General features: G+C 65.9%; 52 protein-coding genes (1 of these 52 cut by a window edge). 31 read left to right on the forward strand and 21 right to left on the reverse strand.

Features of this window, described 5'->3' with window-relative positions:
- From AC07X4_RS04920 to AC07X4_RS04970, 11 genes are all read left to right on the forward strand, one after another.
- A partial coding sequence (locus AC07X4_RS04920; RefSeq protein WP_494739423.1) for a TetR/AcrR family transcriptional regulator occupies window positions 1–676 on the forward strand: 676 nt, incomplete at its 5' end.
- Between the two features lie 28 nt (window positions 677–704).
- Window positions 705–1634 carry an SDR family oxidoreductase gene (locus AC07X4_RS04925; protein ID WP_494739424.1) on the forward strand — a complete coding sequence of 310 codons (930 nt, stop codon included), beginning with the start codon at window positions 705–707 and terminating at the stop codon, window positions 1632–1634.
- Window positions 1631–3244 (forward strand): acyl-CoA carboxylase subunit beta, encoded by a 1614-nt coding sequence (locus tag AC07X4_RS04930; RefSeq protein WP_494739425.1) that lies wholly within the window; start codon window positions 1631–1633, stop codon window positions 3242–3244. Before AC07X4_RS04925 ends, AC07X4_RS04930 begins: the two co-directional genes overlap by 4 nt.
- A 23-nt stretch (window positions 3245–3267) precedes the next feature.
- On the forward strand, window positions 3268–4398 hold the full coding sequence (locus AC07X4_RS04935) for a DNA alkylation repair protein (protein ID WP_494739426.1): 1131 nt from the start codon (window positions 3268–3270) through the stop codon (window positions 4396–4398).
- A gap of 53 nt (window positions 4399–4451) precedes the next feature.
- Window positions 4452–5627: an acyl-CoA dehydrogenase family protein gene (locus AC07X4_RS04940; protein ID WP_494739427.1), complete on the forward strand. Its 1176-nt coding sequence runs from the start codon at window positions 4452–4454 to the stop codon at window positions 5625–5627.
- A 190-nt stretch (window positions 5628–5817) separates the two neighbouring features.
- Window positions 5818–6630, forward strand: a complete 813-nt coding sequence (locus tag AC07X4_RS04945; RefSeq protein WP_494739428.1) for an enoyl-CoA hydratase/isomerase family protein — start codon at window positions 5818–5820, stop codon at window positions 6628–6630.
- The gene (locus AC07X4_RS04950; protein ID WP_494739429.1) at window positions 6627–6806 is read left to right on the forward strand and encodes a hypothetical protein; all 180 of its coding nucleotides are present in this window, start codon (window positions 6627–6629) and stop codon (window positions 6804–6806) included. The genes AC07X4_RS04945 and AC07X4_RS04950 overlap by 4 nt, the downstream gene beginning before the upstream one ends.
- Window positions 6807–6817: 11 nt before the next feature.
- On the forward strand, window positions 6818–8752 hold the full coding sequence (locus AC07X4_RS04955) for an acetyl/propionyl/methylcrotonyl-CoA carboxylase subunit alpha (RefSeq protein ID WP_494739430.1): 1935 nt from the start codon (window positions 6818–6820) through the stop codon (window positions 8750–8752).
- On the forward strand, window positions 8749–9921 hold the full coding sequence (locus tag AC07X4_RS04960) for an acyl-CoA dehydrogenase family protein (RefSeq protein WP_494739431.1): 1173 nt from the start codon (window positions 8749–8751) through the stop codon (window positions 9919–9921). Before AC07X4_RS04955 ends, AC07X4_RS04960 begins: the two co-directional genes overlap by 4 nt.
- Before the next feature lie 14 nt (window positions 9922–9935).
- Complete coding sequence (locus AC07X4_RS04965) at window positions 9936–10823, forward strand: beta-keto acid cleavage family enzyme (protein ID WP_494739432.1); 888 nt, start codon at window positions 9936–9938, stop codon at window positions 10821–10823.
- A gap of 249 nt (window positions 10824–11072) precedes the next feature.
- Window positions 11073–11708 (forward strand): LysE family translocator, encoded by a 636-nt coding sequence (locus tag AC07X4_RS04970; RefSeq protein ID WP_494739433.1) that lies wholly within the window; start codon window positions 11073–11075, stop codon window positions 11706–11708.
- Window positions 11709–11805: 97 nt separating this feature from the next.
- Here the strand turns inward: AC07X4_RS04970 and AC07X4_RS04975 are convergent, their stop codons facing one another.
- Window positions 11806–13977 (reverse strand): 3-hydroxyacyl-CoA dehydrogenase NAD-binding domain-containing protein, encoded by a 2172-nt coding sequence (locus AC07X4_RS04975; protein WP_494739434.1) that lies wholly within the window; start codon window positions 13975–13977, stop codon window positions 11806–11808.
- Between the two features lie 183 nt (window positions 13978–14160).
- On the reverse strand, window positions 14161–15366 hold the full coding sequence (locus AC07X4_RS04980; RefSeq protein WP_494739435.1) for an acetyl-CoA C-acetyltransferase: 1206 nt from the start codon (window positions 15364–15366) through the stop codon (window positions 14161–14163).
- Window positions 15367–15511: 145 nt separating this feature from the next.
- Between AC07X4_RS04980 and AC07X4_RS04985 the strand changes: the two genes are divergently transcribed.
- Window positions 15512–15814, forward strand: coding sequence for a hypothetical protein (locus AC07X4_RS04985; protein ID WP_225581100.1), 303 nt, complete (start codon window positions 15512–15514; stop codon window positions 15812–15814).
- A 72-nt stretch (window positions 15815–15886) separates the two neighbouring features.
- Here the strand turns inward: AC07X4_RS04985 and AC07X4_RS04990 are convergent, their stop codons facing one another.
- The 7 genes from AC07X4_RS04990 to AC07X4_RS05020 form a co-directional block, all read right to left on the reverse strand.
- A complete protein-coding gene (locus tag AC07X4_RS04990; RefSeq protein ID WP_494739436.1) occupies window positions 15887–17050 on the reverse strand; it encodes an acyl-CoA dehydrogenase family protein in 1164 nt (387 codons plus the stop codon).
- A gap of 127 nt (window positions 17051–17177) precedes the next feature.
- Window positions 17178–18344 (reverse strand): ABC transporter substrate-binding protein, encoded by a 1167-nt coding sequence (locus tag AC07X4_RS04995; protein ID WP_057229165.1) that lies wholly within the window; start codon window positions 18342–18344, stop codon window positions 17178–17180.
- Window positions 18345–18463: 119 nt separating this feature from the next.
- Complete coding sequence (locus AC07X4_RS05000; RefSeq protein ID WP_494739437.1) at window positions 18464–20320, reverse strand: AMP-dependent synthetase/ligase; 1857 nt, start codon at window positions 20318–20320, stop codon at window positions 18464–18466.
- A gap of 6 nt (window positions 20321–20326) precedes the next feature.
- Window positions 20327–21151, reverse strand: a complete 825-nt coding sequence (locus AC07X4_RS05005) for an ABC transporter ATP-binding protein (RefSeq protein WP_494739438.1) — start codon at window positions 21149–21151, stop codon at window positions 20327–20329.
- Window positions 21148–21987 carry an ABC transporter ATP-binding protein gene (locus AC07X4_RS05010; RefSeq protein ID WP_494739439.1) on the reverse strand — a complete coding sequence of 280 codons (840 nt, stop codon included), beginning with the start codon at window positions 21985–21987 and terminating at the stop codon, window positions 21148–21150. The genes AC07X4_RS05005 and AC07X4_RS05010 overlap by 4 nt, the downstream gene beginning before the upstream one ends.
- Window positions 21984–23060, reverse strand: a complete 1077-nt coding sequence (locus tag AC07X4_RS05015; RefSeq protein WP_057229158.1) for a branched-chain amino acid ABC transporter permease — start codon at window positions 23058–23060, stop codon at window positions 21984–21986. Before AC07X4_RS05015 ends, AC07X4_RS05010 begins: the two co-directional genes overlap by 4 nt.
- Window positions 23061–23063: 3 nt before the next feature.
- Window positions 23064–23939, reverse strand: coding sequence for a branched-chain amino acid ABC transporter permease (locus AC07X4_RS05020; RefSeq protein WP_056059365.1), 876 nt, complete (start codon window positions 23937–23939; stop codon window positions 23064–23066).
- A 291-nt stretch (window positions 23940–24230) separates the two neighbouring features.
- Here AC07X4_RS05020 and AC07X4_RS05025 point away from each other — a divergent pair, with 291 nt between their 5' ends.
- From AC07X4_RS05025 to AC07X4_RS05035, 3 genes are all read left to right on the forward strand, one after another.
- Entirely contained in the window at window positions 24231–25028 is a 798-nt protein-coding gene (locus AC07X4_RS05025) for a crotonase/enoyl-CoA hydratase family protein (RefSeq protein ID WP_260666245.1), read from the forward strand.
- Window positions 25029–25133: 105 nt separating this feature from the next.
- Entirely contained in the window at window positions 25134–25619 is a 486-nt protein-coding gene (locus tag AC07X4_RS05030) for a thioesterase family protein (protein ID WP_056059361.1), read from the forward strand.
- 150 nt (window positions 25620–25769) lie between these two features.
- Window positions 25770–26327, forward strand: coding sequence for a bactofilin family protein (locus tag AC07X4_RS05035; RefSeq protein ID WP_099731258.1), 558 nt, complete (start codon window positions 25770–25772; stop codon window positions 26325–26327).
- Window positions 26328–26387: 60 nt separating this feature from the next.
- Here AC07X4_RS05035 and AC07X4_RS05040 read toward each other — a convergent pair whose 3' ends face one another.
- On the reverse strand, window positions 26388–26810 hold the full coding sequence (locus AC07X4_RS05040) for an acyl-CoA thioesterase (protein ID WP_015012492.1): 423 nt from the start codon (window positions 26808–26810) through the stop codon (window positions 26388–26390).
- A gap of 127 nt (window positions 26811–26937) precedes the next feature.
- Here AC07X4_RS05040 and AC07X4_RS05045 point away from each other — a divergent pair, with 127 nt between their 5' ends.
- The 3 genes from AC07X4_RS05045 to AC07X4_RS05055 all read left to right on the forward strand — a co-directional run bounded on the left by AC07X4_RS05045 (window position 26938) and on the right by AC07X4_RS05055 (window position 30176).
- On the forward strand, window positions 26938–28794 hold the full coding sequence (locus AC07X4_RS05045) for an ABCB family ABC transporter ATP-binding protein/permease (protein ID WP_494739440.1): 1857 nt from the start codon (window positions 26938–26940) through the stop codon (window positions 28792–28794).
- Between the two features lie 43 nt (window positions 28795–28837).
- On the forward strand, window positions 28838–29770 hold the full coding sequence (locus AC07X4_RS05050) for a 2-hydroxyacid dehydrogenase (protein WP_494739441.1): 933 nt from the start codon (window positions 28838–28840) through the stop codon (window positions 29768–29770).
- 73 nt (window positions 29771–29843) lie between these two features.
- Entirely contained in the window at window positions 29844–30176 is a 333-nt protein-coding gene (locus tag AC07X4_RS05055; protein ID WP_494739442.1) for a nucleotide pyrophosphohydrolase, read from the forward strand.
- A 177-nt stretch (window positions 30177–30353) separates the two neighbouring features.
- On the opposite strand, the gene AC07X4_RS05060 is transcribed toward AC07X4_RS05055, so the two are convergent.
- The 3 genes from AC07X4_RS05060 to AC07X4_RS05070 are packed head-to-tail and all read right to left on the reverse strand — an operon-like array spanning window position 30354 to window position 33288.
- Window positions 30354–31391 carry a DctP family TRAP transporter solute-binding subunit gene (locus AC07X4_RS05060; protein ID WP_494739443.1) on the reverse strand — a complete coding sequence of 346 codons (1038 nt, stop codon included), beginning with the start codon at window positions 31389–31391 and terminating at the stop codon, window positions 30354–30356.
- A 38-nt stretch (window positions 31392–31429) separates the two neighbouring features.
- Complete coding sequence (locus AC07X4_RS05065; protein ID WP_056745317.1) at window positions 31430–32728, reverse strand: TRAP transporter large permease; 1299 nt, start codon at window positions 32726–32728, stop codon at window positions 31430–31432.
- Window positions 32725–33288, reverse strand: a complete 564-nt coding sequence (locus AC07X4_RS05070) for a TRAP transporter small permease (RefSeq protein WP_056059347.1) — start codon at window positions 33286–33288, stop codon at window positions 32725–32727. The genes AC07X4_RS05065 and AC07X4_RS05070 overlap by 4 nt, the downstream gene beginning before the upstream one ends.
- 217 nt (window positions 33289–33505) lie before the next feature.
- Here AC07X4_RS05070 and AC07X4_RS05075 point away from each other — a divergent pair, with 217 nt between their 5' ends.
- The 6 genes from AC07X4_RS05075 to AC07X4_RS05100 all read left to right on the forward strand — a co-directional run bounded on the left by AC07X4_RS05075 (window position 33506) and on the right by AC07X4_RS05100 (window position 38845).
- Window positions 33506–34438: a LysR family transcriptional regulator gene (locus AC07X4_RS05075; protein ID WP_056059345.1), complete on the forward strand. Its 933-nt coding sequence runs from the start codon at window positions 33506–33508 to the stop codon at window positions 34436–34438.
- A gap of 181 nt (window positions 34439–34619) precedes the next feature.
- On the forward strand, window positions 34620–35516 hold the full coding sequence (locus tag AC07X4_RS05080) for an amino acid ABC transporter substrate-binding protein (protein ID WP_099731252.1): 897 nt from the start codon (window positions 34620–34622) through the stop codon (window positions 35514–35516).
- Window positions 35517–35633: 117 nt separating this feature from the next.
- Window positions 35634–36533, forward strand: coding sequence for an amino acid ABC transporter substrate-binding protein (locus AC07X4_RS05085; RefSeq protein ID WP_056745312.1), 900 nt, complete (start codon window positions 35634–35636; stop codon window positions 36531–36533).
- A gap of 108 nt (window positions 36534–36641) precedes the next feature.
- The gene (locus AC07X4_RS05090) at window positions 36642–37400 is read left to right on the forward strand and encodes an amino acid ABC transporter permease (RefSeq protein ID WP_056059340.1); all 759 of its coding nucleotides are present in this window, start codon (window positions 36642–36644) and stop codon (window positions 37398–37400) included.
- A gap of 1 nt (window position 37401) precedes the next feature.
- A complete protein-coding gene (locus AC07X4_RS05095; protein ID WP_056059987.1) occupies window positions 37402–38067 on the forward strand; it encodes an amino acid ABC transporter permease in 666 nt (221 codons plus the stop codon).
- Between the two features lie 40 nt (window positions 38068–38107).
- Entirely contained in the window at window positions 38108–38845 is a 738-nt protein-coding gene (locus AC07X4_RS05100) for an amino acid ABC transporter ATP-binding protein (RefSeq protein ID WP_056059339.1), read from the forward strand.
- A 107-nt stretch (window positions 38846–38952) separates the two neighbouring features.
- Here the strand turns inward: AC07X4_RS05100 and AC07X4_RS05105 are convergent, their stop codons facing one another.
- Window positions 38953–39873 (reverse strand): MurR/RpiR family transcriptional regulator, encoded by a 921-nt coding sequence (locus tag AC07X4_RS05105; RefSeq protein ID WP_055400817.1) that lies wholly within the window; start codon window positions 39871–39873, stop codon window positions 38953–38955.
- Window positions 39874–39972: 99 nt separating this feature from the next.
- On the opposite strand from AC07X4_RS05105, the gene AC07X4_RS05110 reads away from it, so the two are divergent.
- From AC07X4_RS05110 to AC07X4_RS05135, 6 genes are all read left to right on the forward strand, one after another.
- Window positions 39973–41154 carry a M20 family metallopeptidase gene (locus AC07X4_RS05110; protein ID WP_494739444.1) on the forward strand — a complete coding sequence of 394 codons (1182 nt, stop codon included), beginning with the start codon at window positions 39973–39975 and terminating at the stop codon, window positions 41152–41154.
- A 43-nt stretch (window positions 41155–41197) separates the two neighbouring features.
- Window positions 41198–42187 (forward strand): Bug family tripartite tricarboxylate transporter substrate binding protein, encoded by a 990-nt coding sequence (locus AC07X4_RS05115; RefSeq protein WP_099731250.1) that lies wholly within the window; start codon window positions 41198–41200, stop codon window positions 42185–42187.
- Window positions 42188–42317: 130 nt separating this feature from the next.
- Entirely contained in the window at window positions 42318–43358 is a 1041-nt protein-coding gene (gene pyrC, locus AC07X4_RS05120) for a dihydroorotase (protein WP_108499027.1), read from the forward strand.
- Window positions 43343–44116: a DUF3025 domain-containing protein gene (locus AC07X4_RS05125; protein ID WP_099731249.1), complete on the forward strand. Its 774-nt coding sequence runs from the start codon at window positions 43343–43345 to the stop codon at window positions 44114–44116. The genes pyrC and AC07X4_RS05125 overlap by 16 nt, the downstream gene beginning before the upstream one ends.
- A gap of 185 nt (window positions 44117–44301) precedes the next feature.
- The gene (htpX, locus tag AC07X4_RS05130; RefSeq protein ID WP_056745306.1) at window positions 44302–45180 is read left to right on the forward strand and encodes a protease HtpX; all 879 of its coding nucleotides are present in this window, start codon (window positions 44302–44304) and stop codon (window positions 45178–45180) included.
- Window positions 45181–45409: 229 nt separating this feature from the next.
- Complete coding sequence (locus tag AC07X4_RS05135; RefSeq protein ID WP_494739445.1) at window positions 45410–46984, forward strand: methyl-accepting chemotaxis protein; 1575 nt, start codon at window positions 45410–45412, stop codon at window positions 46982–46984.
- Window positions 46985–47166: 182 nt separating this feature from the next.
- On the opposite strand, the gene AC07X4_RS05140 is transcribed toward AC07X4_RS05135, so the two are convergent.
- Complete coding sequence (locus AC07X4_RS05140) at window positions 47167–48231, reverse strand: GlxA family transcriptional regulator (protein ID WP_121941963.1); 1065 nt, start codon at window positions 48229–48231, stop codon at window positions 47167–47169.
- A 122-nt stretch (window positions 48232–48353) separates the two neighbouring features.
- Between AC07X4_RS05140 and AC07X4_RS05145 the strand changes: the two genes are divergently transcribed.
- Window positions 48354–49697 carry an amidohydrolase gene (locus tag AC07X4_RS05145; protein ID WP_056059323.1) on the forward strand — a complete coding sequence of 448 codons (1344 nt, stop codon included), beginning with the start codon at window positions 48354–48356 and terminating at the stop codon, window positions 49695–49697.
- Between the two features lie 34 nt (window positions 49698–49731).
- On the opposite strand, the gene AC07X4_RS05150 is transcribed toward AC07X4_RS05145, so the two are convergent.
- From AC07X4_RS05150 to rtcA, 6 genes are all read right to left on the reverse strand, one after another.
- Window positions 49732–51450 carry an NAD(P)/FAD-dependent oxidoreductase gene (locus tag AC07X4_RS05150; RefSeq protein ID WP_494739446.1) on the reverse strand — a complete coding sequence of 573 codons (1719 nt, stop codon included), beginning with the start codon at window positions 51448–51450 and terminating at the stop codon, window positions 49732–49734.
- Between the two features lie 189 nt (window positions 51451–51639).
- Window positions 51640–52707: a putative bifunctional lysylphosphatidylglycerol flippase/synthetase gene (locus AC07X4_RS05155; protein WP_494739447.1), complete on the reverse strand. Its 1068-nt coding sequence runs from the start codon at window positions 52705–52707 to the stop codon at window positions 51640–51642.
- A gap of 17 nt (window positions 52708–52724) precedes the next feature.
- Complete coding sequence (clsB, locus tag AC07X4_RS05160) at window positions 52725–53963, reverse strand: cardiolipin synthase ClsB (protein ID WP_494739448.1); 1239 nt, start codon at window positions 53961–53963, stop codon at window positions 52725–52727.
- The gene (locus tag AC07X4_RS05165) at window positions 53960–54733 is read right to left on the reverse strand and encodes an endonuclease/exonuclease/phosphatase family protein (RefSeq protein ID WP_494739449.1); all 774 of its coding nucleotides are present in this window, start codon (window positions 54731–54733) and stop codon (window positions 53960–53962) included. Before AC07X4_RS05165 ends, clsB begins: the two co-directional genes overlap by 4 nt.
- A 185-nt stretch (window positions 54734–54918) precedes the next feature.
- A complete protein-coding gene (cysK, locus tag AC07X4_RS05170; protein WP_056059308.1) occupies window positions 54919–55836 on the reverse strand; it encodes a cysteine synthase A in 918 nt (305 codons plus the stop codon).
- 125 nt (window positions 55837–55961) lie between these two features.
- On the reverse strand, window positions 55962–56104 hold the 3' end of the coding sequence (gene rtcA, locus AC07X4_RS05175; protein ID WP_494739450.1) for an RNA 3'-terminal phosphate cyclase. 925 nt of this gene lie beyond the right edge of the window; the window shows 143 of its 1068 coding nt (coding positions 926–1068); its start codon lies off the right edge, out of view — the gene reads right to left on this strand; the stop codon is at window positions 55962–55964.

Raw genomic sequence — 56104 nt, forward strand, 5'->3', positions numbered from 1 at the left:
GGCCGTAGCGCCCCTCAGCGCCAACTCGGCAACCACAACACAATCCCCCACCGAAGAAACCACCCGCCGCCCTCGCGGCCGCCCCCGCAAGACCGCCGAGGAACTCGACGACGGCAACCGCCGTCGCAAACTCATGGACGGCGCGGCCAAGCTCTTTCGCACCCAGGGCTTCGCCGCCACCAGCACGCGCGACATTGCGGCGGCCGCAGGCATGCACAGCGGCTCGCCCTTCTACCATTTCGAAAGCAAAAGCGCGCTGCTCTACGCCGTGATGAGCGAGGGCATGACCATGGCCACACAAAGCCAGCAACAGGCACTCGATGCACTGCCCGCCGCGGCCACACCGCGCGAGCAGTTGCACACGCTGATTCGCCACCACTTCGAGATCCTGCTCGGGCCCCGCAGCAGCTTCATCCCGGTGATGCTGTACGAATGGCGCTCGCTCACGCCTGCGCAGCGCAAGGGCATTGCCCGCATCAAGGACAGCTACGAGGCCACCTGGATGCCTGTGCTGGAAGCGCTGGCAAAGCAGCGTGCGCTGCAGGCTGAGCCCGGTGTGGCGCGGCTGTTCATCTTTGGGGCGCTCAACTGGGCGGTGCAATGGTTCTCGCCCAAGAAGGGCAAGTCGCTCGACGCGCTCACCGACGAGGCACTCGCCTTGTTTATCCGTTCATAACAAACAACCCCATCAAGGCAGAGTCACCATGGCCCCCACCGCGCGCAGCGCCTACCAGTCTGTGTTTGCTCCGGGCCTGTTCCAGGGCCAGGTGGTGGTGGTCACCGGCGGCGGCTCCGGCATTGGCCGGTGCACGGCACACGAACTGGCTCACCTGGGCGCGCATGTGGTGCTGGTGGGGCGCAAGCCTGAAAAGCTGCTGGCCGTGGCTGAAGAGATCACTGCCGATGGCGGTCGTGTGTCCTGCGAGGTGTGCGACATCCGATCCGAAGGAGGCGTGGTGGCGCTGGTGCAGCAGATCCTTGCTGCGCAGGGCCGCATCGATGCGCTGGTCAACAACGCGGGCGGGCAGTTCATGTCGCCGCTCGAATCCATCAGCGCCAAGGGCTGGGAGGCGGTGCTGCACACCAACCTCACCGGCGGCTTTTTGATGGCGCGTGAGTGTTATCGGCAGTGGATGGCGCAGCACGGCGGCTCGGTAGTCAACATCGTGGCCGACATGTGGGGTTCCATGCCGGGCATGGGGCACAGCGGGGCTGCGCGCGCGGGCATGGTCAGCTTCACCGAAACCGCTGCGTTGGAATGGGCACACAGCGGTGTGCGCGTGAACGCCGTGGCGCCGGGGTACATCGCCTCCAGCGGCATGGACAACTATCCGCCCGAGGCGGCAGACATGCTGCGTGCCATGCCGCGCACGGTGCCGCTCGGGCGCTTTGGCAACGAGGCCGAGGTGTCGGCGGCCATCACCTTTTTGCTCAGCCCGGCAGCCAGCTTCATCAGCGGCACCACGCTGCGGGTGGACGGCGCACGGCCCCAGGTGCGCATGGGCTGGCCGCAGCGCCCGCCTGGTGCCACTGCCGCAGCACACCCGGCCGTGCGGCCGTTTGACGGCTTTCACCGCGCGCAGGTGCCGCAGGTGTTTGCCCCTTCCCATACCCCCAAGACCGAGGCCGCATGACCGCCGTCTTCACTTCCCGATTCAACCCAGGCAGCGCCGAGGCCACCCAACGCCGCGCGGCGCTGCAGGCCCGCCTTCATGCCCTGCGCGCGCTGGAAGACCGCGCCGCCGCTGCCTCGTCCCGGTCGCTGCCCCAGTTTGAAAAACGCGGCCAGCTGCTGCCGCGCCAGCGCGTGGCACTGCTGCTGGATGCGGGTGCGCCCTGGCTGCCGCTGTGCACGCTGGCGGGCTACCTGCAGGACGTGAAAGACCCCGAGAAGTCCGTGCCCGGTGGCGGCATGGTCGCGGGCATCGGCTTTGTCAGTGGCGTGCGCTGCATGGTGGTGGCCAGCGATTCGGGCATCGAGGCCGGCGCCATCCAGCCCATGGGCCTGGAAAAGATCTTGCGCGTGCAGGAAATCGCGCTGCAAAACCGCTTGCCGTTCATCCACCTGGTGGAGAGCGCAGGCGCCAACCTCATGCGCTACCGGGTAGAAGGTTTTGTGCACGGCGGCACGCTGTTCCGCAACCTCGCGCGGCTGTCGGCGGCAGGCATTCCGGTGATGACCGTGCAGCACGGCTCGGGCACCGCAGGCGGCGCCTATATGCCGGGGTTGTCGGATGTGGTCATCATGGTGCAGGGCCGCTCGCGCGCCTTTCTGGCCGGGCCGCCGCTGCTCATGGCTGCGACGGGCGAGATTGCGACGGAAGAAGAACTGGGCGGTGCCGAGATGCACACCGCCGTCTCGGGCCTGGGCGAATACCTGGCGCAGGACGACCGCGAGGCCATTGGCCTGGCGCGCGATGTGGTGGCGCAGCTGGGGTGGGGCGTAGCGCCGCGACCCAGCGCACCCGGGCCCACCTTGCCCGCCGATGACCTGCTGTCCCTGATGTCTGCCGACCTGCGCCAACCCGTGGACATGCGCGAGGTGATGGCGCGGCTGGTGGACGGCTCGGAACTGCTCGAGTTCAAGGCCCGCTACGGCATGGCCACCGTCTGCGCCCAGGGCCACATCCAGGGCCATGCCGTGGGCTTCATCAGCAACAATGGCCCCATCGACGTGGCAGGCGCGAACAAGGCCACGCACTTCATCCAGTGGATGTGCCAGCTGGGCCACTCCATCATCTACCTGCAGAACACCACGGGCTACATGGTGGGCAAGGACAGCGAGCAGGGCGGCATGATCAAGCATGGCAGCAAGATGATCCAGGCCGTGACCAACGCCACCGTGCCGCAGATCACCATCCAGTGCGGGGCCAGCTTTGGCGCGGGCAACTACGGCATGTGCGGACGGGGCTATGCGCCGCGCTTCCTGTTCAGCTGGCCCGGTGCCAAGACGGCAGTGATGGGCGGCGAGCAGGCAGCGCACACCATGCAGATCGTGACCGAGGCGGCGCTGGCGCGCAAAGGCATCACGCCCGACCCGGCCGAGTCCCAAGCCCAGTTCGACAAGATCGTCGCCATGTTCGAGGCCCAGGCCGATGCGTTCTACACCAGCGGCCTGCTGCTGGACGACGGCGTGATCGACCCGCGCGACACGCGCGCCGTGCTGGCGTTTTGCCTGGACACCTGCGCTGAGGCCCAGGCCCGCACGCTGCGGCCCCTGAGCTTTGGCGTGGCGCGGATGTAAGCGCTTCGCACGCAGTTTCCACGATGGCCGAGCCTCTTAAGTACCTGCTGAACGACACCGTGCCCCCGCGCATCGCGGCCATGGTGCGGCGCGCGTGGCGCAAGTTCGACACCACCGCGTTTCTGCAGCAAGTACAGCCCGGCTACGAATCGCTGGAGCTGATGGCACGCGGCCAGCGCATTGCGCAGGCTCTGCAGGCCCACCTGCCGCAAGACGTGCCGCGCGCGCTGGGCGTGCTGGTCGATTCGATGGACCCACCCATGGGGTTGGATGCGGCGGGTGAGCCCGATGCGGGTGACCGCCCCTACAGTGCCTTCCTGTATCTGCCGCACAGCATCTACATCGGCACGCAGGGCATCGCGCATTTCGAGGCGGCGATGGCCGCACAGCACGCGCTCACCCAGCGCTTCACGGCAGAGTTCTGCATACGCCCCTACCTGCTGCACCACCAGGGCGCCACACTCACACGGCTGCGCGACTGGGCGCACGACGACAACGCCCATGTGCGCCGCCTGGTGAGCGAAGGCACGCGGTCCCGCCTGCCCTGGGCGCCGCGCTTGCCCGCATTCCAGAACAACCCGCAGCTGGCCCTGCCGCTGCTCGATGCGCTCAAGGACGACCCATCGTCTTACGTGCGTCGCTCAGTGGCCAACCACCTGGGCGATATTGCCAAAGACCACCCCGACCTGGCCGTGGGCACCGCCCGCACCTGGCTGCAGGGCGCACCCGCACCGCGCGAAGCCTTGGTGCGCCACGGCCTGCGTTTTCTCATCAAACGCGGCGACGCTGGCGCGCTCGATGCCTTGGGCGTAGGCCATGCCGTGGCGCTGGATGTGCGGGCCGCCCGCGTGGTGCCCGCCCGTGCGCGCATTGGCGAGAAGGTGCGCATCGAGGCCGAGCTGCACAACCCCACACCGCAGCCCCAGCGCGTGCTGGCCGACCTCAAGGTGCACTACGTCAAGGCCCATGGCGGTGCGGCGCCCAAGGTGTTCAAGCTGCAGACGCTGGACATAGCCCCCGGCGCCACCGTGGCGGTGGGCAAGACGCTGTCGCTGCAGCAGATGACCACACGCACCCACTACCCCGGCGCGCACCAGGTGGAGCTGGTGCTCAACGGGCGGCCTCAGCCGCTGGGGCAGTTTCAGCTTTCGTGATCGAGGTTTGCAGGCACACCAACACACAAACGCAACAGCAGGAGACAAGCACCATGCAGTTCACGCACGAGCACCGCGAGATCCAGAAGACCCTCAAGCGCTTCATCGACGAAGAGATCAACCCCCATGTGGACGAGTGGGAGGCGGCCGAGATCTTCCCCGCGCATGAGGTCTTCAAGAAGATGGGCAACCTGGGCCTCTTGGGCCTGTGCAAGCCCGAGGAATACGGCGGCCAGGGGCTGGACTACTCGTACAGCCTGGCCATGGCCGAGGCGCTGGGCCACATCCACTGCGGCGGCGTGCCCATGGCCATTGGCGTGCAGACCGACATGTGCACCCCGGCGCTGGCGCGCTACGGCAGCGAAGAACTCAAGCGCAACTTTCTGGCCCCCGCGATTGCCGGCGACATGGTGGGCTGCATCGGCGTGAGCGAGCCCGCGGCGGGCAGCGATGTATCCGGCATCAAAAGCGTGGCCCGCAAGGATGGCGACGACTACGTGATCACCGGCCAGAAGATGTGGATCACCAACAGCTTGCAGGCCGACTGGATGTGCATGCTGGTCAACACGGGCGAAGGCCCCGTGCACAAGAACAAAAGCCTGGTGATGGTGCCCATGCGCGATGGCCCTAACGGCAAGCTGACCAAGGGCATTGAAGTGGCGCAGAAGATCCGCAAGATCGGCATGCACAGCAGCGACACCGGGTTGATCTACTTCGACGAGGTGCGCGTGCCGCAGAGCTACCGCATCGGCGCCGAAGGGCAGGGCTTTATCTACCAGATGCAGCAGTTCCAGGAAGAGCGCCTGTGGTGCGCCGCCAGCACGCTTGAATCGCTGAACCACTGCATCCAGTGGACCATCGACTACGCGCAGGAGCGCAAGCTGTTTGGCAGCACGCTGGCCGACCAGCAGTGGGTGCAGTTCAAGCTGGCCGAACTCAAGACCGAGGTTGAAGCCCTGCGCGCACTCACCTACCGCGCCTGCGACCTGTATGTGAACGGGCAGGACGTGCTGGAGCTGGCCAGCATGGCCAAGCTCAAGGCCGGCCGCCTCAACCGCGAGGTGCCCGACACCTGTCTGCAGTTCTGGGGCGGCATGGGCTTCACGCTGGAGAACAAGGTCTCGCGCATGTACCGCGACGGGCGGCTGGCGTCCATCGGCGGTGGTGCGGACGAAGTGATGCTGGGCATTCTCGCCAAGCTCATGGGAATTGCGAAGCGGCCTGTATGAGGGGAAAAAATTTACCCCTGCAAGATGCAGCGCGCGCAGTGCTGCCCCTCTCCCCTCGTTGGAGAGGGGTTGGGGAGAGGGGGCTGATCCGGCGCTGCCTCCCAGTCCGGCACCCCCTCTCCCCAGCCCTCTCCCACAAGGGGCGAGGGAGTGAATGCAGCCCGCTGCGTGCGAGCCATGGGACATGCAAATGACCGCCGCTGTTCTGCTCATCGACCGCATACCGCTGGCCAGCGGCAGCGTGGAAACCTGGACGCTCAACGACCCGGCCAGCCGCAATGCGCTGTCAGAAGCCATGGTGGACGCTCTGCTGGCCGCGTGCGATAGGGCTGCAGCCGATGCTGACCTGCGTGGCGTAGTGCTGCGGGGTGCCGGTGGGCACTTCTGCGCGGGTGGCAGCCTGGGCGGTTTTGCCAAGACCATCGGCCAGCCCCTGGCTGGGAGCGCATCCGACCCGCTGGTGCCGCTGAACCGCCGCTTTGGCACGCTGCTGCAGGCCCTGTGCGCGCTGCCGCAGTGGTTCATCGTGGCGGTGGAGGGCGCGGCCATGGGTGGCGGCTTTGGGATCGTGTGCTGCGCCGACCAGGTGCTGGCCCACACCAGCGCGCAGTTCGCCACACCCGAGGTCACGCTGGGCATCGTGCCCGCACAAATTGCACCGTTTGTCGTGCGGCGCCTTGGCCCTGCGGCGGCGCGGAGGTGTTTGCTGACCGGCGAGCGCTGGGATGCTGCGTCGGCTCAACGCGCTGGGCTGGTGGATGCGGTGGTGGCTGGCGACATGGAGGTTGCTGTGCAAGCGGCCATCGCACGCCACGCCGCCGCAGCTCCGCAGGCAGTGGCCGCCACCAAGCGCTTGCTGCTGGCCCTGCCCGAAACGCCATTGCCTGCGCTGCTGGATGAAGCAGCGATGGCTTTTGCGCAAGCGCTGCGCGGGCCCGAGGCGCAGCAAGGGCTGGCGGCCTTTGCTGCGCGCAAGGCGCCGCCCTGGAGTGCGAAGCCATGAAAACAAGTTTCGTTGTGACGGAGGCGCTCTCCACCTCCCTAAAACCGTTCACGCTGAGCCTGTCGAAGCGCCGCGCAAGGCTTCGACAGGCTCAGCCCGAACGGGTGTTGGAGATTTCGATGCGCCCCACGCGCTCACGGAGCGGCCGTGTTGCGGGCATGTCGGTGCAGCCGTGAGGGCACAGCCTATGAAAAAGATCCTTATCGCCAATCGCGGCGAAATCGCCCGCCGCATCATCCACACCGCCCACCGTATGGGCATCGAAACGGTGGCCATCTACTCAGACCCCGATGCCAACGCCCTGCATGTGCGCGAAGCCACCCAGGCCGTGGCCTTGGGCGGTGCTGCCAGTGCTGACACCTATCTGCGTACCGACAAGTTGCTGGCCGCAGCCCGCGCCGCCGGGGCCGATGCGGTGCACCCCGGCTATGGCTTCCTCAGCGAGAACGCCGACTTTGCCCAGGCCGTGGTGGATGCGGGCTTGGCGTGGATCGGCCCGCCGCCCGCCGCCATCCGCACATTGGGCAGCAAGGCCGGGGCCAAGGCGTTGGCCCAGTCGCAGGACGTGCCCTGCCTGCCCGGCTATGCGGGCGACTACCAGAGCGACGAACGCTTTGCCGCAGAGGCTGCGCGCATCGGAACGCCCCTCATGGTCAAGGCCGTGGCGGGTGGGGGAGGGCGCGGCATGCGCCTGGTCACCGACCTGGCGCAGTTGCCTGCCGCACTGGCCAGCGCACGGTCGGAGGCGCTGGCGGGTTTTGGCTGTGGCGACCTGCTCATCGAACGCGCACTGTTGCAGCCGCGCCATGTGGAGGTGCAGATCTTTGCCGACGCTCACGGCGCGTGCATCCACCTGGGCGAGCGCGATTGCTCGGTACAGCGCCGCCACCAGAAGATCATCGAAGAGTCCCCCAGCCCCGCCGTGGACGCAGCGCTGCGCGAGCGCATGGGCGCCTGCGCCGTGGCGCTGGCACAGGCCGCTGGCTATGTGGGTGCGGGCACGGTGGAATTCCTTCTGGATGGGGCTGAGTTCTTCTTGATGGAGATGAACACCCGCCTGCAAGTGGAGCACCCGGTGACCGAAGCGCTCACGGGGCTGGACCTGGTGGAATGGCAAATCTGCGTGGCGCGGGGTGAGCCGCTGCCGCGCACGCAAGATCAGGTGCATCTACAAGGCCACGCCATCGAAGTGCGCCTGTGTGCCGAAGACGCGTACTTTCGCCCTCACACTGGCAGCGTGCTGCAGTTCAGCGCACCACCGGCCACCGCCTTTGAGCGGGCCGCACCCGGCGCGCTGCGTTTTGACCATGCGCTGGAAGAGGGCGCCGAAGTTACCCTCCACTACGACGCCATGCTGGGCAAGCTCATCGTGCACGCGCCCACGCGGGCTGAGGCCATCGCCGCGCTGGTCCGCGCGTTGCAGGGCACCCGCGTGTTGGGCTTGCCCACCAATCGCGCGTTTCTGGCGGCCTGCCTGCAGCACCCCGTGTTTGCCAGTGGACAGGCGCTGGTGCCGTTCCTGGCGGAGCATGGCCAGGAGCTGCAGCGGTTGCTATCAAATAATGAGCTATCAGTGCATATTCCTTCGGCGCTATCAGCCATTTTTGCTTCAAATCCGACGTCGTACCTGCCTTGTGCCATGGCCCGGCCCCTGCGGCTGCGCCACCAGGGCGAGGTGCACTCCATTGCCGTGCGCGAGCTGGGCGGTGGAAGGCTGCAGGTGGAGCAGGCCGGGGCAGAGCCTGTGACTTTGCAACTGCCCCAGCGCGGCGTGCACTGCGTGGCGGTGGGCCCGAGGCGCTGGCACTGGCAAACCGGCGGTGTGGACGGCTGGGTCGAAGACGCATCGTGGGAACCCGCTGCGCGCGCGGGTGCGGCGGGCGGTGCGACGGAGTTGCGCGCACCCTTCAACGGCAAGGTGGTCGCGCTGCCCGTGGCCGCAGGCCAGGCGCTGGCGGCGGGCGATACGGTGGTGGTCATCGAATCCATGAAGCTCGAACACAGCCTGGCCAGCCCCGCCGCCGCCACCGTGACCGAGCTGCTGGTAGCGCCCGGCCACCAGGTGTCGCCCGGCCAGGTGCTGGCCCGCTTTGCACCCGCCACGCAAGGAGCGCCCGCATGACCGCCACGTCCGATGCGACCCCTGTGAGCAACGAAGACCGCACTGCCCTCACCGACACCGTCACCCGCTTTGCCCGCACCGAGATCGCGCCGCATGTGGACGCGTGGGACGCGGCCGGTGAATTCCCCCGCAGCCTGTACCGCCGCGCGGCCGACCTGGGCCTGCTGGGCCTGGGCTACCCCGAGCAGTACGGCGGCACGCCCGCCAGCTACGCCTTGCGCCTGCCGCTGTGGCGCGCGCTCAGCCGCCACGGGGCCAGCGGTGGTGTGCTGGCCAGCCTGTTCTCGCACAACATCGGCCTGCCGCCCGTGCTGGCGCATGGCAGCGACGCTGTGCGCGCTGAGGTCATTCCACCGGTGCTGGCGGGCGAGCAGATTGCCGCGCTGGCGATCACCGAACCCGGTGGCGGGTCGGACGTGGCCCAGCTCAAGACCACCGCGCGGCGCGAGGGCGATGACTACGTCGTCAACGGCGAAAAGGTGTTCATCACGTCGGGCATGCGTGCGGACTGGATCACGGTGGCTGTCAGAACGGGAGAAGCTGGAAGCAAAGGCAGCGCAGGCATCTCCATGCTGCTCATCCCCGGCCACAGCGCAGGCCTGTCGCGCAGCAAGCTCGACAAGATGGGCTGGCTCTGCTCCGACACCGCCCACCTGCGGTTCGATAACGTGCGCGTGCCCGCCCGCTACCTGCTGGGTGAAGAGGGCGCGGGCTTTCGCATCATCATGGCCAACTTCAACGGTGAACGTTTTGGCCTGGCCGTGTCGGCCCTGGGCTTTGCCGAGGCCTGCTACGACGAGGCCCTGGCCTGGGCCCGCCAGCGCAAGACCTTTGGCGCCGCGCTGGTCGAGCACCAAGTCATCCGCCACAAGCTGGTGGACATGCAGATGCGCATCCAGTCCACCGCCGCGTGGTGCGAGTCCGTGGCCGCGCAGGTCGACGCGGGCCGCACCGGCCCCGAGTGGGTAGCGCAGGTGTGCCTGCTCAAGAACCACGCCACCCAAACCATGCAGTTCTGCGCCGACCAGGCCGTGCAGATCCTGGGCGGCATGGGCTTCATGCGCGGCACCGTCAGCGAACGCATCTACCGCGAGGTCAAGGTCATGATGATCGGCGGCGGTGCGGAAGAAATCATGAAAGACCTGGCTGCCAAGCAGCTCGGCATTTGAAGGAGACACGCCCCATGCACAGCACCGACCACGGCAACAAAGCCATCATCACCTGCGCCATCACCGGCGTGCTGACGGACCCCGGTCAGCACCACGTGCCCGTCACGCCCGAGCAATTGGCGAAAGAAGCCCGCCGCGCCTATGACGCAGGCGCCGCCGTGGTTCACGTGCACTTTCGCAACCAGGAGCCCGGCAAAGGCCACCTGCCCAGCTGGGACCCGCAGGTGGCGCGCGACTGCGTGCAAGCCATGCGCGAGGCCTGCCCGGGTTTGATCATCAATCAGACCACCGGCGTGGTCGGCCCCAATTACCAGGGCCCGCTCGACTGCCTGCGCGCCACCCGCCCCGAGATGGCCGCGTGCAACGCCGGCTCGCTCAACTACCTGAAGGTGCGCAGCAACGGCACCTGGGCCTGGCCGCCCATGCTGTTCGACAACCAGCCCGCCAAGGTCAAGGACTTCATCGACGTGATGCTGGAGACCGGTACGCTGCCCGAGTTTGAATGCTTTGACGTGGGCATCGTGCGCTGCGTGGAGATGTATGTGCAGACCGGCATGTACACCGAGCGCCTGCCCGAATACAACTTTGTGATGGGCGTCGAATCCGGCATGCCAGCGGACCCCGACCTGCTGCCCATCCTGCTCAAGCTAAAAATCAAGGACGCCCCCTGGCAAGCCACCGTCATCGGCCGCAGCGAGATCTGGCCCGTGCACCAGCGCGTGGCTGAGCTGGGCGGGCATCTGCGCACGGGGCTGGAAGATACGTTCTATCTGCCGGATGGGACGAAGGCGGATTCGAACGGGCCGTTGATTGAACAGCTTGCGCAGTACGCGCGGAATGCGGGGCGGGAGGTGGCTTCGCCGCAGGAGGCGCGGGGGATGTTGGGGCTGAAGGTCTCTTAGGTCTGTGGGCTTGCCCCTCGGGCGTGATGTGCAGCTACTCGCGCCGGAGCGTGAGGTACACGGTGTGCGCCTTCACATCTCCTAGAATTAGGGTGATTTCGCTTTCAGGTGCTTGTTCAATAAGCGCCAATAGCTATTAATAAGATAGCAATTGCATCGCCAGGTCAGCTTCGGCGGTGCTACTGCACAGAGTCCTTCCGCTCCGGCATCCCCGTCTCTTCGCGACGCCTGGGCTAGCAAACCCCGCCCATGTTGACCACCACCCAAATTCTTGCCTTTCTGCTCACCGCCGTGATGCTGACCGCCACGCCCGGCCCCGACAACCTCATGGTGCTGAGCGTCGGTATGTCCAAAGGGCGACGCTCTGGCATCGTGTTTGGATTGGGCTGCGCGCTGGGCTGCCTTAGCCACACTGTGCTGGCGGTCGTCGGCGTGGGCGCCATCCTGGCCGCATCGCCCCTGGCCTTCACCGCGCTGAAATGGGCGGGCGGTGCGTACCTGATCTGGCTCGGCATCCAGGCCCTGCGCCACGCAGGCGCATTACGCATTGAGGGAAGCAGCAACAGTCCGGCACCGGTCGATTCGCTGCGCCACACCTTCTCCAAGGGTTTGGTCGCCAACGCGATCAACCCCAAGGTTGTGCTGTTCTTCCTGTCGTTCCTGCCCCAGTTCGTTGATGCGTCGCGCGGCAGCATGGAGTTGCAACTAGGGCTGCTGGGCCTGCTGTTCACTGCGCAGGCGGCTGTGCTGTTTGGCCTCCTCGGCTACTTCTCCGGCAGCGTCGGCGGGTGGATCAACCGCAAGCCGAAGGTGGGCAAATGGCTCGACCGCCTGGCCGGTACCGTGTTCGTCGCGCTGGGTGTTCGGATGATTGCGGTACGTTAGGCACCGAGCGAAGATCTCGCCGTAATGCGCTCTGGGCTCTGGCGGGAGCGTAGGGGTGAGGTCACCGAGTGAATGGCGACCCTATACCGCTAGTCCTTCAGTAGGACGGTTTGAATTTCTCGATCACGGCTCGCACTGGCTCGGTGATCTCGAAACCCGGGCCGTGGCGTCCAGCCAGTTCCTTGGCCTTCGCGGCGAAGGTGTCGATGCCAGTTCCGTAGATGAACTGCGCGGCCCCTCCCGTCCAAGCCGGAAACCCAATCCCAAAAATCGACCCGATGTTCGCGTCATGCACGCTGGTCAGCACGCCCTCGGCCAGGCAGCGCGCGGTCTCGATGGCCTGGCGGTAGAGCAGCCGGTCCTGGATCTCCTGCACGCTCCACTCCACGCCCGGCTTTTCGAACAGTGTTTTTAGCTCTGGCCACAGGTGCTTCTTGGCGCCTGCGGGATAGTCGTAAAAGCCGCCGCCACCGGCACGGCCGGGGCGCTTCAGTTCCTTGACCATGCGCTCCACCAGCAGCTCGCCGGGCGTGGCGATATACGTCATGCCTTCGGCCGCGTAGTCAGCGCGGGTCTGGTCCAGCACATGCACGCTCAGGGTCAACGCAGTTTCGTCCAGCACGGCCAGCGGGCCCACGGGCAGGCCGGCCTGCATGGCGGCGTTTTCAATCGCGGCGGCGGGGATGCCTTCGCCCAGCATGGCGGCCCCTTCCATCACAAAGGTGCCGAAGGTGCGGCTGGTGTAGAAGCCGCGTGAGTCGTTGACCACGATGGGCACCTTGCCCAGGGCCTGCACGTAGTCGAACGCGCGGGCCACGGTTTCGTCGTCCGTCTGTTTGCCGCGGATGATCTCCACCAGCTTCATCTTGTCCACGGGGCTGAAGAAGTGGATGCCGACAAACTTCTCGGGCCGGCTGCTGGCCGTGGCCAGGCCGCTGATGGGCAGGGTGGAGGTGTTGCTGGCGAAGAAGCCGCCGGGCGCGAGTTGCGGCTCGGCCTCTTGCGTGACTTTGGCCTTGAGGTCGCGGCTTTCGAACACGGCTTCGATGATGAGGTCGCAGCCCGCCAGGTCGGCCGCGCTGGCAGTGGGCGTGATGCGCGCCAGCAGCGCTTGCTGCGCCTCGGTCGTCATGCGGCCCTTGTCCACGCGGGCCTGGGTAAGTTTGGCGCTGTAGGCCTTGCCGGCCTCGGCCTTCTCCGCGCTCACGTCCTTGAGCACGGTGGCGATGCCCCGGCTGGCCTGGGCCCAGGCGATGCCCGCGCCCATCATTCCCGCACCCAGAATGCCGACCTTTTGGGGTTTGTAGCGTGGGGCCGAGCCAGGGCGCGACTTGCCGCTCTTGATCGCGTTCATGTCGAAGAAGAACGTGTTGATCATGTTGCGCGCCACGGGGCCGGTCATCAGGCGGGCGAGGTAGCGGCTTTCAATGCGCAGGGCGGTGTCGTAGTCCACCATGGCGCCTTCGACCATGGCGGCCAGCGCAGCCTCGGGTGCGGGGTAGCGGCCGCGGGTGGTCTTCTTGAGCATCGCGGGCGCGACGGTGAGCGCGCCTGCAATCTTGGGGTTGGCGGGCGTGCCGCCAGGCATCTTGTAGTTCTTGTCGTCCCACGGCTGCACCGCGTGCGGGTGGGTGGCGATGTGGGCCAGCGCGGCGGGCAGCAGTTGCTCGCGGGTGGCGACCAGCTCGTGCACCAGTTGCAGCTCTAGCGCTTCGGCGGGGTTGAAGAGCTTGCCTTCCAGGAGGGAGGGCTGCGCACCCATCAGGCCCAGCAGGCGCGTCATCTTGGTCACGCCGGTGGCGCCAGGCATCAGGCCCAGCGTGACCTCGGGCAGTCCGAACTGGATCTTGGGGTCGGCCACGGCGATGCGGTAGTGGGCGATCAGGGCCACCTCCCAGCCGCCGCCCAGCGCCGCGCCGTTGAGGCAGGCCACGACGGGGATACCCAGCGTTTCGAGCGTGCGGAAGTGCTTCTTCATGCGCTCGATTTCGCCGAACGCGTTGGGCGCATCGGCGGGCGTGAGTCGCATGGTGGCCTTGAGGTCGGCACCGGCAAAGAAGCTGGTCTTGGCGGATGCCAGCACGATGCCTTTGAGCGCGGCGCCCAGGCGTTCGCGGTCGCCCAGCACCTGGGCGGTGACCTCGCCCAGCTCTTGCTGCCACTGGCGGCACATGGTGTTGACGGGGGAATTGGTTTCGTCAAACGTGATGACGGCAACTTCGCCATCGGTGCCCTGGGCGGGGATGAGTTCGTAGCGGATGGTTTGCATGCTGATGTCTCCGAATCTGTAATGCGGCATAGCGCAGCTATGGGGCGCTGCCTTAGATGAAGCGTGGCCGAGGCCAGCGGACGCCGTGGAACTGGCTTTGCCAGGCCAGTGGCGTCGTCCCCCTTCCCATCGCGCAGCGATGAGAGAAGGGGGAAGCGGCGCAGCCGCTCAGGGGGTTGTTCCTCATACGCGCTCAACGATGGTGGCAATGCCCATGCCGCCGCCCACGCACAGCGTGGCCAGGCCATAGCGCTGGCCCCGGCGGTGCAGCTCGTCAATCAGGGTGCCGAGGATCATGGCGCCTGTGGCGCCCAGCGGGTGGCCCATGGCAATGGCCCCGCCGTTCACGTTGACCTTGTCGTGCGGTACGCCCAGCTCGCGCATGAAGCGCATGGGCACGGCGGCGAAGGCCTCGTTCACTTCGAACAGGTCGATCTGGTCGATGGTCATGCCCGCACGGGCCAGCGCCTTCTTGGCAGCAGGCACGGGTCCGGTGAGCATGATGGTGGGATCGGCGCCGCTGAGCGCCGTGGCCACGATGCGTGCGCGGGGCGTAAGGCCATGTGCCTTGGCGGCGGCCTGGTTGCCGATGAGCACGGCGGCGGCACCGTCCACGATGCCCGACGAGTTGCCCGCGTGGTGCACGTGGTGGATGCGCTCCACCTGCGGGTAGCGTTGCAGCGCCACGGCATCAAAGCCCATGCCGCCCAGTTGCTCGAACGAGGGCTTGAGGGCACCCAGACCCTCCAGCGTGGTCTTGGGTTTGATGAATTCGTCTTCCGCCAGGATGGTCTGGCCGATGAAGTCGCGCACGGGCACGACAGAGTTCTTGAAGTAGCCCGCTGCGCGCGCGGCGGTGGCGCGGCGCTGCGATTCGAGGGCGAAGGCGTCCACGTCGGCGCGGGTGTAGCCGTCCAGCGTGGCGATCAGGTCGGCGCCGATGCCCTGGGGCACGAACAGCGTGGCGGAGTTGGTGGCGGGGTCTTGCGCCCAGGCGCCGCCGTCGGAGCCGATGGGCACGCGGCTCATGCTCTCCACGCCACCGGCCACCACCAGGTCTTCCCAGCCGCTGCGCACCTTCTGCGCGGCCAGGTTCACGGCTTCCAGGCCCGAGGCGCAGAAGCGGTTGACCTGCACACCCGCACAGCGAAAGTCCCACCCGGCCTTGAGCGCCGCCACCTTCGGCAACACCGAGCCCTGTTCGCCCACGGGCGAGACGATGCCCATGACCACGTCGTCCACCGCTGCGGTGTCAAAGCGGTGGCGCGCTTGCAGCTCCGTCAGCAGGCCCACCAGCAGGTCGATGGGCTTGACCTCGTGCAGGGTGCCGTCCTTCTTGCCCTTGCCGCGCGGGGTGCGCAGCGCATCGAATACATAGGCTTCGGTCATGAATGGTCTCCGGTGGGTTCTCTAAACTTCAAGCAGTGCGGCGGTAAAGCCGCTGGGTTGGCTCACGCCACTACAAGGTGCTTTCTGACGCGGGTGCAGTGGTTTTTGCACTATCTTTCGGCGGTTGCTATCTACATTTCTGGCTATGGAACGAAATACATCCCCTGCATTGCAGCGCATCGCTCGCAGCGCCATCGAATACGACGACACGCGCGAAGGATTTGCGCTGGAGCACCATGTCGTGCTGGCTGCATCCAGTGCGCTGGCGGTGGCGGCCTTCATGGCGCCCAGCCGCAGCTCGGCGGCCATACGCGGCATTGGCGCAGGCTTGCTGCTGATGCGCGCGCTGAGCGGCAGCCAGGGTGTGCGCTCCTGGCTGAATGTCACCGACCGCCGCCCCGGTGCGCCGCTCAGCCCCGAAGAAGCCCGCGCCGCCTGGTACCTGTAGCGGCATTCGGCGTCCACTGCGGCGTGGTGCAGGGCGTCATGCACTGCGTTATTCACGGCGCGGTGCATTCCGTTACTTGCCCAGGCCCATGGCCCGCGCAATCACTTCTTTCATGATCTCGTTGGTGCCGCCATAAATGCGCTGCACGCGTGCGTCGGCATAGGCGCGGGTGATAGGGTATTCCCACATGTAGCCGTAGCCTCCAAACAGCTGCACGCATTCGTCCATCACCTTGCACTGCAGGTCGGTCGTCCAGTACTTGGCCATGCTGGCGGTTTCGGTGTCGAGCTGATCGCGCACGATCAGCTCACAGCACTTATCCACGAACACGCGGGCCACCTGCACCTGCGTTTGCAGCTCGGCCAGGGTGTGGCGGGTGTTCTGAAAGGACGCCACGCTCTGGCCAAAGACCTTGCGCTGCTTGACGTAGTCCAGCGTCCAGTCGATGGCGGCCTGGGCGGCGGCCACGGCGGTGATGGCGATCTGCAGGCGCTCCCAGGGCAGCTGCTCCATCAGGCAGATGAAGCCGCGCCCTTCCATGGCGGGGCCGCCCAGCAGGTTGTCCACCGGCACCTGCACGTCGTTGAAGAACAGCTCGGACGTGTCCTGCGCCTTCATGCCCATCTTCTTGAGGCGCTGGCCTTTTTCAAAACCGGGCATGCCGCGCTCCACCAGCAGCAGGCTGGTGCCCTTGGCCCCGGCCGCCGGGTCGGTCTTGGCGACCACGATCACCAGGTCGGCATGCCAGCCGTTGGTGATGAAGGTCTTGCTGCCGTTCAGCACATAGTGCGACCCGTCCGCACTTTTGATGGCGGTGGTCTTGATGCCTTGCAGGTCGCTGCCCGCAGCCGGCTCGCTCATGGCGATGGCGCCCACCACGGCGCCGCTGGCCATTTGCGGCAGGTACTTGCGCTTTTGTTCCTCGGTGCCGTAGTGCAGGATGTACGGCGCCACGATCTCGCTGTGCAGACCAAAGCCGATGCCGGTGGTGCCTGCACGCGCCAGCTCTTCCATCTGCGCCACCGAATACAGCTTGTCGGCCCCGGCGCCGCCGTACTCCTCGGGCAGGCTCATGCACAGAAAGCCGTTGGCGCCCGCCTGGCTCCACACCTCGCGCGCCACATAGCCCTGGTCTTCCCAGGCGGCGTGGTGGGGCGTCACTTCCTTGTCGATGAAGCGGCGGAAGCTGTCGGCAAAGGCCTTGTGGTCGGGCTGGAAGAGGGTGCGTTCGATCATGGTGGGGCAACCAGGTTATTTATGCAAAGTTACTGCTTGGTTAAATTCTGCCACCGACTGAGCCCGGATGCACCCCCTGAAACGCAAAAGCCGCCCGAAGGCGGCTTGAAGGAGGCGGGTCAGGCGCTCATGGCTTGACGTAGTCGGAGACTACCTTCCACTTGCCATCGGTGATCTGCGACAGGCGAGAAAGATCGCTGCCCAGGCGCTTTTGTGGGCCAAAGGTGCCCTCGGCGCTGCCGAACATGTCGGGCGGAATCACCATGGTGTCCATGGCCTTGATGAAGCTGTCGGTGCTCAGGTTGGGACCTGCCTTCTGGGCTGCCTTGATGAAGGCGTCGATGGCGTTGTAGCCGTAGACCGAGAACACGGTGGGGTCTTCGTTGAACTTGGTCTTGTACTTGTTGGCCCAGAAGCGGATGGGCTGGCTGGCTTCATCCAGGTAGGGGTGTTGCACCGTCATGGTAGCGTACAGCCCATCCATGGGCTTGCCGCCCAGCTTGTGGATGAGGTCGGTGTAGGCGGCGCTGGAGCCCAGGAAGGTGGGGTTGAAGCCCGTTTTGCGCGCCTCGCCGATCGTGCCGATGGTCTCGCGGATGATGGTGCCCAGGATCACGAAGTCGCATTCGGACGACTTCATCTTGGCGACCTGTGAAGAGAAGTCGGTGGCGCCGCGCTTGTACGAGGTCTTCTCGGTGAAGTCCATGCCCATGGACTTGAGTGCCGCTTCGCCCCCGCGCATCACCTCCAGGCCAAATTCATCGTCCTGGTAGATGGTGCAGATCTTCTTGGCGCCCTTTTCCTTGATGAGCTTGGGGGCTGCAAGGCGGATCTGGTCGTAGTAAGTGGCGGCAAACGAATACTTGAGCTTGTGGAAGGGCTCGTACATTTCCCGAGCGGCCGTCACCGGGAAGAAGTTGATCACGTTCTTGCTGAACTGCACGGGCATGGCGGCCAGGTTTTGCGCCGTGCCGATGTGCGCCACCATCATGAAGATCTTGTCCTGGTTCACGAGCTTTTGCGCGGCCAGCACGGCTTTCTTGGGGTCGTAGCCCGAGTCTTCCACCTTCAGGTCGAGCTTGCGGCCGTTCACGCCGCCTTGCTCGTTGGCCTCGTCCACGCGCAGCATCATGCCCAGCCGCACCTGCTTGCCAAAGCCCGCCAGCGGGCCGGACAGATCCTGGATGGAACCCAGCGTGATGGTGTCCTTGCTCACGCCCTGGCTGGGCTGCGCCTGTGCAGCACCTCCGGCCATGGCCACGATGGCCAGCGCGGCAATGTGATGAAGTTTCATGGCACGTCTCCTTTGGTTGGATCGAACTCGGTTGCTCGTTATAGAACGATGCCCGGGGTGGGGCACCAGCACTTTCCCTATCCTGATGGGCGTGGCCTGCGGTTGCGTGACGTGCGCACCTACCGGTACATCGCCTCAATCTGCGGTGCGTACTTCTGCTGCACCAGCTTGCGCTTGAGCTTCATGGTGGGTGTCAGCTCTTCGTCCTCGGCAGTGAGCTGTGTGTCGAGCAGGAAGAACTTCTTGATCTGCTCCACGCGGGCGAACTTGGCGTTCACGCGGTCGATTTCGCTCTGGATCAGCTCCTGCACCTCGCGCGTGCGGGTCAGGCTGGCGTAGTTGGAGAACGGAACGTCGTTGTCCTGTGCGTACTTCTCCACGTTCTCCTGGTCGATCATGATGATCACCGTGAGGTAGGGCAGCTTGTCGCCAATCACCACCGCATCGGTGATGTAGGGGCTGAACTTGAGTTCGTTCTCCAGCTCGCTCGGCGTGATGTTCTTGCCGCCCGCCGTGATGATGATGTCCTTCATGCGGTCGGTGATGCGAAGGTAGCCATCGGCGTCGATCAGACCCACATCGCCCGTATGCAGCCAGCCTTCGGGGTCGATGGTTTCGGCGGTTTTCTCGGGCTGGTTGAGGTAGCCCTTGAACACATTGGGGCCACGCACCAGGATCTCGCCCGTGGCGGGGTCGATGCGCACCTCGTTGTAGCTGGCCGCCGGGCCGATGGAGCCGGGTTTGATGCGGCTGGCGGGTACGCCAGTGGAGGCGCCGCAGGTCTCGGTCATGCCCCACACCTCCAGCATGGGCACGCCCAGCGCCAGGTACCACTTCACCAGATCGGGCGAAATGGGCGCTGCGCCTGTGACCAGAAAGCGCGCACGGTGGATGCCGATGAGCTTGCGCACATTGTTGAGCGCCAGAAAGCGCGCCAGCATGAACTGCGCCTTCAGCAAACCGCCCACCGGCTGTCCGGCCAGCACCCGATCTGCGATGCGGGTGCCCACGCCAATCGACCAGGCATAGGCTGCCTGCTGCATGCGTGTCGATTCCTTGAGTGCGATCATCACGCCCGAATAGAACTTCTCCCACACCCGGGGTACGGCGGTGAACACCGTGGGCGCGATCTCGCGCACGTTCTCGGGCACGGTGTCGGGGTTCTCCACAAAGTTCAGGCGCGCGCCGGTGTAGAGCGAGAAGTATTCGCCCCCCATGCGCTCGGCAATGTGGCACAGCGGCAGAAAACACATGGTCTCATCCGCCTCGCTGCGCGAGATCAGCGTGTTGTAGCCGCGCACGGTGTAGGTGAGCGCGGCGTGCGTGTGCATGGCGCCCTTGGGCTTGCCGGTGGTGCCCGAGGTGTACACCAGAATGGCCAGGTCTTCGGGTCGGCAGGCCTTGACGCGCTGCATCAGCGCGTTGGGGTGTTGCGTATTCCAGGCCCTGCCCAGCTCGCGCAGGCCCGCAAGGCTCAGCACATCGGGGTCGTTCAGGCTGCGCAGGCCTTCCATGTCGAACACCACCACCTTGCGCAGCAGGGGCAGGCTGCTGCGCACTTCCAGGGCCTTGTCGAGCTGTTCATCGTCTTCCACAAACAGCACGGTGGTGCGAGAGTCTTCGCTCAGGTAGTGCACCTGCGCGGCAGCATCAGTGGGGTAGATGCCGTTGGACACGCCGCCACAGCTCAGCACCGCCAGGTCGGCCAGCACCCATTCGATGTTGGTGTTGGACAGAATGGATGCACATTCGCCGGGCGCAAAACCCAGCGACATCAGGCCGCCCGCAATCTCCCGCACGGCTTCGGCCGTCTGGTCCCAGGTCCAGCTCTTCCAGATGCCCAGCTCCTTCTGGCGCATCCACACGCGCGGGCCGCGCTCGGCCACGGCGTTCCAGAACATGGCGGCGATGGTGTCGCCCGCGAGCACGTCGGTGCCTGCGGGCTGGATGTGATCGAGTTCCCAGAGGTTAGACATTTGCGCTTATCTCCAGGTCTTCTTTTTCTTCCAGCGCCGCTCTCCGCGCACGCCGACATCTTTCATCCCAAGGTAGAACTCCTTGATGTCGTCCTTCTCGCGCAGGCGCTCGCAGCTGTCTTCCATCACGATGCGGCCGTTCTCCAGCACATAGCCGTAGTCCGATGCGTTGAGCGCCATGTTGGCGTTTTGCTCCACCAGCAGGATGGTGGTGCCGCGCTCGCGGTTGATGCGCACCACGATTTCGAAGATCTCCTTGGTGAGCTTGGGGGACAGGCCCAGGCTGGGCTCGTCGAGCAGGATGAGCTCGGGGTTGGCCATGAGCGCACGCGAGATGGCCAGCATCTGCTGTTGCCCGCCTGACAGCAGGCCGGCGTCCTGCGCGGCGCGCTCCTTCAGGATGGGGAAGTAGCCATACACCGTTTCGATGTCGCGGGCCACGGCGTCCGCATCGCTGCGCGTGTAGGCGCCCATGAGCAGGTTGTCGCGCACCGAGAGCAGTGCAAACACCTCGCGCCCCTCGGGCACATGCATGAGGCCCCGGCGCACGATGGCTGCCGGGTCGTGGGCGGTGATGTCGGCGCCCTGGAATTCGATGGAGCCCTTGCGCGGGTCGATGATGCCGCTGATGGTCTTCAGGATGGTGGTCTTGCCGGCGCCGTTGCTGCCCAGCACGGCAGCGATCTCGCCGCGCCGCACCTGCAGGCTCACGCCCCGGATGGCCTTGATGGGGCCGTAGGCGCTCTCCACGTTCTGCAGGCGCAGCAGGGGCTGGTCAGCTGCAGCAACCGCTGCTGCAGATGTGTTGACGGCGGAAAGTACGGCGCTCATGCCCGAACCCCCATTTGTGAACCCGCCGGACGGCGCAGGTTGCTCACATCGTCGATGGTGCCCAGATACGCCTCGACCACGCCGGGGTGCGTCTGCACCTCGCGCGGAGTGCCCATCGCCACCACCTCGCCCTGGTTCATGGCCAGCACGCGGTCGGACACCTTGGAGACCAGCGACATGTCGTGCTCCACCATCAGCACGGTGATGCCCAGCTCGTGCTGGATGTCCTGGATCCAGAAGGCCATGTCGTCAGTCTCCTCCACGTTCAGGCCCGACGAGGGCTCGTCGAGCAGCAGCAACTGCGGCTCGGTGCACAGCGCACGGGCCAGCTCCACCACCTTGCGCACGCCGTAGGGCAGGCCGGCGACCATGGTGTCGCGGTAGTGCTGCAAGTCGAGAAAATCGATGACCTGCTCGGCCTTCTCCCGGGCCTGAATTTCCCCTTCGCGCACCTTGCGCGTGAAGAACATCTCGGCCCACAGGCTGCTGTGCTGTCGGGTGTGGCGGCCGATCAGTAGGTTGTGCAGCACACTCGCGTGCTCGAAGAGTTCGATGTTCTGGAAGGTGCGTGCAATGCCCAGGCCTGCCACCTTGTGCGGCGGCTGGTCGGTCAGTGGCAGCAGGGCCCCGCCCGGGCCCGCATAGGCGATGGTGCCGGTGGTGGGCGTATAGATGCGGCTGATCAGGTTGAACACCGTCGTCTTGCCCGCGCCGTTGGGGCCGATGAGGGTGAACACCTCTCCACGGCGCACGTCAAAGCTCACGTTGTTGACCGCGAGAACGCCGCCAAAGCGCACGCTGAGGTTCTGGGCGCTGAGCAGGATTTCGTTGTTCATTTCAGCCGATCTGATTTTTGAAACGATTTCTGCCGCTTGAACAGGCCCTTGCGGTAGAACGGGAACATCTGCAGCCAGGTGCGCACCTTGAGCCAGCGGCCATACAGCCCCATGGGCTCGAACAGCACAAACGCGATCAGCACGACGCCGTACACCACCGCCTGCAGGCCGGGTGACTGGCCGATGGAGTCCGGCAGCCAGTCCTTGCCCAGGGAGATGAGCTGTGGCATGGAGATCAGGAAGATCGCGCCCAGAAAGGCACCATGCACCGAGCCCAGCCCGCCGATCACGATCATCAGCAGCAGGTCGATGGACTGCAGGATGTTGAACTGGTCGGGCGAGATGAACTGCAGCTTGTGCGCGTACAACGCACCGCCGACGCCTGCCAGTGCGGCCGATATGGAGAACGACAGCGTCTTGTAGCGCGCGAGGTGGATGCCCATGCTCTGTGCGGAGATCTCTGAATCACGGATGGCGACAAACGCACGGCCCGTGGGCGAGCGCAGCAGGTTCAGGATGGCCAGCGTGCTGACCACCGCAATCACGAGGCACAAAAAGTAGAACGACTCCGTGGTCTCGAACGAGTAGCCCGCGATTTGTGGCGGTACCAGGTGCTTGCCGGAGTTGCCGCCGGTCACCGACTCCCAGCGCGCAAAAACTTCTTCCACAATGAACCCGAACGACAGCGTGGCCATGCCCAGGTAGATGCCCTTGACGCGCAATGCGGGCAGGCCCACCACCACGCCCACAGCGGCCGACAGCCCCGCCGCGCAGGCCAGCGACAGCGCAAACGGCCAGCCCATTCCCGTGAGCACTGCCTGCGTATACGCCCCCACGCCCAGAAACGCTGCGTGCCCCAGCGAGAACAAGCCGGTGAAGCCCGCCAGCAGCATCAGCCCCAGGCCCACGATGGCGTAGATGAGCACAAAGGTGAGCTGCGCCAGCCAGTACTCCGGCGCCACCCAGGGCGCGGCGACCAGCGCCAGGCACAGCAGGCTGTACCAGAACACATGCCCGCCATGCTTGGCGAGGCGAATGTCTTGCTCGTACGAGGTCTTGAAGAGAAAGCGCATGGGTCAGACTTTCTTTCTCAGCTTCTCGCCGAACAGTCCGTTGGGTTTGACCATCAGCATGATCAGCACCACGATGTACGCGGCCGTGTCCTTGAACCCATCGGGCAGATAGAAGCCAGAGAGCGATTCGACGATGCCGATCACCAGTCCGCCGACGATGGCGCCCGGCAGGCTACCGAACCCACCGACCACGGCGGCCGGGAAGGCCTTGAGGCCGATCAGTCCCATATTGGCGTGCACGAAGGTAATGGGCGCCAGCAGCAGGCCCGCCACCGCCGCCACAGCGGCGGCCAGGCCCCAGGCCAGGCCGTTGAGCCGCTGCACCGGAATGCCCATGTAGTAGGCGGCCAGCTGGTTCTGCGACGACGCCTGCATGGCGATGCCCAGCTTGCTGTAGCGGAACATGGCAAACAGCAGCACACACAACACGCCTGTGGCGCCGATCACCACCAGCTGCTCGGCGTTGAGCACCAGTGCACCGAGGCGAAACGACAGGTCCTTGTAGGGCACGGGCAGCGTGTGAGTTTCCGTGCCGATGTTGGGGATCATGGTCACCAGCCCACGCAGCACGTAGCCGATGCCGATGGTGAGCATGACGATGGAGAAGGCGGGCTGGCCCAGGATGGGACGGATCACGGCGCGCTCCAGCACCACGCCAAAGCAGCCCATGGCCAGGATGCTGGCGAGCACGGCCACCCAGAAGGGAAAGCCCAGCACCGTCATGAGTGCCAGCCCGCAGAAGGCGCCGAGCATCATGAGTTCGCCCTGGGCGAAGCTCACGGTCTCCGTGGCCTTGTAGATGAGCACGAAGCCCAGCGCGATCAGGCCGTAGATGCACCCCTGGGAGACACCGCTGATCAACAGTTGCACAAATTGCACACTGGCTCTCCAGAATAAGTGATACGCAAAGCGGGTAAGAGCGGGGCGTATGCCTTGTGGGCATGTGCCAGGTGCATCGTTGCTTGCGCAGGTCCTGCAGAATATTTTTACAAAGCGATTGCTTTGCATAAATAATGGTGCACGCGTGCTGTGCATACCGCACTCGGGGCTAACCCTGATGGGGTGGGCGAGCGGGTAGCGGCGGATATTGACGCAGCGCTGCACCCTGCGCAATAGGAGTAACGTCGGGTGGGTGAACAAGTTCTGAGCACCGGACCACAGGAGAGCCGCATGTCCGTAGAGGTTGAAACGCAAGGCGGTGTCACGCTGGTGACATTGCGCCGGCCTGATGTGCGCAACGCGGTGGATGCCGACACCGCCCGCGCACTGCATGCGGCCTTTCTGGCCTTTGAGCACGATGAAAGCGCCAATGTGGCGGTGTTCCAGGGCGCTGGCGGGCATTTTTGTGCGGGCTGGGATCTGCAGTCGGGCGCGCGTCTGCTGGCCGCCGGCGTCACGCCCGAGGCGCTCGCCGAGACGCTGGACTTCACGGCCGATGCGGTACACCCGCCTGGGCCCATGGGGCCGAGTCGCCTGCATCTGTCCAAGCCGGTGATCGCAGCGATCGAAGGCGCCGCTGTGGCCGGCGGTATGGAGCTGGCACTGTGGTGCGACCTGCGCGTGATGGCGGAGGACGCCTACATGGGCGTGTTCTGCCGCCGTTTTGGCGTGCCGCTGATCGATGGCGGCACCGTGCGCCTGCCGCGCCTTGTCGGGCTGTCACACGCGCTCGACCTGATCCTGACCGGGCGCAAGGTGGAATCTGCCGAAGCCCTGCGCATGGGGCTGTGCAACCGCGTGGTGCCTGCCGGGCAGGCGTTGGAGGCCGCCCTGGCGCTGGCACATCAGTTGGCCGCCTTCCCGCAGGCCACCCTGCGTGCAGACCGCGCCAGCGCGCTGGCCGCCGAGGGCTTGCCTTTGCAGCAGGCCTTGCTGCAGGAGTGGGCGGGTGGCCGCGAATGCCTGGCCGACGCGCTGCGTGGCGCCTCGCGGTTTGCGGCTGGGCAGGGACGCCACGGCCAGTTTTAAGTCAAAATGCCTCCAGGTGCTTGTGTATCAAGCGCCAGCAGCTATAAAAACAGGAGCCATCGGACCGATGGGCGCAGCGCGCTGCAGGTCCGCACACAGCACACCATGAGCAAAACCATTTCCCCCCAGCCACAGGCTTTTGAGCCCGAGTTCATCGCCGGGCTCAAGTCCATCTTTGAAGAAAAGATCGTGTTCAACCAGGTCCTGGGGCTCAAGGTCACCGCCCTGGCGCCTGACGGCGTGGTGGGACGCATCGACATGAAGCCCGACCTGGTGGGTCACTACGCCTACAACCGCATCCACGGTGGCGTGATCAGTGCGGGGCTCGACGCCATGGGCGGCCTGGCCGTGATGGCTGCGATTGGCGCCAAGCACCTGGACGAGCCGCCCGAGCAGCGCCTGCACCGCTTTGCCAAGCTGGGCACCATCGACCTGCGCATCGACTACCTGCGCCCGGGCATTGGCAGCCACTTTGAGCTGCGCGCGCAGGTGTTGCGGCTGGGATCGCGTGTCGCCACGACACGCATGGAGTTTCTGGGGCCGGATGGGCAGATCATGTCGGCGGGGGCTGCGGCTTACATCGTTTCTTGATCCGGGCGTGCTGCCGTGCGCGGGATGTGTGATCCCGCAAGCCTTGCAAGCGCATGCTACGAGAGAACCGTTTGGTTACCGTTCTTGCGTAACGAAGGCATCTTTCCAGGGGCACGAAACCTACGATGACTCTCTTTTCAAGGAGATCTGATGGCCGTGCAAAACCCTTTCTTTGGCAAGCGTGAACCCGAGTCGTTCCAACCCCGCAGCAGCACCACCTCAGGCTCCGTATTGGGCGGCACGGCGGCCAGCAGCGCCGCACCTGCGCAGCCGGTGCCTGCTCCGGCTGCCCCCAAGTCGGCCAGTGCCAGCGACAGCTCGGGCAGCAAGCTCACGGTGGGCCCGAACATCAAGCTCAAGGGCGTGGAGATCACCGACTGCGACACGCTCGTGGTCGAAGGCACGGTCGAGGCCACGATGGATTCGCGCGTGATCCAGATCTCGGAGCACGGCGCCTTCAAGGGCTCGGCTGAGATCGACATTGCCGAGATCCACGGCGAGTTCAACGGCACACTCACCGTGCGGCAAAAGCTGGTGATCTACAGCACCGGCAAGGTCAACGGCAAGATCCGCTACGGCAAACTGGTGGTGGAAGAGGGTGGACAGCTGGCGGGAGAGATCGAGGCCGGTTTTTCCGCATCGTCGTCCAGCAGCACACAGCGGGCAGCAGCCCCCTTGAGGGCTGAGCCAGCCGCGCTGGCAGCCTGATCTGCACTCACAGCCGCGCCCCGATAGGCGCGGGCAGTCTGTTCGATTCCGTTCGGTGGCTCACGCAGGCGCGTTGTGCTTGGGCACCGGGCGCGGCCTGCCCTGGTGGTCGATGGCCACATAGGTCAGGCGCGCCTCCGTCACTTTCACATACTGCCCCTGGGCAGAAAAACGCTCGGCATACACCTCCACCTCCACGGTGACCGAGGTGTTGCCCACGCGCGTGATGGCCGAGAAGAACGACAGGATATCGCCCACGCGCACGGGCTGCTTGAAGATGAATTCATTGACCGCCACCGTGGCCATGCGGCCCTGGATGTAGCGCGCGGGCAGCACGGAGCCCGCCAGGTCGACCTGCGCCATCACCCATCCGCCAAAGATGTCGCCATTGCCGTTGGTGTCGGCGGGCATGGGGATGACCTTGAGCACCAGCTCCTTGTCGGTGGGCAATGCGGCGGGTGGTGGGCTGAAAACGGCAGACATGGGCACAATCTCGGTTGGGGCTGAGCCAATCCTTGGGGAAACCGGTGGTTTCACAAGGCCTCGCGCCCTGAAAAAGCCACCTGGGCATCAGCCAGGTCGGTAAAAACAACAACCGGAATTGTCCCCCATGCGCCACCACGGCGAAACCTCCCCCCCTGCCGCCGCCAGCGCGCCCGGTGCCACCGCCAGTGGCACGGCCGCCAGTCCCGCACCGGTCCAGTCGGACTGGGTCACCCTGCACCGATTGCTGCCCTACCTGTGGCAATACAAATGGCGCGTGATAGCCGCCATCGTCTTCATGGTGGGCGCCAAGTTCGCCAACGTGGGCGTGCCCATCCTGCTCAAGACGCTGGTCGATGCCATGAGCCTGAAGCCGGGCGACCCCGCCGCGCTGCTGGTGGTGCCGGTGGGGCTGCTGGTGGCCTACGGCGCGCTGCGGCTGTCCACCTCGCTGTTCACCGAGCTGCGCGAGCTGGTGTTTGCCAAGGCCACGCAGGGCGCAGCGCGCTCGATTGCGCTGCAGACCTTTGAGCACCTGCACGCCCTGAGCCTGCGGTTTCACCTGGAGCGGCAGACGGGTGGCATGACGCGTGACATCGAGCGCGGTGTGCGCGGCATCGAGTCGCTGATCTCGTTCACGCTGTTCAACGTGGTCGCCACCCTGGTTGAGGTGGTGCTGGTGCTGTCGGTGCTGGCCATCAAGTTCGACGCCTGGTTTGCGTGGATCACGCTGGCGGCGCTGGCGCTGTACATCCTCTTCACGGTGCTGGTGACCGAGTGGCGCACCCAGTTCCGCCGCGAGGCCAACGAGTTCGACTCGGCCGCGCATTCCAAGGCCGTGGATTCGCTGCTCAACTACGAGACGGTGAAGTACTTCAACAACGAAGGCTTCGAGGCCCGCCGCTATGACGAAAGCCTGGAGCGTCTGCGCCGCGCGCGGCTGAAAAGCCAGACCACGCTGTCGCTGCTCAACACCGGCCAGCAGCTCATCATTGCCGTGGGCCTGGTGGCCATGCTCTGGCGCGCAACGCAGGGCGTGGTCGATGGCCGCATGACGCTGGGCGACCTGGTCATGGTCAATGCCTTCATGATCCAGCTGTACATCCCGCTCAACTTTCTGGGCGTGATCTACCGCGAAATCAAGCAGAGCCTGACCGACCTGGACAAGATGTTCACGCTGATGGACAAGGAGCGCGAGGTGGCTGACGCCCCGGGCGCCCATCCGCTGGCGGGGCTGGACCAGCCCACCGTGCGTTTCGAGGACGTGGTGTTTGCCTATGACGCCAAGGGCGGGCGCACCATCCTGCAAGGCATCAGCTTCGAGATCCCGGCGGGCAAGACGGTGGCGGTGGTGGGGCCCTCGGGCTCGGGCAAGAGCACGCTGGCGCGGCTGCTGTTCCGCTTCTACGATATCCAGCAGGGGCGCATCACCATTGCGGGGCAGGAGATCCGCAGCGTGACGCAGGGCAGCGTGCGCCAGGCGATTGGCATCGTGCCGCAGGACACGGTGCTGTTCAACGATACCGTGGCCTACAACATCGCCTATGGCCGCCCTGGCGCCAGCCAGGACGAGATCGAATCCGCCGCCCGCGCCGCGCGCATCCACGACTTCATCGCCAGCACACCCAAGGGCTACGCCACCATGGTCGGCGAGCGGGGGCTCAAGCTCTCGGGCGGTGAAAAGCAGCGCGTGGCGATTGCCCGCACCTTGCTCAAGAACCCGCCCATCCTGATCTTTGACGAGGCCACCAGCGCGCTGGACTCCGCCAACGAACGCGCCATCCAGGCCGAGCTGCAGGGCGTGGCGCAGAACAAGACCACGCTGGTGATTGCCCACCGCCTGTCCACGGTGGTGGACGCGCACGAGATCCTGGTCATGGACGCGGGCCGCATCATCGAGCGCGGCACGCACGCGCAGTTGCTGGCCCTCGGCGGCCGCTACGCCAGCATGTGGTCGCTCCAGCAAAGCGATGCTGCCGCGTGAGCGGCATCCCTCTCTCTTTTATTTGCTCCGCGATTTTTGATCCATGAAGCCCGTCCTTCTTGCCCTCATGTTTTTGTCTGAAGAGCACATCGCCCAGATGGCCCAGACCTTTGAAGTGATCTACGCCCCCGATGCACCGCAGGCCGCCACCGCCATCGCGCAGCACGGCAGCCGCGTGCGTGTGGTGCTCACCATCGGTGCGGTGGGCCTGAGCCCGGCGCAGATCGATGCGCTGTCCGCGCTCACACTCATCTGCGCGCTGGGCGCAGGCTACGAGAACGTGGCGGTGGCCCATGCCAAGGCGCGCGGCATTGTGGTGGCCACCGGTGCAGGCACCAACGACGACTGCGTGGCCGACCACACCTGGGGCCTGCTGATCGCGGCGCAGCGCCGCATCCTGCCGCTGGACAAGGCCACCCGCGCCGGCATCTGGCGCACGGCCTTGCCGCTGCCGCCCAACGTGTCGCACAAGCGGCTGGGCATCATCGGCCTGGGGACCATCGGCAAGAAGATTGCCCAGCGCGCGCTGGGCTTCGAGATCGAGGTGGGCTACCACAACCGCAGTGCGCGAACCGATGTGCCTTACCGCTACTTTGCCGATGTCACGGCGCTGGCCGAATGGGCGGACTTTCTCGTGGTCGCCACGCCGGGCGGCGCGGGCACTAGGCACCTGGTCAACGCAGACGTGCTGACGGCGCTCGGCGCGCGGGGCGTGGTGGTCAACATCGCACGCGGCAGCGTGATCGACACCGCCGCCCTGGCCGCCGCGCTGCGCGACGGCCGCATTGCTGCCGCAGGGCTGGATGTGTATGAGAGCGAGCCCGCCCCTCCGGCCGAGCTGCTGGACCTGGACAACGTGGTGCTCACGCCCCATGTGGCGGGCTGGTCGCCCGAAGCCGTGCAGGCCTCGGTGGACCGGTTCATGGAGAACGCCCGGCGCCATCTGGCGGGTGAGGCGCCGGTCACGCCGGTGTGACCGGTTTGGGGCTGTGCAGGTCGATAGCGCCAGTGGAATATGCGCTGCTAGCTATTGAATCAGGAGCAATGGAATGTCTGTCGATCTGACGGCGCTGCAGACCCGGTTGCGCGCGTTTGCGGCGGAGCGGCGGTGGCAGCCGTTCCACACCCCCAAGAACCTGGCGATGGCGCTGATGGTCGAGGCGGCCGAGCTGGCCGAGATCTTTCAGTGGATGACACCGGAACAGTCGCTCGCCGTGCGTGAGGACCCGGCGCTGAAGGAGCCCATTGCCGATGAGGTGGCCGACGTGCTGCTGTACCTGCTGCAGCTCGCGGACCACGCGGGCGTGGACCTAGCGGAGGCCGTGGAGCACAAGCTGCGCAAAAACGCGGTCAAGCACCCAGTTCCCGATGGTTTGAAATGAAAGCGGCCGGTAGCGCTAGTGCAATACGCCTTTAATGCTATCAAATGGATAGTGGAATAGCGGGCACGTCCCCAGCTGTTGCTTTCGCGCCCGCCCAGCAAAAAGCCCCGCCATGGCGGGGCTTTGGCAAACACCAGGCGACTGCTCGCACCGGTGACGGACGGGCCCACTCAAGGGTCACTTCTTGCGTGCAGCAATGGCCTTCTCGGCAGAGCCCACGAGGTCGGCGCCGATCTGGCCCTTCCACTTTTCGTACACGGGGCGCGTGGCCTTCACGAACGCGTCGCGCTCGGCGGCGGACAGCTGCGTGACGGTCACGCCGTTGGCGGCGATTTCCTTGAGCAGGGGCTTGTCGGCCTCGACCATGCCCTTGCGGGCGATGGCGATTTCTTCCTTGCCGGCGTCGATGGCGGCCTGCTTCACGATCTCGCGGTCCGCAGGGGTCCACGAAGCCCAGATGTCCTTGTTCACCACGAACACCAGCGGGTCGTTCACGTAGCCCCACATGGTGATGTGCTTCTGCGCCACGGTATGCAGCTTGGCGGCCTGGTACACGGCGATGGGGTTCTCCTGGCCGTCCACGGCGCCGCTGGCGAAGGCGGGCTGCGCGTCGGCCCAGCTCATCTGTGTGGGGTTGGCGCCCAGTGCGGTGAAGGTGTCCAGGAACAGGGGCGAGCCCACCACGCGGATCTTCAGGCCCTTGAGGTCGGCGGGGCTCTTGATGGCCAGCTTGGAGTTGGAGATTTCGCGGTAGCCGTTTTCACCCCAGGCCAGGGGCACGACGCCGGCCTTGTCCAGCGTGGCGAAGATCTGCTTGCCCACATCGCCCTGCGTCACTGCATCGACGGCGGCGTAGTCAGGGAACAGGAAGGGCAGCGAGAACAGGTTGAGTGCCTTGACCTGGGGCGACCAGTTGATGGTGGAGCCCACGGCCATGTCGATCACGCCCTGGCGCAGCGCGCTGAACTCGCGCGTCTGGTCGCCCTGGATCAGCGACACCCCGGGGTAGAGCTTGATGTTGATGCGGCCCTGGGTGCGCTCGCGCACCTTGTTGGCCCACAGCTCGCCGCCCTTGCCCCAGGGAAAGGCCGTGCCCAGCACCAGCGACATGCGGTACTCGCTCTTGTACGCGGTCTGCGCGATGGCGGCTGGGGCGGTGAACGCCAGGGCGGCGGCAGCGGCCACGGCGGAAGTGAGGAAGGTGCGCAGTTTCATTGTTTCAGTCTCCTGGTTAGAAATTCGTCGGCAAGGGGTCAGTAGCCCAGTTTGGCGGGCAGCCACAGGGCCAGTTGCGGGAAGGCGATCACGGCCACCATCACAAGGAACATGGCGAACAGCATCCAGCCCACCCAGCGCACGGTCGATTCCATGCGCACACCGGCAATGCGGCAAGACACCATCAGGTTCACGGCCAGTGGCGGGGTGAACTGGCCCAGAGCCACCTTGAGCGTGAGGATGACGCCAAACCACACCGGGTCCCACTTGTAGTGCTGCATGATGGGTAGCAGCAGCGGCACAAAGATCAGGAAGATCGAGATGCCGTCAAGGAACATGCCCACCGTGATCAGCAGCACGATGAGCAGCGCCAGCACGCCGTACTCGCCCAGGCCCGAGTTCACGATGGCGTTGGCCACCGGGTCGATCACGCCCAGCGTGGACAGCGAATACGCAAAGATGCCCGCGAGCGACACCACGATGAGGATCACGGCGGACAGCTCGCCCGATTCGCGCAAGATGGGGAACAGGTCGCGCACAGAAATCGTGCGGTGGATCACCATGCCCACGAACAGGCCGTAGAACACCGCGACCACGGCGGCTTCCGTCGGCGTGAACCAACCGGCCCGCATGCCGCCCAGGATCAGCACCGGTGCGGCCAGGCCCCAGGTGGCCTCGCGCAGGCTCTTCCAGAATGGGGGGCGGGGCATGGTGGCTTCGAGCGCGCCCATCTTGTGCTTGCGCGCCATCCACACGGCGGGCACGATCAGCGCCACGCCTGCCAGGATGCCGGGGATCATTCCGGCCGCAAACAGCGCGGGCACCGAGGCGCCCGGCACCAGCACCGAGTAGATGATGAACGCGACCGAGGGCGGGATCAGGATGTCCGTGGCCGCGGCGGCCCCCACCACGCTGGCCGAGAACGAGGGCGGGTAGCCCGCGCGCGACATGGCCGCGATCATCACCCCGCCCACAGCGGCGGCATTGGCCGGGCCCGAGCCCGAGATGCCGCCCAGGAACATGGCCACCGCAATGGCCACCAGCGGCAGCATGCCCGGGCCACGCCCGACGATGGCCACGGCGAAGTTCACGAGGCGCAGCGCCACGCCCGAGCGGTCGAAGATGGAGCCCACCAGCACGAACATCGGAATGGCCAGCAGCGGGTATTTGCCCAGCCCGGCGTAGAAGTTCTGCGGCACGGCCAGCAGGCCGAACCACTGGCTGTCGGCATTGGCCAGCGCGATGGCGGCGGCTCCGGCCAGGCCCAGCGCGGCACCAATCGGCACGCCCACAAACATCAGGCCCAGAAAGGCCACAAACAGCAGCGTGGCGATCATGGTTGCGCATCCTTGTGCGCCGGGGCGGCATCGCTGACCGCGCCGCGGCTGCGGCGGATGAACAGCCCGATGGCGCGTGCCGTGATGAGCGCAGAGAACACGGGCAGCCAGATCGAATACCACCACTGCGGCACGCCGATGCCGGGGGAGGTTTCGCCAAAGCTGTAGTCGTCCCACACCACGCGCACGCTCAGGACGGCGATGACGCCAAACAGCAGGGCCACGGTGGCCGCGCCCAGCATGGACAGGCGCTTGCTGCGCAGGGCAGAGCCGCCCTCGGCAAAGTACTCGATGCGGATGTGCTGGTCACGTGCCACGGCGGCCGAGCCTGCGATGAGCGCCAGCGCGATCATCAGGAACACCGAGATTTCTTCTGTCCAGGCGAACGAGGAGTTGGTGAAGTAACGCACCAGCACGTTGGCAAATGTGATGAGTGCGAGGGCCGCCATGACGATGACGGTGAGCCAGTCTTCAAGGCGCAGCGAGCGGGGCTCGGCCTCGGGACTCGCGGCGCCGGGCAGTGCGTCGGTCGCAGGCCCTTGGGGGGAGGAGGAGGACATGGGGCAGGGGAAGGAGGAGAACAAACACGGGAGCATGCGGGTCGCCCTGCCCGGCAGTGTTGTGCACCAGGGGCCTCGACGCGGAGCGCTGTAGGCGCCGCTTTCTATTATGCGATGGGTTGCTATGCATGCACACCATTGGTGCGCCGCGTCAGCACTGTGTAAACCCTCATGCCAGCGGCCAGCACGGTGTAGCCCGCGCGCGGATAATGCACCGATGGAAACCAAGTGGCTTGAAGATTTCGTCAGTCTTGCGGAAACCCGCAGCTTCAGCCGGTCAGCGCAGCTGCGGCATGTGACCCAGCCAGCGTTCTCGCGGCGCATCCAGGCGCTGGAGGCCTGGGCCGGCACTGACCTGGTGGACCGCAGCTCCTACCCCACCCGGCTGACCCCGGCCGGCAAGACCCTGTACGACCAGGCCCTGGAAATGCTCCAGTCGCTGCAGAACACGCGTGCCATGCTGCGCGCGCACACCAGCGCAGGCAAGGACATGATCGAGTTCGCCGTGCCCCACACGCTGGCGTTCACGTTCTTCCCGGCCTGGGTGTCCAGCCTGCACGACAAGTTCGGCCCGTTCAAAAGCCGCCTGATTGCGCTGAATGTGCACGACGCGGTGATGCGCCTGGTCGAAGGCGGGTGCGACCTGCTGATCGCATACCACCACCCCTCGCAGCCCTTTCAGCTCGATGCCGATCGGTATGAGATGGTCAGCCTGGGTCAGGAAGTGTTGTCGCCCTACAGCAAGGCCGACGCCGAGGGCCAGCCCGTGCACCGCCTGCCCGGCCGCGCAGGCCAGCCGCTGCCCTACCTGGGCTATGCGCCCGGCGCTTACCTGGGGCGGGTGACCGAACTCATCCTCAAACAATCGCAGACGCCCATTCATCTGGAGCGCGTGTACGAGACCGATATGGCCGAAGGTCTCAAGGCCATGGCGCTGGAAGGGCATGGCGTGGCCTTCTTGCCCCACAGCGCCGTGAAGAAGGAGTTGCGCTCGCGCCGCCTGGTCAGCGCCGCGCCCCCCGACACCGAAGGCCTGCAGATGACCATGGATGTGCGCGCCTACCGCGAAAAGCCCAATGGCAAGGACACCCCCAAAGGCACGGCGCAGGCGCTGTGGACCTACCTGCAGGCCCAAGCGGCCTCATGCTAAGGGTAAATACGGACATAAACACTTTGCATAGTTGTGCGCGCAAACGGCATTGGAATTTCACCGTAACGACACGTACAGTCTGCGCCATCGCCGGATCGGTGGATAGCAGCGTGTGCCTTGGCAGGGCCCCACGGTGGCACGAAGATTGCAAACCCGGTTCATTCCTTCACAGAGGCATCGTATGAAAGTTCAGCATTGGGGATTGGCCTGGGGCCTCGCAGCACTGTGCTGTGCGGTCGGTGCGTCTGCGCAGGCCAGCGTGCTGGAGCGCGTGGCTGGCGGTGGCAAGCTGGTCATTGCCTACCGTGAATCCTCGGTGCCTTTCTCGTACGTCGACAGCCAGTCGGGCAAGCCTGTGGGCTATGCGCTGGACCTGTGCCTGCGCATGGCCGAGCTGGTGCGCAAGAAGACCGGCAAGAAGGACATGGAGATCGAGCTGGTGCCTGTCACGCCGGCCAACCGCATCGCCATGATCGAGCAGGGCAAGGCCGACATGGAGTGTGGCTCCACCACCAACAACGCCGAGCGGCGCCAGAAGGTGGCCTTCACCATCCCCCACTTCATCACCGGCGCGCGGCTGCTGGTCAAGTCCTCCAGCACCATCGACAGGGTGGAGGATCTCAACGGCAAGAAGCTGGTGTCCACCAAGGGCACGACGCCCCTGAAGGCGGCCGACCAGGCCAACCGCGAGCGCCTGATGGGCATCACCATCGTCGAAGCCCCCGACCATGCCAAGGCGGTCGAGATGGTCGAGAAGGGTGAGGCCGATGCGTTTGTGATGGACGACGTGCTGCTGTACGGCCTGGCGGCCGGGCGGCCCGACCCCAAGGCGCTCAAGGTGGTGGGCCGCTTCATGACCACCGAGCCACTGGCCATCATGCTGCCCAAGAACGACCCTGAGTTCAAAAAGCTGGTGGACGAGGAAATGCGCCGCCTGATTACCAGCCGCGAGATTTACCCGATTTACGACAAGTGGTTCAACAAGGCCATTCCGCCCAACAACACCGTGCTGAGCCTGCCGGTCAGTTACTTGTTGCGCGACTTCTGGAAATACCCTACCGACCAGGTCCCGTTCTGACTAATATCCCTGGTTGCGTGCTACCCCTTTTTGGAGTGCGGTCCTGACCGGTTACCCCCGGCTGGCCCCTGTCTCTAAAATCCCCCCCTTTTTCGTTTTCAACACAAGGAGATCCCTATGAAGAAACATTTGCTCGCGGTTGCCGTGACCGCCTTGGCTGCAGGCAGCGTATTTGCCCAGGCCAATGACACTCTGGCCAAGATCAAGGCCTCCGGCAGCGTGACGCTGGGCGTGCGCGAGTCTTCGGGTCTTTCGTACACGCTGGGCAACGGCAAGTACGTGGGTTTCCACACCGAAATGGGCGAGATCGTTCTGCACGACATCCAGAAGCAACTGGGCTTGCCCAAGCTGGATATCAAGTACCAGCCCGTGACCTCGCAAAACCGTATTCCGCTGGTGACCAACGGCACCGTGGACCTGGAGTGTGGCTCCACCACCAACAACGCCGCCCGCCAAAAGGACGTGGCGTTTGCCGTGACCACCTATGTGGAAGAAGTGCGCACCGTGGTGAAGGCCAACTCGGGCATCACCTCGATCAAGGACCTGAACGGCAAGACCGTGGCCACCACCACCGGCACGACCTCCGTGCAGACCCTGCGCAAGCACGAACGTGCTGGCGGCATCGACTTCAAGGAAGTGTTCGGCAAGGACCACGCCGACAGCTTCCTGATGCTGGAAACCGGCCGTGCTGACGCGTTCGTGATGGACGGCTCCATCCTGGCTGCCAACATCTCCAAGTCCAAGAACCCTGCCGATTACAAGATCGTGGGCGAAGTGCTGTCGGTGGAACCCATCGCCTGCATGCTGCGCAAGGACGACCCCGCGTTCAAGAAGGCTGTGGACGACTCCATCAAGCGCCAGATTGCCGACGGCTCGCTGGCCAAGCTGTACGACAAGTGGTTCATGCAACCCGTGCCACCGACCAACACCAAGATCGGCCTGCCGATGTCCGACGCTACCAAGGCAGCCTGGGCATCGCCTAACGACAAGCCCATGGAAGACTACGCCAAGAAGTAAGCTCTGTAACGCTTGTGCCCCTTCGGCCAGCTGGTTTGAAGGGGCTTTTTTGTTGGGTCGGCCCAGTGGGTCCCCCAGCGCAAAACCAAAAATTAAAGGGGTGCTCCTATGAGTTGGGATTGGCAGGTGTTCTGCCAGGACACCATGGACCGGGATGTGGTGCAGGGCTGCTTTGGCAAAGGCGGCGAGATCACCTACCTGGACTGGATGCTGTCGGCCTGGGGCTGGACGGTGTCCGTTTCGCTGCTGGCCTTGCTGCTGGCGCTTGTGTTGGGTTCATTCATCGGTACGCTGCGCACCTTGCAGGATCGCCCGATGATCGTTCGGCTGGGCAATGCCTGGGTCGAGCTGTTTCGCAATATTCCGCTGCTGGTGCAGATTTTCCTGTGGTACCACGTGCTGCCCAGCCTGTTCCCGGTGCTGCGGGGCGTGCCCGGTTTTGCGCTGGTGGTGCTGGCGCTGGGCTTTTTCACCTCGGCACGTATCGCCGAGCAGGTGCGCTCGGGCATCCAGGCCCTGCCACGCGGCCAGCGGTATGCCGGCATGGCCATGGGTTTCACCACCTTCCAGACCTACCGCTATGTGCTGCTGCCCATGGCGTTTCGCATCATCATTCCGCCGCTGACCAGCGAGACGATGAACATCTTCAAGAACTCGTCCGTGGCGTTTGCCGTGTCGGTGGCCGAACTCACCATGTTCGCCATGCAGGCGCAGGAAGAAACCTCGCGCGGCATCGAGGTCTATCTGGCGGTGACCACGCTGTACATCATCTCGGCGTTTGCGATCAACCGCATCATGGCCTTCATTGAAAAACGCGCACGCATCCCTGGCATGGTCGTGAGTGGCGCGGCCGGAGGGGGGCATTGACATGAATCTCGATTTCTCCTTCTACAACTGGGACCTGATCTCCAACTTCGTGCTCAAGGGGCTGTACTTCAGCCTGATCCTCACGCTGGTGGCCACCATCGGGGGCGTGCTGTTTGGCACCGTGCTGGCACTCATGCGCCTGTCAGGCAAGAAGTGGCTGGATGTGCCCGCCACCATCTACGTCAACGGCATGCGCTCCATTCCGCTGGTGATGGTGATCCTGTGGTTCTTCCTGCTGGTGCCTGCCATCATCGGCCGCCCCATTGGCGCGGAAGTGTCTGCAGTCATCACCTTCATTGCCTTTGAGGCAGCGTACTTCAGCGAAATCATGCGCGCTGGCATCCAGTCCATCCCACGCGGCCAGGTGTACGCCGGCCAGGCATTGGGCATGACCTACGGCCAGAACATGAAGCTGGTGGTGCTGCCCCAGGCGTTCCGCAACATGCTGCCCGTGCTGCTCACCCAGACCATCATTCTGTTCCAGGACACGTCGCTGGTTTACGCCATTGGCGCCTACGACATGCTCAAGGGCTTTGAAGTGGCGGGCAAGAACTTTGGTCGTCCGATCGAGGCGTACCTGGCCGCTGCGGTTCTGTACTTCATCATGTGCTATGCGCTGTCCTGGGCGGTCAAGCGCCTGCACCAGAAGATCGCGATCATCCGCTGATCGAGGCTGGTGCAAAAGAGATTGGATTGAGGAAAAAGAAATGATCGAACTCAAAAACGTATCCAAGTGGTATGGCCCGGTGCAGGTGCTCAACGAGTGCTCGGCCACCATCAACAAGGGTGAAGTGGTCGTGGTCTGCGGGCCCTCGGGCTCTGGCAAGTCCACACTCATCAAGACCATCAACGCGCTCGAACCCTTCCAGAAGGGCGAGATCACGGTCGATGGCGTGAAGCTGCATGACCCCAGCACCAACCTGCCCAAGCTGCGCAGCCGCGTGGGCATGGTGTTCCAGCACTTCGAGCTGTTCCCCCACCTGTCGGTGACGGACAACCTGACCATTGCGCAGATCAAGGTGCTGGGCCGCAGCGCGGACGACGCCAAGAAGCGCGGCCTCAAGATGCTGGAGCGCGTGGGCCTGATCGCCCACAAGGACAAGTTCCCCGGCCAGCTCTCGGGCGGCCAGCAGCAGCGCGTGGCCATTGCGCGCGCGCTGAGCATGGACCCCATCGTGATGCTGTTCGACGAACCCACATCCGCGCTCGACCCCGAAATGGTCGGTGAAGTGCTGGACGTGATGGTGGGCCTGGCCAACGAAGGCATGACCATGATGTGCGTGACCCACGAAATGGGCTTTGCCCGCAAGGTGAGCAACCGCGTGATCTTCATGGACGTGGGCGGCAAGATCCTGGAAGACTGCTCCAAGGACGACTTCTTCAACAACCCCGACGCACGCCAGCCGCGTACCAAGGACTTCCTCAACAAGATCCTGCAGCACTGAACGGTGCTTGCCCCCCCTGCCGCAAGGGTTGGGGGCTACAAAAAAAGCGCTCTCCGGAGCGCTTTTTTCATGGGGCTACCCAAGGCTGAACGTCTGCCGCGCGCAGGCTAACGCTTGCTCCGCCGACCGGCTGGCGAGGGGCTTTCCACGATGAGTTGCGACTCGAAATCCGTCCACAGATCGTCGCGCCGCTTCAGTGCCTCGGACACCGCCTTGTGCCGCAGCTGGGCCACGGCCGACACCAGCGCATTGCACAGGAAAAACGCGGCGGTGTAAGAGTCGAACGGCGACGCATTGGACGTGCGCACCTGCAGCCGGTGGTGGGACAGCGCGGCCAAGGGCGCAGCGGCGCTGTCGGTGATGGCCAGCACCTGGGCCCCCGCGTCGCGAAAGCGCTGCGCCACTTTCACCGGCCCGCTGGCGTAGCGGCGGATGCTGAAGACCAGCAAGGCATCTTCGGGCTGGATCCACAGCAGCTGGTCGGTGGCGTCCACCGCGCCAGCCCCCAGTTCGTGCACGCCCGGGCGGCACATGTTCAGGTGCAGCGCCAGCCAGGCGGCCACCGGGGCACTGTTGATCTGCGCCAGCACAAAGATGCGTCCCTTGCCCTGTGCGATACGTGCCACCATGGCCTCGAAGGCCGCCATGTCCAGTCCGTCGCGCGTGGTGGTGAGGTTGTGCTGGTCGTGCAGCAGCGCGTCGTCCACGCACTGCTGCAGGCTGCGCCGGGTGCCGATGGTGACCGGCGCGCGCTGCCCCGCCGTTTGCAGCAGGGCGGTGACCTCGGCCCGCGCCTCGCGCTGGGCCTCGGCATAGCTGCCGTAGCCCAGCTTGGCAAACAGCCGCACCACGGTCGATGCACTGGTGCCAGTGCGCGCAGCGAGGGCGGTGGCGGACTCCAGCAGTGCGTGGGGGTAGTCGCGCCCCAGGGCCTCGGCCAGCGCCCGTTCGCTGGCGGTCAGGTCGGCGTCCTGGCGGGCCAGCCGCTCGGTCAGCAAGGCGCTGGATTCGTGCAATGATGATTTCATAAAATTCTCATTCGTGCAAAATACGTTGCAGAACCCCGGGTCGCGTGCAACACTGCGGCCCAAATTTTGCCCCTACCTGGGGCTTGCCCAAGGACAACGATGCTCAATACCCTGAACGAAGGTCTGCTGCCGGTGCGTGCGCAGGTCCTGGACTGGCTGGCCAGACAGCAGCAGTCCATGCAAGACCTGTTGCAAAAAGTGGTCAATATCGAGAGCGGCAGCCGCAATGAGGCGGGCGTGACAGCCGTGGCCCATGCCCTGGCCGAGCGCCTGCAGGCGGCCGGTGTGCCGGTGCAGTTCGAGCCCGTGCCCGGTTATGGCGTGCTGCTGCATGCGCAGGTCAACCCGGCAGAGGGCGCTGCAGCCGGTGGCGCGCCCATCATCCTCATGGGGCACATGGACACGGTGTTTCCCGATGGCACCGTGGCCAAGCGCCCCTACCGCGAAGAAGCGGGGCGCGCCTACGGCCCAGGCGTGGCCGACATGAAGTCCGGCCTGGTGCTCAACGTGTTTGTGGCCGAGGCCTTTGCGCGCTGCGGCGGCCTGCAGGCGCCGCTGCACCTGTTCTTCTCGTGCGATGAAGAGATCGGTTCGCCCGCCACGCGTGACCTCATCATGGCCCGCGTGCGGGGGGCGCGTGTGGTGTTCAACGCCGAGCCGGGCCGTGTCAGCGGCAACGTGGTCACCAGCCGCAAGGGCTCGATGGTGGTGGAGTTCGAGGTGCAGGGCGTGGCCGCGCATGCAGGCATCAACCACGCCGCTGGCGCCAGCGCCATCGAAGCCCTGGCCCGCAAGACCTTGGCGCTGCATGCGCTGACCGACCCGGCCACGGGCGTCACCTGCAACGTGGGCGTGGTGCAAGGGGGCATCGTGCCCAACATGGTGGCGCCCCACGCCCGCGCTGAGGTGGACCTGCGCTTTACCGCCGACACCGACCCCGACGAACTGCTGGAGCGCGTGCGTGCCATCGTCGAAGAAGAGTCCGTGCCCCGCACTCAGGGCCGCATCACCACCACGCGCCGCACCCTGCCCATGAAGCCCACCCCGGACGACCTGCTGGCGCTGTACCAGCAAGGCGCGCGGTCGCTGGGCTTTGAGGTGCAAGGCGAGTTCACCGGCGGCGCGGCCGACAGCGGCCTGACCGCATCGGTGGGCGTGCCTACGCTGTGCGCCACGGGCCCGGTGGGCGGCCACGCACACACCGAACGCGAGTACTGCGAGCTGTCCACCTTTGTGCCACGCGCGCAGGCCGTGGCGCTGGCCGTGCTGGCACACCCCTGATTTTTTGTACCTTCCCGCCCCTTTTTTGAGTTCTTTGATCGTCATGCACACCACACCTTCCCGTCGCCACCTTCTGACCACCGGACTGGGCCTTGCTGGCCTCGCTGCGCTGCCCGCCATGGCGCAAGACAAGTTCCCTTCGCGCCCGATCACGCTGGTGGTGCCCTTCCCGCCGGGTGGGTCGGTGGACATCATGGCGCGCCAGTATTCCGAGCCGCTGTCGCGCGTGCTGGGCGTGCCCATCGTGGTGGAAAACCGCGCCGGCGCCGGTGGCTCGGTGGGCGCGCAGTATGTGGCGCGCTCCAAGGCCGATGGCTACACCCTGGTCGTGTCATCGCAAAGCAGCCACCTGGCCAACCCGCTGACCCAGCCCAAGATCGGCTACGACCCGGTCAAGGATTTTGAGAACATCGCCATCCTGGGCCGCCAGCCCAACGCGCTGGTGGTGCACAGCAGCCTGCCGTTCAAGACCTTCAAGGAGTTCATCGACTACGCCAAGAAGAACCCGGGCAAGCTCAACTACGGCAGCGGCGGCGTGGGCAGCATGGGCCAGCTCAATGTGGAAATGCTCAAGGTGTCCACGGGCGTGTTCACCACGCACATTCCCTACCGTGGGGGCACGCCGCTGATCACGGGCGTGCTGGGCAACGAGGTGCAGTTCATCCTCGACAACCTGGTCATCATGCTGCCCCACATCCAGGCGGGCAAGGTGCGCGCCCTGGCCGTGGCGGCCGACCAGCGCCTGCCGCAACTGCCCGATGTGCCCACCATGGCCGAGGTGGGCCACCCCGAGCTCAACCTCACCTCCTGGACAGGCCTGGCCGCGCCTGCGGGCACACCCGATGCGGTGGTGCAGACGCTGTACAAGGCCGTGCGCCAAGTGGCCACATCGCCCGCCATGGTGGCCAACCTCAAGGACCGGGGTGTGATCGTGCCGGAAGAGATGTCGCCCGCCGCGTTCGAAAAAATGATGGCGGACCGGATGGTGAAGTTCGGCGCGGTCGTCAAACGCGCAGGGATCACCGCCGAATAAACCGGCAAATCTGCCTCTGGCGCTACCGTGGTGAGCCATTTCACGCGGTAGCGCTACGAACATATGCCTCGCCAGCTATGAAATTGAGAGCGTTTGGAGGCGGCATGTCCGCAATGGGACAATGACGCCCATGACTGCAGCCCCCCAAACCCTCACCATCACCCGCCCCGACGACTGGCACCTGCATGTGCGCGACGGCGAGCCCCTGCACACCGTCGTGCCCCACACCGCCGCCCAGTTCGGGCGCGCGATCATCATGCCCAACCTGCGCCCACCGGTCACCACGGCCGAGCAGGCCCTGGCCTACAAGCAGCGCATCCTGGCCGCCGTGCCCGCAGGCATGCGCTTTGAGCCGCTGATGACGCTGTACCTCACCGACAACCTCCCGCCCGAAGAAATCGTGCGTGCCAAGGCCGCAGGCGTGGTGGCCTGCAAGCTCTACCCCGCAGGCGCCACCACCAACAGCGACGCGGGCGTGACCGACCTGCGCAAGACCTACAAGACACTGGAAGCCATGCAGAAGGCCGGCATGCTTCTGCTGGTGCACGGCGAAGTGACCAGCAGCGACATTGACCTGTTCGACCGCGAGGCCGTGTTCATCGAGCAGCAGCTCATCCCGCTGCGCCGCGACTTCCCCGAGCTGAAGATCGTCTTCGAGCACATCACCACCAAGGACGCGGCCGACTACGTGGCCAGCGCCGACCGCTTCACCGCCGCCACCATCACCGCGCACCACCTGCTGTACAACCGCAACGCCATCTTCATCGGCGGTGTGCGCCCCCATTACTACTGCCTGCCAGTGCTCAAGCGCGAGACCCATCGCGTGGCCCTGGTGCAGGCCGCCACCAGCGGCAGCAGCAAGTTCTTTTTGGGCACCGACAGTGCACCGCACCCGGCGCACCTCAAGGAGCACGCCACCGGCTGCGCGGGCTGCTACACCGCCCACGCGGCCATCGAGATGTATGCCGAGGCGTTCGACAACGCGGGTGCGCTCGACCAGCTCGAAGGCTTCGCCAGCTTCCACGGCCCGGACTTCTACAGCCTGCCGCGCAACACCACCACCATCACCCTGCGCCGCGAGTCGTGGACACCGCCCGACAGCTTTGCGTTTGGCGAGGCCGAACTCAAGCCCCTGCGCGCCGGTGAAGCCCTGCCGTGGCGGCTGGTGTAAGTCCGCCCTTCGACGCCATCGACTGGAGCGCCCCCTGGCTGGCGCCGTGGCGCGGCCTGGGCCAACCCCTGGCCCGGCAGCTGCTGCAGGATGACCCATCGGTGCACCAGGCATTGCAGACCGCAGCGCCGCAGGGTGCTCCCGTGGTTTTTGTGCCCCAGTCCGCACTGCCCGAAGGCACCGCCTACGAGCAGTACATCTGGGACACCCGCCGCGTGCCCACGCGCGACAACCTGCACGACTTTTTCAACGGCCTGGTGTGGTTGCGGTTTCCGCACACCAAGCGGCGCCTGAACCAGCTGCAGGCCCAGGCCATCGCCGCCGATGGCGTGCAGGCCGTGCGCGGACCGCTGCGCGATGCACTCACGGTGTTTGATGAAAACGGCGCACTGCTGCAGGCGCCGGATGCCCTATGGGATGCGCTCCGGGCGAGGGACTGGCAGCGCCTGTTCATCGACCTGCGCCCGCTGTGGGGCCAGGCCCGGCTGGTGCTGTTCGGGCACGCACTGCTCGAAAAGCTGGTTTTTCCGCGAAAACCCATGGTGGCGCACGTATTTCATGCGCCGGCAGCTATTGATTCCATAGCGGAGGTGGATGCGTGGCTGGCAGGGCAGGTGGAGGCCTCGGCATGGTCCAGCAAGCCCTTCACGCCGCTGCCCGTGCTGGGCGTGCCCGGCTGGTGGCCGGCCAATGCAGCGCCGGGCTTCTATGCCGATGCGCAGGTGTTCCGGCCCTTGCGGGCCGCGGCGGTTTCGTAATTCCCGCCAAGGCTTGTGTGATAAGGCCCCAGCCGGGGTTTGCACCTACCATAGCGCGATGAAATCGCGGCCATGGGGGCTGCCACGGCCTCGCCGCCTGGAGACTGGCGCTTGAAGCGGCGCCCCCGGCCCCCATCTGAGCCAGCAAACACTCGTTGTTGTTTACCCCACGGAGAAACCATTCCATGAAGCGGATCCTTTTGTTTGTGATGACCAACCTGGCCGTCGTTGTCGTGCTGGGGGTGGTGGCCAGCCTGCTGGGCGTGAACCGCTACCTCACGGCCAACGGGCTCAACCTGGGCGCGCTGCTGGGCTTCGCGCTCATCATGGGTTTTGGCGGCGCGATCATCTCGCTGCTCATCAGCAAACCCATGGCCAAGTGGACCTCGGGTGTGCGCGTGATCGACGGCTCCGGCTCGCCCGACGAGCGCTGGATCGTCGAGACCGTGCGCAAGTTCGCCGACCAGGCCCAGATCGGCATGCCCGAAGTCGGCATCTTTGAAGGCGACCCCAATGCGTTTGCCACGGGCGCGTTCAAGAACTCCGCCCTGGTGGCGGTGTCCACCGGCCTGCTGCAGGGCATGACCCGCGACGAGGTCGAGGCCGTGATCGGCCACGAAGTGGCCCACATCGCCAACGGCGACATGGTGACCATGACGCTGATCCAGGGTGTGATGAACACCTTTGTGGTGTTCCTGTCGCGCGTCATCGGCTACGCGGTGGACAGCTTCCTGCGCAAGAACGACGAGAACAGCTCGGGCCCCGGCATCGGCTACTACGTGACCACCATCGTGCTCGACATCGTGCTGGGCTTTGTGGCCGCGATGATCGTGGCCTGGTTCAGCCGCCAGCGCGAGTTCCGCGCCGACGCGGGCGCTGCCCAGCTGATGGGCCGCCGCCAGCCCATGATCAACGCGCTGGCCCGCCTGGGTGGCATGCACCCCGGCGAGCTGCCCAAGAGCGTGGCGGCCATGGGCATCGCCGGTGGCATTGGCAAGCTGTTCAGCACCCACCCGCCCATCGAAGAGCGCATTGCTGCGCTGCAAAACGCACAGCAGCAATAAACCGAACCGCCTCAGGCGCAACGCCTGATCGGCCCCGAAGGCCGCCACAGTCTTGCACTGTGGCGGCCTTTTTGTTGGTGCGTGGCGGCTGTTGCTTTGGCGCTCCGGCAGGGTGTGGCCTGTTGTGGGCCGGCTCAAGGACTTGTAACCTTTTGTCGATACATTCCCAACGCCTGCCACCCCCAGCGGCAGTCCCGCGTTGCCCCATTCACCCTCACGAGAGCCTCCCATGTCCATCTCCCACGCACGTGTTGCTGTCCGCCTGGCCCTGGCTTTTGGGGTGGTCTGCCTCGTCATGTCCCTGTCGGCGGCGGTGGGCATCTGGCGGCTGGCCGGGCTGCAGGACATTGCGGACGACCTGGGCGGTGCGTCGTCCGAGCGCGCGCTGCTGGCGCGGGAGCTGCACGCCATCGTGGTGCTCAGCTCCGCCCGCGCCGAAACGCTGCTGGAGATCGACAACAACCCCGACTACGCGGCGCGCATCGACGCCGACCGTAAGACCACCTCGGCCCGCTCGTCCGAAGTCCGCAAGCGCCTGGACGAGCTGGCGGCAGACCCGGAATCCCAGGCGTTGTTCGATGCCATCGACAAGGCGGGCAACGGTTTTCGCACGGTGCGGGACGACCTCGTCAAGCGCCGCAAGGCGGGCGAGGCCTTGCCGCCCGACGCCATTGCCAAGCAGCTGCGTCCTGCGGCAGACGCCTACGCCGCAGCCGTGGACAAGCTGGCCGAATACCAGCGCCAGCGTGTGGCCGAAGCGCGTGCCGCTGCCGCCCGCAGCGAAAGCCAGGGCATCACGCTGCTGGCGGCGGGCTCGTTGGTGGGCTTGCTGCTGAGCCTGGCCTGCGCCTGGCTGCTATCGCGCTCCATCCTGCAGCCCCTGGCCCATGCGTCCGAGGTGACCGACCGCATTGCCGAAGGCGACCTCACTTCCCCCGTGCCCGCGCCGCAGGCGGGCAACCGCGACGAGCTGCAGGCCCTGCTGGCGCGCCTGGGGGGCATGCAGGCGCGGCTGGCCGAGCTGGTGGTGGGAATGCGCCAGGCCAGCACCTCGGTGGCCGGTGCCAGCAGCGAGATCGCGGCAGGCAACAGCGACCTGTCGGCCCGCACCGAGCAGACCGCATCCAACCTCGAAGAGATCGCCGCCAGCATGGAGGAGCTGCTGGCCACGGTGCGCCACAGCGCCGACGCGGCAGCGCAGGCCAGCACCCTGGCCACTGGCGCCAGCAGCGTTGCCCAGCGCGGGCGTGAGGCGGTGGACCGCGTGGTGGGCACCATGGACGGCATTGCGCTGTCGTCGCGCCGCATTGCCGACATCACCAGCGTGATCGATGGCATTGCGTTCCAGACCAACATCCTCGCGCTGAATGCGGCCGTGGAGGCAGCCCGTGCTGGCGAACAAGGGCGGGGCTTTGCGGTGGTGGCGAGCGAAGTGCGCAGCCTGGCGCAGCGTTCCGCCACGGCGGCCAAGGAGATCGGGGGGCTGATCAGCGACAGCGTGCGGCAGGTGGACGAGGGCACCCAGCTGGTCCACGCGGCAGGCGGCACCATGGGCGAGATCGTGAACTCGGTGCAGCAGGTGGCCACCATCATTGGCGAGATCAGCACTGCGGCGCGCGAGCAGACCACGGGCCTGAGCCAGGTGGGTGAGGCGGTTTCGCAGCTCGACCAGATGACGCAGCAGAACGCCGCACTGGTGGAAGAATCCTCCGCCGCCGCGCAGGGCCTGCGGGTGCAGGCGCAGCAGCTGGCCGAGCTGGTGGAGGCGTTCCGCCTGCCTTCGGGCAGCGCGCTGCCTCGCTAGTGTGCTATCCCGCAAATAACTGCACATGAAGTCGCGTCCTCACCCCCAGGGCTGCGTTGCAAATCCTCGCGATAGCTACGGCTATCACTGCGGTTTGCGCCTTGCCCTGGGCGCGATGCCATCGATTTCATTTCGTGCAGCTATTTGCGGGACAGCACACTAGGCGAGAGTACACCGGGCTTTCACGTCAGATCCACCCGCCAGCGCCTGCGCGGCGCGCGCAGTGCATGGCGCTTGCGGTACTCGGCCGGTGCCATGCCGGTGTAGCGCACAAAGATGCGCCGGAACGCCGCCGGGTCGGCATAGCCGCAGGCCGTGGCAATGCTGGGCACGCTCTCCAGCGTCACCTCCAGCAGCACCTTGGCGCGTGCGCAGCGCAGGCTGTGCAGGTGGTCCAGCGGCGACTGCGACAGCTCCAGCTGAAAGTGCCGCAGCAAAGTGCGCGGGCTCACCGCCGCCGCCTCAGCCAGCCGGGCCAGCGAATAGGGCTCGTCCAGATGGGTCTCCATCCAGGCCATGGCGCGGGCCAGGGTGCTGTCGCGCGTCGCTGGGATGTGCTGCTGCGCGTTGGCCTGCAGCGCAGCCCGGGCGCGTTCGTGGTCGGGCCGCAGCACGCTGGCGCAGGTCTGGGCCAGCGCGTCGCCCAGTGCGTGGCGCACCAGGGCGATGGCCATTTCTCCCAGGCTGTGGGGCAGCGCACAGCTGAGCCAGGGGCCGTCGTCGGTCAGGTCGTGGCCTGCATCGAGGTCGATGTCGGGAAAGTCGCGCTCAAACCCGGCCAGGTAGAACCACGGCAGGCCGCAGCGGCGGCCCTGCAGGCGCCCGCTCTGCGCCGCCAGCCAGGCCCCGTTGCCGACGGTGAGCACCTTGTGCCCGGCATCCAGCGCAATGCCGATCTGGCGCGAGAGGGCGCGGTGGCGCGACGCCACGCTGCGGATGGCGGGGATGTCGGCGGCGTGGAAGGAGGGGATGAACCAGGCGAATGCCGGCCCCTCGGCAGGTGCCGCCGTGGGCTGCGTGTAGGCCGCCAGCGGGCCCGGCTGGTGCGCCAGCGGCTGGCCTTGGGCGTCCAGCAGCCGCCAGGCCAGACGGGGCGAGCCAGCGCCGCCCCGCAAGCCGGCCAGCAGATTGGCGCTGCGCAAGAGGTCGATGAACTGCAGTGCGTTGCCCACCGCCGATTCGGGCAGCAGCGGGATGTCGATGCGAAAAACCGGCGCCGTCGCAGAGGGGACAGAAGAACGGGGCATGGCGATATTGGCTCTGTGGATGGCCATTTTCGCTTGTCTGCAGCGTGGGGTGGGCTCTTAGCATGAACGTGCGTTTTTTGCCGCGTTCCTTTTTGTTTTCACTTCCTGCACGGATCTGTCTCATGCACAAACCCCTCTCTGCCATCTCGCTGGCCACCGGCCTGCTTCTCAGCGGGCTGACGTTCGCATCGTCCGCCCAGGCCCAGGCCCTGGACGCCGCCGGCCTGCAGGCCATCGATGCCGCCGTGACGGCCGTGGCGCCCAAGATGGTCAACTGGCGCCGTGACATCCATGCCCACCCCGAACTCTCGGGCCAGGAAGTGCGCACGGCCAAGCTCGTGGCCGAGCACCTGAAGAAGCTGGGCATGGACGTGCAGACCGGCGTGGGCGGCACCGGCGTGGTGGGCACGCTCAAGGGTGGCCTGCCCGGCAAGGTGGTGGCCCTGCGCGCTGACATGGATGCCCTGCCCGTGCCCGAGAACACCGGCCTGCCGTTTGCGAGCAAGGCCAAGGCCAACTACCTGGGCAAGGAAGTGCCCGTGATGCACGCCTGCGGCCATGACGCCCACACCGCCATGCTGATGGGCGCGGCCGAGGTGCTGGCGGGCATGAAGGCGCAGCTGCCGGGCACGATCAAGTTCATCTTCCAGCCCGCCGAAGAGGGCGCGCCCGTGGAGCCCGACGCCAACGGCAAGGTGCCCAGCTTCGGCGCCAAGGCCATGATCGAAGCCGGTGCGCTCAAGGACGTGCAGGCCATCTATGGGCTGCACATCACCTCCAACCTGCCTGGCGGCGTGGTGGGCTACCGCAGCGGCCCGCTGATGGCCGGGTCTGACAACATCACCATCCATGTGGAAGGGCGTGGCGGCCATGGCTCGTCGCCGTGGGCCACCATCGACCCCATCGTGGCCGCCAGCCAGGTGGTGATGGGCCTGCAGACCGTGGTGAGCCGCCAGCTCAATATCAGCCAGGAGCCGGCGGTGGTCACCATCGGCCAGATCCAGGGCGGCACCCGCTACAACATCATCCCCGACAAGGTGGAGATGATGGGCACGCTGCGCACCTTTGACGAAGACATGCGCCAGGAAGCGCTCAAGCGCATCACCACCACGGCCGAGTCGATTGCCGCCGCCAGCGGTGCCAAGGCCAGCGTGCGTTTTGGCCCCGTGGCCTACCCCGTGACCACCAACCCCGCGCCGCTCACGCAGGCCTCGCTGCCCGCGCTGAACCTGGCCATGGGCGGCAAGACCATGGTGATCCCGAAGGTGGCAGGGTCGGAGGACTTCTCGGAGTTCCAGAAGGTCGTGCCGGGCTTCTTCTACTTCCTGGGTGCGCCACCCAAGGGCAAGGATTTTGCCAAGGCCCCGCCCAATCACTCTGCGCTGTTCGACATCGACGAAGACCAGTTGCCCGTGGGCGCCCGCTCGCTGGCGGCGCTGGCCGTGGACTTTTTGCAGCGCAAGTAAGCGGTGCCACGGGCCGGCACCGTCAGGAGGCAGGTCAGCCCGTTGCGCCCAGCAGGCTCCGGGCGACGGCCTCGCCGACCTTGATGCCATCCACGCCGGCGGACAGAATGCCGCCCGCGTAGCTGGCGCCTTCGCCCGCCGGGTACAGACCCGGCGTGTTCAGGCTTTGCAAGTTGTCGCCACGGCCAATCTTGAGCGGCGACGAGGTGCGCGTCTCCACACCCGTCAGCACCGCGTCGTGCATGTCAAAGCCCTTGATCTTGCGGCCGAACACGGGCAGTGCCTCGCGCAGCGCCTCGATGGCGTAGCCGGGCAGGGCGGCGTGCAGGTCGCCCAGGGCCACGCCGGGCTTGTACGAGGGCTCCACGCTGCCCAGCTGGGTCGAAGGCTTGCCCGCAATGAACTCGCCCACCAGCTGACCCGGTGCGCTGTAGTCGCGCCCGCCCAGCACAAACGCATTCGATTCGAGCTGGCGCTGCAGCACGCTGCCCGACAGGGGGTGGAACTGCCCGGCGGGCAGGGCCTCCACGCCGTAGGTCTGGCCCAGGTGGGTTTCAAACGCCTGCGCGTCCTGCGGGTAGTCGCGGGGGTCGATGCCCACCACCATGCCCGCATTGGCATTGCGCTCGTTGCGCGAATACTGGCTCATGCCGTTGGTCACCACGCGGTGGGGTTCGCTGGTAGCGGCCACCACCGTGCCACCGGGGCACATGCAAAAGCTGTACACCGCGCGGCCGTTGGCAGCGTGGTGCACCAGCTTGTAGTCGGCTGCGCCCAGCAGCGGGTGGCCGGCGTGTCGGCCCCAGCGGGCGCGGTCGATCACGCCCTGTGGGTGCTCGATGCGAAAACCGATGGAAAACGGCTTGGCCTCCATGGCCACGCCGCGCTGGTACAGCATGGCAAATGTGTCGCGCGAGCTGTGGCCCAGCGCCATCACCACGTGGTCGGCACGCAGATCGGTGGTCTCGCCCGTGGCCTGGTTGAGCACCTTCAGGCCGCGCAGGTGGCGCGCACCGCCTGTGCCTTCGATGACCACATCCGTCACGCGCTGCTCAAAGCGGATCTCGCCGCCCAGCGCAATGATCTGCTCGCGCAGGTTTTCCACCACCTTCACCAGCTTGAAGGTACCGATGTGCGGGTGGGCGACATACAGGATTTCTTCGGGCGCACCAGCTTTGACGAACTCGTTCATCACCTTGCGGCCCAGGTGGCGCGGGTCCTTGATCTGGCTGTAGAGCTTGCCGTCGCTGAACGTGCCGGCGCCGCCCTCGCCAAACTGCACGTTGCTTTCGGCATGCAGCTCGCGCTTGCGCCACAGGCCCCAGGTGTCCTTGGTTCGCTCGCGCACGGTCTTGCCGCGCTCCAGCACGATGGGCTTGAAGCCCATCTGCGCCAGCACCAGCGCAGCAAAGATGCCGCAGGGGCCAAAGCCCACCACCAACGGGCGCAAGGGCAGCTCGGCAGGCGCCTGGCCCACGGGGTGCCAGGCCATGTCGGGCGTGGGCTGGATGTGCGGGTTGCCAGCGAACTTTGCGAGCAGCGCGGCTTCGCGCTCAGGCTGGGCCAGCGTGATGTCCACGATGTAGACCGCCAGCAGGTCGGCCTTGCGCGCGTCAAAGCTGCGCTTGAAGACGTGCAGGTGGGCAATGTCGGCGTCAGCCAGGCCCAGGATTTGGGCGGCAGCGGCGCGCAGGGGCGCCTCGGGGGCTTCGGCCACGGTGAACGGCAGCCGGATTTCGGAGAGTCGGATCATGGTCTTGCGGGCCCGTGTCGATCGGGCGAAAAGCAATGGCGTGGGGCCGGGATGATACGGGGTCCGCGCAGCGGGCGGAACCCCTGTCGGACCGAGTTACCGGGGTATCGGGCGGCAAGGCTATGAAAAAATAATAGCAATAAAGTCAATATGCACTAGCGCATCTGGCACTTTTGGCTGAAATTCTGACTACGGAGTGCGTTGCATGCCTTGCGCAGGCCCCTGGCGCCAGCGCAGCTCGGTCACACCCAGTGCCATGGCGGCCAGTACCAACGGCCCAAAGTAGTACAGCGCCCGGTAGGCCAGCAGTGCCGCCAGCACCTGTTCTTGCCCCAATGCGTCGGTGGCCAGCAGCGCCACGCCCACGGCCTCCAGCACACCCAGGCCTGCAGGCACGCGCAGCACCAGCCCGGCCACGGCCCCCAGCAGCACGGTGGCCAGGGCGGCGGGGTAGGCCACCTGGTGTTGCAGCACCGTCCACAGTGCGGCGCCCATCAGCATCCAGTTGGTGGCCGATGCCGCGATTTGCCACAGTGCCACGGGCCAGTGCGGCAGCGGAAACGCATGGCCGCGCAGCGTGAGCGCGCGGCCCCTGCGCACCGCGCACAGTGCCAGGTAGGCCAGCGGCAGGCCGCCCAGTACCGTGCCGCCCAAGTGCCATTGCCAGGGCGCTACCGTCCACCCGGCCAATGCCGGTGGCTGCCACAGCCATGACAGCACGCCTGCCAGCATCAGGTAGCCCACCCAGTTGGTCACGATGCTGGTGCCCACCACCTGGCCGATGGTGCCGGGGTCCACACCGCGCCGGTCGTACAGCCGGTAGCGCACGCCCACGCCGCCAATCAGCGAGCCCAGGTTGAGCGTGAACGGATAGCTCGTCATGGCAATCGCCAGCGTGGTGCCGCGCGTCAGGCGGTGGCCGCTGCAATGACGCCCCACCCAGTCAAAGCTGCCGTAGGTGAAGTGGCTCAGCAGCGCCAGCGCGCCGCCCAGCGCCAGTGCGGTGGTGGGCAGGTCGCGCAGCGCCTGCAGCACGGCGGGCCAGTCCACCGTGCGTGCCTGCCGAAAAATCAGCCCGGCCACCACCGCAAAGAAGGCGAGGGCGAGCCCCCGTGTGAGCCAGGGCCACCAGGCTTGCTGCGGCCAACGCCGCCAGCCGCTGGTGGTGTTGCGGTTGCTGCTTCTGCGGGATGGCGCCTGCAGGGCGTCGGTGGCGCCGCCCGCCTGGGTGTCCGCGTGCAGCGTAGGGGTGGCCATGGTGGGCGCCTGCCAGTTCAGGTGGCGGGGCTGCCAGTGGGCTCTGCCGCACCCGCCCCTGGGTTGGCGAGCGTGATCTGGGGCTCGTGCCGGGGCAACCAACCTGCCCATGCGGGGAACCAGCGCAGCAAGTGGAAAACCGCATAGCTGCGCAGCAGGCGCAGGCCGTTCCAGCGGCTGGGGGCTGTGGCTTCCACCTGCTTGCAGCTGTGCTCCATCAGGTGCGACAGGCGGCGGTGCAGGTGGGCGTTGAAGGCACGGTCCTGGATGATCACGTTGGCCTCGAGGTTCAGCGACAGGCTCAGCGGGTCAAGGTTGCTGGAGCCCACGGTGGACCAGTCTTCGTCCACCAGCGCCACCTTGCCGTGCAGCGGGCGGTCGCAGTATTCGTACACCCGCACGCCTGCGCGCTGCAGGTGGTCGTACAGCAGGCTGGCTGCCGTCTTCACGATCGGCATGTCGGGCTGGCCTTGCAGGATGATGCGCACATCCACCCCCCGTTTCGCGGCGCGCCGCATCTCGCGGATGAACCGGTAGCCCGGGAAGAAGTAGGCGTTGGCAATCACCACCCGGCTGCGCGCTGCGCGCAGGGCCACGCGGTAGTGGCGCTCGATATCGTTGGTGTGCTGCTGGTTGTCGCGTGTCACGAACATCGCGTGCGCCGTGCCCGCGTGCGGGCGCCCGGTGATGCCTGCGGCCTGGTGGCGCTTGCGGTCCTGGCGGCTGAGCACGGCCTCGCGGGTGAAGTGGTGCATCTGCGCCACGATCGGGCCGCGCACCTGCACGGCATAGTCCTGCTTGGCTTCGGGGCCAAAGTCGGCCACATGGTCGGCCGAGTAGTTGATGCCACCAATGAACCCCAGGTGCCCGTCCACCACCACGATCTTGCGATGCATGCGGCGCAGCAGGTTCAGCCGCTGGCCCAGGAAACGGCGGCCCGGGTCAAAGATGCGAAAGTGCACGCCAGCCTCCACCAGGCTGCCGACAAACTGGTCCGACAGATCGGGCGAGCCAAAGCCGTCCACCAGCACATGCACCTCCACGCCCCGCCGCGCGGCCGCCAGCAAAGCGGCGTGCAGCTGTTGGCCGATCTTGTCCTCGAACAGGATGAAGGTTTCCAGCATGACCTCGCGCCGGGCTTCGGCAATGGCCTGGAACACGCGGGGAAAGAACTCCTCGCCGTTTTCGAGCAACTCGAAATGGTTGCCGGGCACCCAGCGGGACGAGCGTGGCGCGCGGAAGGTAGGGCGTTTCATAGCAGGATCTCCGCAGCCAGGGGCGCATGGTCCGAGAGCTTGTCCCAGGGTTTCTTGGGCAGTGCCAGTGGCGAGTGAACCGTCGCGTTGCGCACGTAAATGCGGTCCAGCGCCAGCAGCGGCATCGCCGCCGGAAACGTGCGCACCGCCCGGCCAAAGGCCTGCACAAACACTTCCTGCAATCCCGCCTCGTGCTGAAGCACCCGGTGGGCACGGTGGCGCCAGTCGTTGAAGTCGCCCGCCAGCACCACGGGCTCGTGGGCGGGAAAGCTGTTGACCAGGTCGCACACGCGGCGCAGCTGGTGCTGCCGGTGCGACTCCTGCAGGCCCAGGTGCACACACACGGCATGCACCGGCAGGTGGTGCCCGGGAGGCTGCAGCACGCAGTGCAGCATGCCGCGCCGTTCGGGCCCGCTCACCGAGATGTCGTGGTTCTCGTAATGCGTGATCGGAAACTTGGACAACAACGCATTGCCGTGGTCGCCGTTGTCATACACCGCATTGCGGCCGTAGGCGTATTGCGACCATATGGTGTCGGCCAGAAACTCGTAGTGCGGCACCTGCGGAAAGTTGGCGAACCGGCTGGCGTGCCGGTGGTGTGTGCCCAGCACTTCCTGCAAGAACACCAGGTCGGCCGCCACCTCGCGCACGGCCTCGCGCAGCTCGTGCAGCATGAAGCGCCGGTTGAAGGTGGTGAAGCCCTTGTGCACGTTCACGGTGAGCACCTTGAACGCAATAGGCTGGGAGTCTGTCGCGGAGTTCGGGGCCATGGGCAGTTGCAATCGTTGGGGGGGGCTCCGGCGAAATCACCGCAGAGGTGGGCCGGTGCGAACACTGATTGTTCTGGCCTGCGTGCCCCGCCGCTGTAGGACGGCTGGCCGTGGCTTTGTGCTGCGCAGCCCAAAAAAAGGGCCCCGAAGGGCCCTGGTGTGAGTGCGCTGCGTGCTGGCGGCCATCAGGCCGGCAGGAAACCTTCCACCGACAGGTAGCGCTCGCCCGTGTCGTAGTTGAAGCCCAGCACCTTGGCGCCTGCGGGCAGCTCGGGCAGCTTCTGGGCAATGGCGGCCAAGGTGGCGCCGGACGAGATGCCCACCAGGATGCCCTCTTCGCGCGCAGAGCGGCGGGCGTATTCGCGGGCCGGTTCGGCATCGACCTGGATCACGCCGTCGAGCAGGCTGGTGTCGAGGTTCTTGGGGATGAACCCCGCGCCAATGCCCTGGATGGGGTGGGGCGACGGCGCGCCGCCCGAGATCACTGGCGAGGCCGTGGGCTCCACCGCAAACACCTTGAGTTGGGGGAACTTGGCTTTGAGCACCCGCGCCACGCCCGTGATGTGACCACCCGTGCCCACCCCCGTGATCAGCACATCAATGCCGTCGGGGAAATCTGCCAGGATCTCCTGCGCCGTGGTGCGCACATGGATGTCGATGTTGGCGGGGTTCTCGAACTGCTGCGGAATCCACGAGCCGGGCGTCTGCGCCTGCAGCTCTTGCGCGCGGGCGATGGCGCCCTTCATGCCTTTTTCGCGCGGGGTCAGGTCGAACTGCGCGCCATAGGCCAGCATCAGGCGGCGGCGTTCGATGCTCATGCTGTCGGGCATCACGAGGACGAGCTTGTAGCCCTTGACGGCCGCCACCAGCGCCAGGCCAATGCCGGTGTTGCCCGAGGTGGGCTCGATGATGGTGCCGCCGGGCTTGAGCGCGCCCGATTTCTCGGCGTCTTCCACCATGGCCAGCGCAATGCGGTCTTTGATGGAGCCGCCGGGGTTGCTGCGCTCCGACTTCACCCACACATTGGCGCCAGGGCCGAACAGGCGGTTGATGCGCACGTGGGGCGTGTTGCCAATGGTCTGAAGAATGTTATCAACTTTCATGGCGTCTCCTGTGAGGTGTCGGATGGGTCAAAGGGAAGGGGTGTGGTGCGCATTCTGAACCACTTGTTCTACGGCCCTGGTCATATGGATATAGCCAGGGTATGGGTCCATGCCGCGCTGGCCCTTCAGGGCACGGGAGATATCTCAACGCGCATTGCATCCTCTGAGGGGGCGATCTGAACCTGAACCGGCAAGCCTAGCGCGATGGTCTGCGCATTGGTAACCGTGTGCTGCGTTACCTTGGTGCAGGTGTAGCGCGCGGCCTGCC

The organism is Acidovorax sp. GW460-11-11-14-LB4, assembly GCF_059423685.1.

What these genes read in the sequence shown, in the direction of transcription:
- pyrC (WP_108499027.1), top strand. Translation starts at nt 42,318, where the DNA reads ATGACTGCAGCCCCCCAAACCCTCACCATCACCCGCCCCGACGACTGG.
- AC07X4_RS04975 (WP_494739434.1), bottom strand. Translation starts at nt 13,977, where the DNA reads ATGCAAACCATCCGCTACGAACTCATCCCCGCCCAGGGCACCGATGGC.
- AC07X4_RS04930 (WP_494739425.1), top strand. Translation starts at nt 1,631, where the DNA reads ATGACCGCCGTCTTCACTTCCCGATTCAACCCAGGCAGCGCCGAGGCC.
- AC07X4_RS05100 (WP_056059339.1), top strand. Translation starts at nt 38,108, where the DNA reads ATGATCGAACTCAAAAACGTATCCAAGTGGTATGGCCCGGTGCAGGTG.
- AC07X4_RS04985 (WP_225581100.1), top strand. Translation starts at nt 15,512, where the DNA reads ATGGAACGAAATACATCCCCTGCATTGCAGCGCATCGCTCGCAGCGCC.
- AC07X4_RS05030 (WP_056059361.1), top strand. Translation starts at nt 25,134, where the DNA reads ATGAGCAAAACCATTTCCCCCCAGCCACAGGCTTTTGAGCCCGAGTTC.
- AC07X4_RS05050 (WP_494739441.1), top strand. Translation starts at nt 28,838, where the DNA reads ATGAAGCCCGTCCTTCTTGCCCTCATGTTTTTGTCTGAAGAGCACATC.
- AC07X4_RS05105 (WP_055400817.1), bottom strand. Translation starts at nt 39,873, where the DNA reads ATGAAATCATCATTGCACGAATCCAGCGCCTTGCTGACCGAGCGGCTG.
- AC07X4_RS05055 (WP_494739442.1), top strand. Translation starts at nt 29,844, where the DNA reads ATGTCTGTCGATCTGACGGCGCTGCAGACCCGGTTGCGCGCGTTTGCG.
- AC07X4_RS05085 (WP_056745312.1), top strand. Translation starts at nt 35,634, where the DNA reads ATGAAGAAACATTTGCTCGCGGTTGCCGTGACCGCCTTGGCTGCAGGC.
- AC07X4_RS05005 (WP_494739438.1), bottom strand. Translation starts at nt 21,151, where the DNA reads ATGAGCGCCGTACTTTCCGCCGTCAACACATCTGCAGCAGCGGTTGCT.
- AC07X4_RS05110 (WP_494739444.1), top strand. Translation starts at nt 39,973, where the DNA reads ATGCTCAATACCCTGAACGAAGGTCTGCTGCCGGTGCGTGCGCAGGTC.
- AC07X4_RS05045 (WP_494739440.1), top strand. Translation starts at nt 26,938, where the DNA reads ATGCGCCACCACGGCGAAACCTCCCCCCCTGCCGCCGCCAGCGCGCCC.
- AC07X4_RS04995 (WP_057229165.1), bottom strand. Translation starts at nt 18,344, where the DNA reads ATGAAACTTCATCACATTGCCGCGCTGGCCATCGTGGCCATGGCCGGA.
- AC07X4_RS04950 (WP_494739429.1), top strand. Translation starts at nt 6,627, where the DNA reads ATGAAAACAAGTTTCGTTGTGACGGAGGCGCTCTCCACCTCCCTAAAA.
- htpX (WP_056745306.1), top strand. Translation starts at nt 44,302, where the DNA reads ATGAAGCGGATCCTTTTGTTTGTGATGACCAACCTGGCCGTCGTTGTC.
- AC07X4_RS05065 (WP_056745317.1), bottom strand. Translation starts at nt 32,728, where the DNA reads ATGATCGCCACGCTGCTGTTTGTGGCCTTTCTGGGCCTGATGTTTGTG.
- AC07X4_RS05025 (WP_260666245.1), top strand. Translation starts at nt 24,231, where the DNA reads ATGTCCGTAGAGGTTGAAACGCAAGGCGGTGTCACGCTGGTGACATTG.
- AC07X4_RS05115 (WP_099731250.1), top strand. Translation starts at nt 41,198, where the DNA reads ATGCACACCACACCTTCCCGTCGCCACCTTCTGACCACCGGACTGGGC.
- AC07X4_RS05060 (WP_494739443.1), bottom strand. Translation starts at nt 31,391, where the DNA reads ATGAAACTGCGCACCTTCCTCACTTCCGCCGTGGCCGCTGCCGCCGCC.
- clsB (WP_494739448.1), bottom strand. Translation starts at nt 53,963, where the DNA reads ATGAAACGCCCTACCTTCCGCGCGCCACGCTCGTCCCGCTGGGTGCCC.
- AC07X4_RS05035 (WP_099731258.1), top strand. Translation starts at nt 25,770, where the DNA reads ATGGCCGTGCAAAACCCTTTCTTTGGCAAGCGTGAACCCGAGTCGTTC.
- AC07X4_RS05150 (WP_494739446.1), bottom strand. Translation starts at nt 51,450, where the DNA reads ATGATCCGACTCTCCGAAATCCGGCTGCCGTTCACCGTGGCCGAAGCC.
- AC07X4_RS04955 (WP_494739430.1), top strand. Translation starts at nt 6,818, where the DNA reads ATGAAAAAGATCCTTATCGCCAATCGCGGCGAAATCGCCCGCCGCATC.
- AC07X4_RS05015 (WP_057229158.1), bottom strand. Translation starts at nt 23,060, where the DNA reads ATGCGCTTTCTCTTCAAGACCTCGTACGAGCAAGACATTCGCCTCGCC.
- AC07X4_RS04970 (WP_494739433.1), top strand. Translation starts at nt 11,073, where the DNA reads ATGTTGACCACCACCCAAATTCTTGCCTTTCTGCTCACCGCCGTGATG.
- AC07X4_RS05075 (WP_056059345.1), top strand. Translation starts at nt 33,506, where the DNA reads ATGGAAACCAAGTGGCTTGAAGATTTCGTCAGTCTTGCGGAAACCCGC.
- AC07X4_RS05165 (WP_494739449.1), bottom strand. Translation starts at nt 54,733, where the DNA reads ATGGCCCCGAACTCCGCGACAGACTCCCAGCCTATTGCGTTCAAGGTG.
- AC07X4_RS04990 (WP_494739436.1), bottom strand. Translation starts at nt 17,050, where the DNA reads ATGATCGAACGCACCCTCTTCCAGCCCGACCACAAGGCCTTTGCCGAC.
- AC07X4_RS05095 (WP_056059987.1), top strand. Translation starts at nt 37,402, where the DNA reads ATGAATCTCGATTTCTCCTTCTACAACTGGGACCTGATCTCCAACTTC.
- AC07X4_RS05070 (WP_056059347.1), bottom strand. Translation starts at nt 33,288, where the DNA reads ATGTCCTCCTCCTCCCCCCAAGGGCCTGCGACCGACGCACTGCCCGGC.
- AC07X4_RS04965 (WP_494739432.1), top strand. Translation starts at nt 9,936, where the DNA reads ATGCACAGCACCGACCACGGCAACAAAGCCATCATCACCTGCGCCATC.
- AC07X4_RS05040 (WP_015012492.1), bottom strand. Translation starts at nt 26,810, where the DNA reads ATGTCTGCCGTTTTCAGCCCACCACCCGCCGCATTGCCCACCGACAAG.
- AC07X4_RS05000 (WP_494739437.1), bottom strand. Translation starts at nt 20,320, where the DNA reads ATGTCTAACCTCTGGGAACTCGATCACATCCAGCCCGCAGGCACCGAC.
- AC07X4_RS04980 (WP_494739435.1), bottom strand. Translation starts at nt 15,366, where the DNA reads ATGACCGAAGCCTATGTATTCGATGCGCTGCGCACCCCGCGCGGCAAG.
- AC07X4_RS05090 (WP_056059340.1), top strand. Translation starts at nt 36,642, where the DNA reads ATGAGTTGGGATTGGCAGGTGTTCTGCCAGGACACCATGGACCGGGAT.
- AC07X4_RS04945 (WP_494739428.1), top strand. Translation starts at nt 5,818, where the DNA reads ATGACCGCCGCTGTTCTGCTCATCGACCGCATACCGCTGGCCAGCGGC.
- AC07X4_RS04925 (WP_494739424.1), top strand. Translation starts at nt 705, where the DNA reads ATGGCCCCCACCGCGCGCAGCGCCTACCAGTCTGTGTTTGCTCCGGGC.
- AC07X4_RS05140 (WP_121941963.1), bottom strand. Translation starts at nt 48,231, where the DNA reads ATGCCCCGTTCTTCTGTCCCCTCTGCGACGGCGCCGGTTTTTCGCATC.
- AC07X4_RS05010 (WP_494739439.1), bottom strand. Translation starts at nt 21,987, where the DNA reads ATGAACAACGAAATCCTGCTCAGCGCCCAGAACCTCAGCGTGCGCTTT.
- AC07X4_RS04960 (WP_494739431.1), top strand. Translation starts at nt 8,749, where the DNA reads ATGACCGCCACGTCCGATGCGACCCCTGTGAGCAACGAAGACCGCACT.
- AC07X4_RS05135 (WP_494739445.1), top strand. Translation starts at nt 45,410, where the DNA reads ATGTCCATCTCCCACGCACGTGTTGCTGTCCGCCTGGCCCTGGCTTTT.
- AC07X4_RS04935 (WP_494739426.1), top strand. Translation starts at nt 3,268, where the DNA reads ATGGCCGAGCCTCTTAAGTACCTGCTGAACGACACCGTGCCCCCGCGC.
- AC07X4_RS04940 (WP_494739427.1), top strand. Translation starts at nt 4,452, where the DNA reads ATGCAGTTCACGCACGAGCACCGCGAGATCCAGAAGACCCTCAAGCGC.
- AC07X4_RS05145 (WP_056059323.1), top strand. Translation starts at nt 48,354, where the DNA reads ATGCACAAACCCCTCTCTGCCATCTCGCTGGCCACCGGCCTGCTTCTC.
- AC07X4_RS05080 (WP_099731252.1), top strand. Translation starts at nt 34,620, where the DNA reads ATGAAAGTTCAGCATTGGGGATTGGCCTGGGGCCTCGCAGCACTGTGC.
- cysK (WP_056059308.1), bottom strand. Translation starts at nt 55,836, where the DNA reads ATGAAAGTTGATAACATTCTTCAGACCATTGGCAACACGCCCCACGTG.
- AC07X4_RS05155 (WP_494739447.1), bottom strand. Translation starts at nt 52,707, where the DNA reads ATGGCCACCCCTACGCTGCACGCGGACACCCAGGCGGGCGGCGCCACC.